Source organism: Candidatus Pantoea multigeneris (genome assembly GCF_011752615.1).
GTDB lineage: Bacteria > Pseudomonadota > Gammaproteobacteria > Enterobacterales > Enterobacteriaceae > Pantoea > Pantoea multigeneris.
In genome coordinates, this window is the sequence record NZ_VWXF01000005.1 from 230,687 (window position 1) to 288,034 (window position 57,348).

55 protein-coding genes, 1 tRNA gene and 1 pseudogene (2 of these 57 only partly in view) are annotated in these 57,348 nt (G+C 53.9%); 24 read left to right on the top strand and 33 right to left on the bottom strand.

Annotated elements, in window-relative coordinates; all coding sequences use genetic code 11:
• Positions 1–916, bottom strand: the 5' portion of a protein-coding gene (gene epmA, locus F3J40_RS13820) for an elongation factor P--(R)-beta-lysine ligase (protein ID WP_017347403.1). 62 nt of this gene lie to the left of the window's left edge; the window shows 916 of its 978 coding nt (coding positions 1–916); the start codon lies at positions 914–916; the stop codon falls past the left edge of the window.
• Between the two features lie 133 nt (positions 917–1,049).
• On the opposite strand from epmA, the gene F3J40_RS13825 reads away from it, so the two are divergent.
• Complete coding sequence (locus tag F3J40_RS13825; RefSeq protein ID WP_167015453.1) at positions 1,050–1,571, top strand: lipocalin family protein; 522 nt, start codon at positions 1,050–1,052, stop codon at positions 1,569–1,571.
• A 40-nt stretch (positions 1,572–1,611) separates the two neighbouring features.
• On the opposite strand, the gene F3J40_RS13830 is transcribed toward F3J40_RS13825, so the two are convergent.
• The 3 genes from F3J40_RS13830 to efp form a co-directional block, all read right to left on the bottom strand.
• Positions 1,612–1,746, bottom strand: coding sequence for an entericidin A/B family lipoprotein (locus F3J40_RS13830; RefSeq protein ID WP_017347401.1), 135 nt, complete (start codon positions 1,744–1,746; stop codon positions 1,612–1,614).
• Between the two features lie 102 nt (positions 1,747–1,848).
• Entirely contained in the window at positions 1,849–1,980 is a 132-nt protein-coding gene (locus F3J40_RS13835; RefSeq protein WP_167015455.1) for an entericidin A/B family lipoprotein, read from the bottom strand.
• Between the two features lie 71 nt (positions 1,981–2,051).
• Positions 2,052–2,618: an elongation factor P gene (efp, locus tag F3J40_RS13840; protein WP_017347399.1), complete on the bottom strand. Its 567-nt coding sequence runs from the start codon at positions 2,616–2,618 to the stop codon at positions 2,052–2,054.
• A gap of 41 nt (positions 2,619–2,659) precedes the next feature.
• Here efp and epmB point away from each other — a divergent pair, with 41 nt between their 5' ends.
• Positions 2,660–3,688, top strand: coding sequence for an EF-P beta-lysylation protein EpmB (gene epmB, locus F3J40_RS13845; RefSeq protein WP_167015457.1), 1,029 nt, complete (start codon positions 2,660–2,662; stop codon positions 3,686–3,688).
• Between the two features lie 30 nt (positions 3,689–3,718).
• On the opposite strand, the gene F3J40_RS13850 is transcribed toward epmB, so the two are convergent.
• The 4 genes from F3J40_RS13850 to F3J40_RS13865 form a co-directional block, all read right to left on the bottom strand.
• Positions 3,719–4,066 carry a DUF4156 domain-containing protein gene (locus tag F3J40_RS13850; RefSeq protein ID WP_026042562.1) on the bottom strand — a complete coding sequence of 116 codons (348 nt, stop codon included), beginning with the start codon at positions 4,064–4,066 and terminating at the stop codon, positions 3,719–3,721.
• A gap of 199 nt (positions 4,067–4,265) precedes the next feature.
• Positions 4,266–5,921: a chaperonin GroEL gene (gene groL / locus F3J40_RS13855; protein ID WP_167015459.1), complete on the bottom strand. Its 1,656-nt coding sequence runs from the start codon at positions 5,919–5,921 to the stop codon at positions 4,266–4,268.
• A 46-nt stretch (positions 5,922–5,967) separates the two neighbouring features.
• Positions 5,968–6,261, bottom strand: a complete 294-nt coding sequence (locus tag F3J40_RS13860; protein ID WP_017347395.1) for a co-chaperone GroES — start codon at positions 6,259–6,261, stop codon at positions 5,968–5,970.
• A gap of 182 nt (positions 6,262–6,443) precedes the next feature.
• Entirely contained in the window at positions 6,444–6,911 is a 468-nt protein-coding gene (locus F3J40_RS13865; RefSeq protein WP_017347394.1) for an FxsA family protein, read from the bottom strand.
• Between the two features lie 352 nt (positions 6,912–7,263).
• Here F3J40_RS13865 and aspA point away from each other — a divergent pair, with 352 nt between their 5' ends.
• The 8 genes from aspA (at position 7,264) to F3J40_RS13905 (ending at position 13,380) form a co-directional block, all read left to right on the top strand.
• Complete coding sequence (aspA, locus tag F3J40_RS13870) at positions 7,264–8,700, top strand: aspartate ammonia-lyase (protein ID WP_026042561.1); 1,437 nt, start codon at positions 7,264–7,266, stop codon at positions 8,698–8,700.
• 149 nt (positions 8,701–8,849) lie between these two features.
• A complete protein-coding gene (locus tag F3J40_RS13875) occupies positions 8,850–10,556 on the top strand; it encodes a protein-disulfide reductase DsbD (protein ID WP_167015461.1) in 1,707 nt (568 codons plus the stop codon).
• Between the two features lie 65 nt (positions 10,557–10,621).
• On the top strand, positions 10,622–11,200 hold the full coding sequence (gene dicD / locus F3J40_RS13880; RefSeq protein ID WP_167015463.1) for a division control transcriptional repressor DicD: 579 nt from the start codon (positions 10,622–10,624) through the stop codon (positions 11,198–11,200).
• A gap of 105 nt (positions 11,201–11,305) precedes the next feature.
• Positions 11,306–11,381 (top strand) — tRNA-Phe (locus F3J40_RS13885).
• Positions 11,382–11,837: 456 nt separating this feature from the next.
• Positions 11,838–12,173, top strand: coding sequence for a contact-dependent growth inhibition system immunity protein (locus F3J40_RS13890; protein WP_369410944.1), 336 nt, complete (start codon positions 11,838–11,840; stop codon positions 12,171–12,173).
• Positions 12,174–12,615: 442 nt separating this feature from the next.
• Entirely contained in the window at positions 12,616–12,957 is a 342-nt protein-coding gene (locus F3J40_RS13895; RefSeq protein ID WP_167015465.1) for a hypothetical protein, read from the top strand.
• A 12-nt stretch (positions 12,958–12,969) separates the two neighbouring features.
• Entirely contained in the window at positions 12,970–13,185 is a 216-nt protein-coding gene (locus F3J40_RS13900; protein ID WP_167015467.1) for a hypothetical protein, read from the top strand.
• Positions 13,186–13,380 (top strand): hypothetical protein, encoded by a 195-nt coding sequence (locus F3J40_RS13905; protein WP_167015469.1) that lies wholly within the window; start codon positions 13,186–13,188, stop codon positions 13,378–13,380. It abuts the gene before it with no gap.
• A 197-nt stretch (positions 13,381–13,577) separates the two neighbouring features.
• On the opposite strand, the gene F3J40_RS13910 is transcribed toward F3J40_RS13905, so the two are convergent.
• The 9 genes from F3J40_RS13910 to F3J40_RS13950 form a co-directional block, all read right to left on the bottom strand.
• Complete coding sequence (locus tag F3J40_RS13910) at positions 13,578–13,745, bottom strand: YlcI/YnfO family protein (protein ID WP_167015471.1); 168 nt, start codon at positions 13,743–13,745, stop codon at positions 13,578–13,580.
• Between the two features lie 119 nt (positions 13,746–13,864).
• Positions 13,865–15,511: a thiol reductant ABC exporter subunit CydC gene (cydC, locus tag F3J40_RS13915; RefSeq protein WP_167015473.1), complete on the bottom strand. Its 1,647-nt coding sequence runs from the start codon at positions 15,509–15,511 to the stop codon at positions 13,865–13,867.
• Positions 15,508–17,268 (bottom strand): thiol reductant ABC exporter subunit CydD, encoded by a 1,761-nt coding sequence (gene cydD / locus F3J40_RS13920; RefSeq protein ID WP_240155465.1) that lies wholly within the window; start codon positions 17,266–17,268, stop codon positions 15,508–15,510. The genes cydC and cydD overlap by 4 nt, the downstream gene beginning before the upstream one ends.
• Before the next feature lie 6 nt (positions 17,269–17,274).
• Positions 17,275–18,324, bottom strand: coding sequence for a cytochrome d ubiquinol oxidase subunit II (locus tag F3J40_RS13925; protein ID WP_017347379.1), 1,050 nt, complete (start codon positions 18,322–18,324; stop codon positions 17,275–17,277).
• 15 nt (positions 18,325–18,339) lie between these two features.
• Positions 18,340–19,782, bottom strand: a complete 1,443-nt coding sequence (locus tag F3J40_RS13930; protein WP_167015475.1) for a cytochrome ubiquinol oxidase subunit I — start codon at positions 19,780–19,782, stop codon at positions 18,340–18,342.
• Positions 19,783–20,613: 831 nt separating this feature from the next.
• Positions 20,614–23,532: a hypothetical protein gene (locus F3J40_RS13935; protein ID WP_167015477.1), complete on the bottom strand. Its 2,919-nt coding sequence runs from the start codon at positions 23,530–23,532 to the stop codon at positions 20,614–20,616.
• 115 nt (positions 23,533–23,647) lie between these two features.
• Entirely contained in the window at positions 23,648–24,562 is a 915-nt protein-coding gene (ppk2, locus tag F3J40_RS13940) for a polyphosphate kinase 2 (RefSeq protein WP_167015479.1), read from the bottom strand.
• A gap of 27 nt (positions 24,563–24,589) precedes the next feature.
• On the bottom strand, positions 24,590–26,170 hold the full coding sequence (locus F3J40_RS13945; RefSeq protein ID WP_205297362.1) for an inorganic phosphate transporter: 1,581 nt from the start codon (positions 26,168–26,170) through the stop codon (positions 24,590–24,592).
• A gap of 188 nt (positions 26,171–26,358) precedes the next feature.
• Positions 26,359–26,670, bottom strand: a complete 312-nt coding sequence (locus F3J40_RS13950; RefSeq protein ID WP_167015481.1) for a hypothetical protein — start codon at positions 26,668–26,670, stop codon at positions 26,359–26,361.
• A 38-nt stretch (positions 26,671–26,708) separates the two neighbouring features.
• On the opposite strand from F3J40_RS13950, the gene F3J40_RS13955 reads away from it, so the two are divergent.
• Entirely contained in the window at positions 26,709–27,779 is a 1,071-nt protein-coding gene (locus F3J40_RS13955; protein WP_167015483.1) for a porin, read from the top strand.
• 38 nt (positions 27,780–27,817) lie between these two features.
• On the opposite strand, the gene F3J40_RS13960 is transcribed toward F3J40_RS13955, so the two are convergent.
• The 7 genes from F3J40_RS13960 to hutI form a co-directional block, all read right to left on the bottom strand.
• Positions 27,818–29,068 carry an NAD(P)/FAD-dependent oxidoreductase gene (locus F3J40_RS13960; RefSeq protein ID WP_205297363.1) on the bottom strand — a complete coding sequence of 417 codons (1,251 nt, stop codon included), beginning with the start codon at positions 29,066–29,068 and terminating at the stop codon, positions 27,818–27,820.
• A complete protein-coding gene (locus F3J40_RS13965; protein WP_017347373.1) occupies positions 29,069–29,416 on the bottom strand; it encodes a RidA family protein in 348 nt (115 codons plus the stop codon).
• A gap of 12 nt (positions 29,417–29,428) precedes the next feature.
• Positions 29,429–30,928 carry an amidase gene (locus tag F3J40_RS13970; RefSeq protein WP_167015485.1) on the bottom strand — a complete coding sequence of 500 codons (1,500 nt, stop codon included), beginning with the start codon at positions 30,926–30,928 and terminating at the stop codon, positions 29,429–29,431.
• Between the two features lie 9 nt (positions 30,929–30,937).
• Positions 30,938–32,158: an MFS transporter gene (locus F3J40_RS13975; RefSeq protein WP_167015487.1), complete on the bottom strand. Its 1,221-nt coding sequence runs from the start codon at positions 32,156–32,158 to the stop codon at positions 30,938–30,940.
• A 190-nt stretch (positions 32,159–32,348) separates the two neighbouring features.
• Positions 32,349–33,251, bottom strand: a complete 903-nt coding sequence (locus tag F3J40_RS13980) for a LysR family transcriptional regulator (protein ID WP_017347370.1) — start codon at positions 33,249–33,251, stop codon at positions 32,349–32,351.
• 115 nt (positions 33,252–33,366) lie between these two features.
• Positions 33,367–34,149, bottom strand: a complete 783-nt coding sequence (gene hutG / locus F3J40_RS13985; protein WP_167015489.1) for an N-formylglutamate deformylase — start codon at positions 34,147–34,149, stop codon at positions 33,367–33,369.
• Positions 34,146–35,363 (bottom strand): imidazolonepropionase, encoded by a 1,218-nt coding sequence (hutI, locus tag F3J40_RS13990; protein WP_167015491.1) that lies wholly within the window; start codon positions 35,361–35,363, stop codon positions 34,146–34,148. The genes hutG and hutI overlap by 4 nt, the downstream gene beginning before the upstream one ends.
• 72 nt (positions 35,364–35,435) lie before the next feature.
• Between hutI and F3J40_RS13995 the strand changes: the two genes are divergently transcribed.
• Together F3J40_RS13995 and F3J40_RS14000 are read left to right on the top strand one after the other, a co-directional pair.
• On the top strand, positions 35,436–36,794 hold the full coding sequence (locus F3J40_RS13995) for a formimidoylglutamate deiminase (protein ID WP_167015493.1): 1,359 nt from the start codon (positions 35,436–35,438) through the stop codon (positions 36,792–36,794).
• Positions 36,791–37,330 carry a HutD/Ves family protein gene (locus tag F3J40_RS14000; protein WP_167015495.1) on the top strand — a complete coding sequence of 180 codons (540 nt, stop codon included), beginning with the start codon at positions 36,791–36,793 and terminating at the stop codon, positions 37,328–37,330. The genes F3J40_RS13995 and F3J40_RS14000 overlap by 4 nt, the downstream gene beginning before the upstream one ends.
• Here the strand turns inward: F3J40_RS14000 and hutC are convergent.
• Positions 37,321–38,076, bottom strand: a complete 756-nt coding sequence (gene hutC / locus F3J40_RS14005) for a histidine utilization transcriptional repressor HutC (RefSeq protein ID WP_017347365.1) — start codon at positions 38,074–38,076, stop codon at positions 37,321–37,323. The genes F3J40_RS14000 and hutC overlap by 10 nt on opposite strands.
• Before the next feature lie 269 nt (positions 38,077–38,345).
• On the opposite strand from hutC, the gene hutH reads away from it, so the two are divergent.
• Together hutH and hutU are read left to right on the top strand one after the other, a co-directional pair.
• Complete coding sequence (gene hutH / locus F3J40_RS14010) at positions 38,346–39,899, top strand: histidine ammonia-lyase (RefSeq protein ID WP_167015497.1); 1,554 nt, start codon at positions 38,346–38,348, stop codon at positions 39,897–39,899.
• Positions 39,899–41,581, top strand: coding sequence for a urocanate hydratase (gene hutU, locus F3J40_RS14015; protein WP_167015499.1), 1,683 nt, complete (start codon positions 39,899–39,901; stop codon positions 41,579–41,581). Before hutH ends, hutU begins: the two co-directional genes overlap by 1 nt.
• Positions 41,582–41,621: 40 nt before the next feature.
• Here the strand turns inward: hutU and F3J40_RS14020 are convergent, their stop codons facing one another.
• The 4 genes from F3J40_RS14020 to F3J40_RS14035 all read right to left on the bottom strand — a co-directional run bounded on the left by F3J40_RS14020 (position 41,622) and on the right by F3J40_RS14035 (position 45,778).
• Positions 41,622–43,034: an MFS transporter gene (locus tag F3J40_RS14020; protein ID WP_167015501.1), complete on the bottom strand. Its 1,413-nt coding sequence runs from the start codon at positions 43,032–43,034 to the stop codon at positions 41,622–41,624.
• Positions 43,035–43,241: 207 nt separating this feature from the next.
• A complete protein-coding gene (locus F3J40_RS14025; protein WP_167015503.1) occupies positions 43,242–44,411 on the bottom strand; it encodes a Gfo/Idh/MocA family protein in 1,170 nt (389 codons plus the stop codon).
• Positions 44,412–44,421: 10 nt separating this feature from the next.
• On the bottom strand, positions 44,422–44,598 hold the full coding sequence (locus F3J40_RS14030) for a hypothetical protein (protein ID WP_167015505.1): 177 nt from the start codon (positions 44,596–44,598) through the stop codon (positions 44,422–44,424).
• Positions 44,599–44,749: 151 nt separating this feature from the next.
• Complete coding sequence (locus F3J40_RS14035) at positions 44,750–45,778, bottom strand: LacI family DNA-binding transcriptional regulator (RefSeq protein WP_167015507.1); 1,029 nt, start codon at positions 45,776–45,778, stop codon at positions 44,750–44,752.
• Between the two features lie 317 nt (positions 45,779–46,095).
• Here F3J40_RS14035 and F3J40_RS14040 point away from each other — a divergent pair, with 317 nt between their 5' ends.
• Together F3J40_RS14040 and F3J40_RS14045 are read left to right on the top strand one after the other, a co-directional pair.
• Positions 46,096–47,160 carry a Gfo/Idh/MocA family protein gene (locus F3J40_RS14040; RefSeq protein WP_167015510.1) on the top strand — a complete coding sequence of 355 codons (1,065 nt, stop codon included), beginning with the start codon at positions 46,096–46,098 and terminating at the stop codon, positions 47,158–47,160.
• Positions 47,161–47,176: 16 nt separating this feature from the next.
• Positions 47,177–48,061: a sugar phosphate isomerase/epimerase family protein gene (locus F3J40_RS14045; RefSeq protein WP_017347357.1), complete on the top strand. Its 885-nt coding sequence runs from the start codon at positions 47,177–47,179 to the stop codon at positions 48,059–48,061.
• Between the two features lie 44 nt (positions 48,062–48,105).
• On the opposite strand, the gene F3J40_RS14050 is transcribed toward F3J40_RS14045, so the two are convergent.
• A complete protein-coding gene (locus F3J40_RS14050) occupies positions 48,106–49,110 on the bottom strand; it encodes a Gfo/Idh/MocA family oxidoreductase (protein ID WP_205297364.1) in 1,005 nt (334 codons plus the stop codon).
• Between the two features lie 256 nt (positions 49,111–49,366).
• Between F3J40_RS14050 and yghU the strand changes: the two genes are divergently transcribed.
• The 4 genes and pseudogenes from yghU to nadS all read left to right on the top strand — a co-directional run bounded on the left by yghU (position 49,367) and on the right by nadS (position 51,049).
• Entirely contained in the window at positions 49,367–50,236 is an 870-nt protein-coding gene (gene yghU / locus F3J40_RS14055) for a glutathione-dependent disulfide-bond oxidoreductase (RefSeq protein ID WP_017347354.1), read from the top strand.
• 13 nt (positions 50,237–50,249) lie between these two features.
• A complete protein-coding gene (locus F3J40_RS14060) occupies positions 50,250–50,537 on the top strand; it encodes a DUF1330 domain-containing protein (protein ID WP_017347353.1) in 288 nt (95 codons plus the stop codon).
• A 112-nt stretch (positions 50,538–50,649) separates the two neighbouring features.
• Positions 50,650–50,748: pseudogene (locus tag F3J40_RS25215) on the top strand (type II toxin-antitoxin system RelE/ParE family toxin); the annotation flags it as partial.
• Positions 50,749–50,764: 16 nt separating this feature from the next.
• Entirely contained in the window at positions 50,765–51,049 is a 285-nt protein-coding gene (gene nadS / locus F3J40_RS14065; RefSeq protein ID WP_167015514.1) for a NadS family protein, read from the top strand.
• Positions 51,050–51,055: 6 nt separating this feature from the next.
• Here nadS and F3J40_RS14070 read toward each other — a convergent pair whose 3' ends face one another.
• Positions 51,056–51,970, bottom strand: a complete 915-nt coding sequence (locus tag F3J40_RS14070; protein WP_017347350.1) for a LysR family transcriptional regulator — start codon at positions 51,968–51,970, stop codon at positions 51,056–51,058.
• 85 nt (positions 51,971–52,055) lie between these two features.
• Here F3J40_RS14070 and F3J40_RS14075 point away from each other — a divergent pair, with 85 nt between their 5' ends.
• Positions 52,056–53,126: a tartrate dehydrogenase gene (locus tag F3J40_RS14075; RefSeq protein ID WP_167015516.1), complete on the top strand. Its 1,071-nt coding sequence runs from the start codon at positions 52,056–52,058 to the stop codon at positions 53,124–53,126.
• A 47-nt stretch (positions 53,127–53,173) separates the two neighbouring features.
• Here the strand turns inward: F3J40_RS14075 and F3J40_RS14080 are convergent, their stop codons facing one another.
• Both F3J40_RS14080 and F3J40_RS14085 read right to left on the bottom strand, forming a co-directional pair.
• Positions 53,174–54,040, bottom strand: coding sequence for a glucosamine kinase nucleotide-binding domain-containing protein (locus F3J40_RS14080; RefSeq protein ID WP_167015693.1), 867 nt, complete (start codon positions 54,038–54,040; stop codon positions 53,174–53,176).
• Positions 54,041–54,073: 33 nt separating this feature from the next.
• Positions 54,074–55,315, bottom strand: coding sequence for an MFS transporter (locus F3J40_RS14085; RefSeq protein ID WP_167015518.1), 1,242 nt, complete (start codon positions 55,313–55,315; stop codon positions 54,074–54,076).
• Positions 55,316–55,686: 371 nt separating this feature from the next.
• Here F3J40_RS14085 and F3J40_RS14090 point away from each other — a divergent pair, with 371 nt between their 5' ends.
• Complete coding sequence (locus tag F3J40_RS14090) at positions 55,687–56,274, top strand: hypothetical protein (RefSeq protein WP_167015520.1); 588 nt, start codon at positions 55,687–55,689, stop codon at positions 56,272–56,274.
• Between the two features lie 208 nt (positions 56,275–56,482).
• A protein-coding gene (locus F3J40_RS14095) for a glucose/quinate/shikimate family membrane-bound PQQ-dependent dehydrogenase (RefSeq protein WP_167015522.1) crosses the window boundary here: on the top strand, positions 56,483–57,348 show its beginning. 1,516 nt of this gene lie beyond the right edge of the window; only the first 866 of its 2,382 coding nucleotides appear in the window; its start codon is at positions 56,483–56,485; its stop codon lies off the right edge, out of view.

The following is a 57,348-nucleotide window of genomic DNA, read 5'->3' on the forward strand; positions in this document are numbered from 1 at the left end:
TAATCAGACGATCAACCCCTAATGCCACACCTGAACAGGCCGGTAGACCGTGGCTCAGAGCGTCCAGTAACAGCGTATCGATGGGGTGTTCCGCTAAGCCACGCGCCACGCGACGGCGATTATCCTGCTCAAAGCGCTGACGCTGCTCACGGCTGTCAGTCAGTTCACGGAACCCGTTGGCAAGTTCAATGCCCTTGTAATACACCTCAAACCGCTCAGCAACACGGTGGTCTTCGGTACTGATCTCCGCTAATGCCGCCTGACTCGCCGGGAAATGATAAACAAAAGCCGGTTTATCCTGGCCAATCTTGGGTTCCACACCCAGCATAAACAGCAGCATCAACAGCGTATCACGATCGTCTTCTCGCGCGGCCAGCTCGCCCTCTCCCAGCTTCGCTGCCGCTTCACGCAGTTCGTCTTTACTGGCAGAAAGGGGATCAAGATTCAGATGGCGTAAAAAAGCCTGCTGATAAGAGAGTGACTCCGCGCTGTCGCACTCCAGCACTTGCTGGAGCAGATCGTCCACCTCATTCATCAAACGGTACATATCATAATGCGGACGATACCACTCCAACATGGTGAACTCCGGATTATGATGACGCCCCGCTTCCTCATTACGGAAACAGCGCCCCATCTGATAAATCGGCCCACTGCCCGCGGCCAGCAGGCGCTTCATGTGGTATTCAGGGCTGGTCATCAACCATAAATCCTGCCCTTCAGAGACACCAGGACCAACGAAACGGGTCTTGAACGGCACCAGATGCACATCGGTAATGGTCGCCTGACTCATTGCCGGTGTATCGACCTCAAGCACGCCACGATCGGCAAAAAAGCGCCGTACTTCAGCCAAAATAGCGGCACGCTTCAACAAATTGGCCATAGGGGCGCTCGGCTGCCAGTTCGCCGTTTCGCTCATGATTGGTGACTCCTCAGAAAATAAGGGGTGGAAGTCTACCTGCATTGAAGGTGGCAAACAATCGCGGTAGCGACGTAAACAGCAGAGCCCTGGCGTTCTATACTTAAGGGGAGAAAAATCAAAAGGAAACCCTATGTCACCGTGGAAAATGCTGATCGCCAGCCTTGGCGCTCTACTCTCCGTCTCGTGTAGCACCACACCACCAAAAAATGTCACCGTTATTGAAGGCTTTGACAGCCAACGTTACCTCGGTCAGTGGTATGAAATTGCGCGTCTCGATCACAGCTTCGAAAGCGGTCTGGAACAGGTCACGGCCACCTACAGCCCACGTGAAGATGGCGGCATTAAAGTGGTCAACCGGGGTTATAACCCGAATAAACAGCGCTGGCAGGAGAGCGTTGGCAAAGCCTACTTCACCGGGAGCCACACACGAGCCGCACTCAAGGTCTCGTTTTTTGGCCCCTTCTATGGCGGATACAACGTGATTGCACTCGACAAAGATTATCAACATGCGCTGATCTGCGGACCCAACCGCCACTACTTATGGATACTCTCGCGCACACCGCAGTTGGATGAAGCCGTGAAGCAGAAGCTGGTCGCCCAGGCACAAGCAGCTGGATTCCCGGTCAATGAGTTGGTTTGGGTAAAACAGTAAGGAAATAGGTACGAAGCGGGCGCTTCGTACCGGTCTTTAACTACTGAGCGCTGCGCTGAATGGCGTGACCACCGGCTGAAATATCCTCACCGACACCACGCGTGGTGTTGCAAGCAGTCAGCACAGAAGAGAGCACCAGAACGGAAAAAATCGCGATAATACTTTTTTTCAACATGGCAACATCCTTTTGGTTTGCAGAAAACAGACAACGCTTTAAGCATAGCTCGTGGCACAAAAAGTGCGCGTAACAAACATCAAAAAGAGGCAGCCTGAAGCGCTATTCCGCCGCGTGCTCAATATCTCCGCCCAGGTGAGAAACATCCTCACCAAAACCATGGAAGGTGTTGCAGCCGCTGAGTGCAGAAGAGACCAGGAGGGCAAACGCCAACCATTTAAAAACGTTTTTCATCTATCCGTACCTGTATGAGCTGACGCCAGACAAAAAAAAGGCGCATCCGCAGATACGCCTTCTTCCTACTCTTACTTAACGCGAGAAACGTATTCGCCAGAGCGGGTGTCAACTTTTACCACTTCGCCAATCTGTACAAACAGTGGCACTTTGATCACAGCACCAGTAGACAGCGTTGCTGGTTTGCCGCCGGTACCTGCGGTGTCACCTTTCAGGCCTGGGTCGGTTTCAGTCACTTCTGCTTCGATGAAGTTTGGTGGCTGAACAGCGATTGCTTTATCGTTCCACAGGGTAACGATACAATCTGCGTTGTCCTGCAGCCATTTGGTCACGTCATCCAGCACTTTAGATTCGATCTGATACTGCTCGAAAGACTCTGGGTGCATGAAGTAGTAGAAATCGCCGTCGTTGTAAGAGTACTGCAGCGTCATATCACGTACGTCTGCGCCTTCGGCAGAGTCGGTAGATTTGAAGGTCTTCTCAACGCGAGAACCGGTCAGCAGACGACGCATTTTAACGCGTGCAAATGCCTGGCCTTTACCCGGTTTGACGAACTCACTGGCTTCGATGGCATATGGCTCGCCTTCGAACATGATTTTAAGACCGGGACGGAAATCGTTGCTAAGATAAGTCGCCATAAAGGCCCTCTGTAAATATTGAACTGGTAATAGCCAAAAAAATGGCACACATTGTAACCCTAAATCCCCCTTCCAGAGAAGATTGGTTGCAGCAACTTGCTGATGTTGTCACCGATCCTGTTGAATTATTGCAACTTTTAGCGCTCGAACAGTGCTCAGAATTGCACAATGGCATTGATGCCAGGCGTCTTTTCGCCCTGCGCGTGCCACGATCCTTCATTCAACGTATGCAACCAGGCGATCCGCAGGACCCACTGCTGTTGCAGGTGATCACCAGCCAGCAGGAATTTACTGATGCGCCAGGCTACAGCACCGATCCGCTGGATGAGCAGAGCAGTGTGGTGCCAGGATTACTGCATAAGTATAGAAACCGGGCGCTGTTATTGGTGAAAGGCGGCTGTGCCGTCAACTGCCGCTACTGCTTCCGTCGCCACTTCCCCTATCAGGATAACCAGGGCAACAAACGCAACTGGCAAAGCGCGCTGGACTACATTACAGAGCATCCTGAACTGGATGAGATTATCTTCTCGGGTGGCGATCCCCTGATGGCCAAAGACCACGAGCTACAGTGGCTGATTCAGGCGCTGGAGAATATCCCGCACATTAAACGCCTGCGCATTCATAGCCGTCTGCCGGTGGTGATACCGGCACGTATTACCACCGGGCTGTGTCAAATGCTGGCGCAAACGCGTCTTCAGGTGCTGATGGTCAGTCACATTAACCACGCACAGGAGATCAACGCTGAGCTGGCCGCAGCGATGCAGCAGTTAAAACGGGCGGGCGTTACGCTACTGAACCAAAGCGTCCTGTTGCGCGGCGTGAATGATAATGCCCAGACGCTGGCAGACCTCAGCAATGCGCTGTTCGATGCGGGAATTTTGCCCTACTACCTGCATGTTCTGGACAAAGTACAAGGTGCGGCGCACTTCTTTGTCTCGGATGAAGAAGCCCGTGGGCTGGTGCGCGAACTGCTCACCAAAGTATCCGGTTATATGGTGCCCAAACTGGCACGCGAGATTGGCGGCGAGCCAAGTAAAACGCCGCTCGACCTGCAACTCAGACAGGAATAAAAAAAGGCCGGATATCCGGCCTTTTCGCTGTCAGGGGCACTTATACACCTGACCACTCATTTTGCTGTCGAGCGGTGCAAAAGCAGACAGTAAATTCTGCGTTGGGCTGGTGGCACCGTAAATCACATTGCCGCCCATTTCTGCTGCGCGGTTACGCAAGTCGTTGGCTGCACCACGCAGAGAGCTGCCTTCGCCGCCTGAGCCACTGAGCCAGTTACTTTGAGAACCGGTCACATTACCCAACAGTTGGCACTTGCTGCCTGGCTGCTCATCGGTAAACTTCACGTTCTCACCGTTAGAACTCAATTGTGTGGAGCTGCTGCATCCTGCAAGCAGGAACGCACCCGCTACCAGTCCGGGCAAGAGGTTAATACGCATTGTCATCCCCATTTTTCTTATCATCAGAGTCGGGAAGCAGCGTAGCAGAAAAATAAAACATTTTTCTGAACATTCATTGCCCTGGTCCCGTTTTAGCGTATTAAAACGCCTTTAATTTATACCCTGTTCGCCACCAAAAGAAAAACCCCCGAGCGTTGCCGCTCAGGGGTTCTTTTCTGTGCATAAGCGCAGGGGCTGATTACATCATGCCGCCCATTCCGCCCATACCACCCATGCCGCCAGCGCCAGCACCTAAATCAGGAGCATCGCCTTTTGGCAGGTCAGTGACCATCGCTTCGGTGGTGATCATCAGACCAGCAACAGAAGACGCGTACTGCAGCGCAGAACGGGTTACTTTGGTTGGGTCCAGGATACCGAAGTCGATCATGTTGCCGTATTCTTCAGTCTGAGCGTTGTAGCCGTAGTTGCCGTCGCCTGCTTTCACGTTGTTAGCAACAACAGATGGCTCTTCACCGGCGTTAGAAACGATCTGACGCAGTGGAGCTTCCATTGCGCGCAGCGCAACTTTGATACCCACGTTCTGATCTTCGTTCTGACCTTTCAGGCCAGAAGCAGCGATTTTAGCTGCAACGCGAACCAGTGCAACACCACCACCAGCAACCACGCCTTCTTCTACCGCAGCACGGGTAGCGTGCAGGGCATCTTCAACGCGTGCTTTCTTCTCTTTCATTTCAACTTCAGTTGCTGCACCTACTTTCAGAACGGCTACGCCGCCTGCCAGTTTCGCTACGCGCTCCTGCAGTTTTTCTTTGTCGTAATCAGAAGTTGCTTCTTCGATCTGCTGACGGATCTGAGTAACACGGCCAGAGATTGCACCCTGATCGCCCACACCATCGATGATGGTAGAAGTATCTTTGTTGATCACAACACGCTTAGCCTGACCCAGATCTTCCAGAGTCGCTTTTTCCAGCTCCATACCGATCTCTTCAGAGATTACGGTACCGCCGGTCAGGATTGCGATATCCTGCAGCATTGCTTTACGACGGTCGCCGAAGCCAGGTGCTTTAACAGCAGCCACTTTCACGATACCGCGCATGGTGTTAACGACCAGCGTTGCCAGTGCTTCGCCTTCAACATCTTCAGCGATGATCAGCAGTGGTTTACCGGCTTTCGCAACCGCTTCCAGTACAGGCAGCAGTTCACGGATGTTAGAGATCTTCTTGTCAGCCAACAGGATAAACGGTGCATCCAGTTCGATTGCGCCGGTTTCTGGCTTGTTGATGAAGTAAGGAGACAGGTAGCCACGGTCGAACTGCATACCTTCAACGACGTCCAGCTCGTCTTGCAGGCCGGTGCCTTCTTCAACGGTGATAACACCTTCTTTGCCCACTTTATCCATCGCTTTAGCGATCAGGGTACCGACTGACTCATCAGAGTTAGCAGAGATGGTACCAACCTGAGCAATCGCTTTGGTATCCTGGCAAGTAACAGACAGCGCTTTCAGCTCTTCAACAGCAGCGACAACTGCTTTGTCGATGCCGCGCTTCAGGTCCATTGGGTTCATGCCAGCAGCAACAGCTTTCAGGCCTTCGTTTACGATAGCCTGTGCCAGTACGGTAGCAGTAGTAGTACCGTCACCCGCAGCGTCGTTTGCTTTAGAGGCAACTTCTTTCACCATCTGAGCACCCATGTTTTCGAACTTGTCTTCCAGCTCGATTTCACGTGCTACAGAAACGCCATCTTTGGTGATGGTCGGTGCACCAAAAGATTTATCCAGAACCACGTTACGGCCTTTCGGGCCCAGGGTAACTTTTACTGCATCTGCCAGTACGTTAACGCCACGCAGCATTTTTACGCGTGCGTCATTACCGAATTTTACGTCTTTAGCTGCCATTTCAAATATCCCTTAAATTCGTTTGTTCAGTGAAGTACGCGTAAAATTACGCTTCAACAATCGCCAGAATGTCGTTTTCGGAGATGATCAGCACTTCTTCGTTGTCGATTTTTTCAACTTTCGCGCCGTAGCCTTCATTGAAGATAACCAGATCGCCAACTTTCACATCCAGTGGCTTCACTTCGCCATTTTCCAGGATGCGGCCATTGCCTACAGCCAGGACTTCAGCACGTGAAGATTTACCTGCCGCAGAGCCGGTCAGAACGATGCCGCCAGCTGATTTTGCTTCAACTTCTTTACGCTTGACGATAACGCGATCGTGCAATGGACGAATTTTCATGTGGTCGCTCTCCTTCAGGAAATCCAATCATTCGGTTTTAGGGTTGAACGCCGGGTTGCTGGGCAACCGGCCTCGTGCAGGAAGAGATAGGGGCGGAAAAAAAGCTTTCAAGGGGGGATAAACAAATTTTTTACTTTAAGGCGATAAGTGATGAATTATTCACCACTTATCGCGGCAGAAGCTTAACGATCGTCGCGATCTTTCCGCTCATCATGATGCTCAATCACATCATGATTTTTGCGTTCAAACTCGCCATCCATGGTGTAGCCCGCATCGTTGCTTGCTCCACCACGCCAGACGCGCAGATGCGGCATCAGCTTCAACGTCAGATGTTTTTGAATCGGTGGCAGCAGCAATAGCAGGCCCAGCATATCGGTAAAGAAACCGGGCAGCAGAAGCAGGAAGCCAGCGATAATCAGTGAAACACTTTTCACCATCTCAGCCGCCGGGCTCTCGTTGCGCGCCATCTTCTCCTGCATCAGCATGAAGTTTTTCACGCCCTGATTTTTCACCAGCGAAACGCCGATGCATGAGGTGAAGATGACCAGCAGCATGGTCAGTAATACGCCAAGAACATGAGCCACTTTGATAAACAAGGTGATCTCAATCCAGGCCAAAACAAAGAAAACGATAAACGGTAGCCAGCGCACTGGTCTCTCCTGTAGTTGCGGCCATCCGGCCAAAAGCGCCAGACAGCAGAATGGGTTACTCCAGCGGAGTACAAAAACAGAGATTGGCACTCTGAAGCCCAATTTCAACCGATCGTGTCAAATTTCTTCATGGGGGTTAATTTTGTGTTCAACTTCACATATCGTTAATTCTGTGGCAGTCGAAGCGGTATGTGAGTGAACACCATGCGTACTTTTCATCTGCAACAGCATATGATCGGGCTCGCCAGTGAGCAGAGAGTCTTAACTGTTGTCACTGGCACTCCACGACAAATTAAACACATCACCTGTGATGGAAAAGCCGAAACAAAGCGGCAATAAAAAGAAGGTTATCATGGCGAACAACATTCGTATCGAAGAAGACCTGTTGGGTATGCGCGAAGTACCCGCAGAGGCTTACTACGGAGTGCATACTCTGCGTGCGATTGAGAACTTCTACATCAGTAACAGTAAAATCAGCGACATACCCGAATTCGTCCGGGGTATGGTGATGGTAAAAAAGGCAGCTGCACTCGCTAACAAAGAACTAAAAACCATTCCACGCAATATCGCGAACACCATCATTCAGGCCTGTGATGAGGTGCTGAACCACGGTAAATGCATGGATCAGTTCCCGGTAGATGTCTATCAGGGGGGCGCAGGCACCTCAGTGAACATGAACACCAACGAAGTGCTGGCAAACATCGGGCTTGAGCTGATGGGCCACCAGAAAGGGGAATATCAGTACCTTAACCCGAACGATCATGTAAACAAGTGCCAGTCCACCAACGATGCCTACCCAACCGGTTTCCGCATTGCCGTTTACGCTTCCATCCTCAAACTTATCGACGCGATTGGCCAACTGAGCGAAGGCTTTGAGCGTAAGTCGAAAGAGTTCGCCAGCATTCTGAAAATGGGCCGTACCCAGTTACAAGATGCCGTTCCTATGACGCTGGGCCAGGAGTTCCATGCGTTTAACGTTCTGCTGAACGAAGAGACCCGTAGCATTCTGCGTACCGCTGAACTGCTGCTGGAAGTGAACCTCGGCGCAACGGCTATCGGGACTCGCCTGAACACGCCGGATGGCTATCAGCAGTTGGCAGTACAGCATCTGGCAGCGGTAAGTAACCTGCCGGTGGTGCCAGCGGAAGACCTGATCGAAGCAACTTCAGACTGTGGCGCCTACGTTATGGTGCACTCATCCCTGAAGCGCCTGGCGGTGAAACTCTCCAAAATCTGTAACGACCTGCGCCTGCTCTCCTCCGGCCCACGCGCGGGTTTAAATGAAATTAACCTGCCAGAGTTGCAGGCGGGTTCCTCTATCATGCCGGCCAAGGTCAACCCGGTGGTGCCAGAAGTGGTGAATCAGGTGTGCTTTAAAGTGATCGGTAACGACACGACCCTGACCATGGCGGCAGAAGCAGGTCAACTCCAGCTAAACGTGATGGAACCGGTGATCGGCCAGGCGCTGTTTGAATCAATCAGCATCCTGACCAACGCCTGCTATAACCTGCTGGAAAAATGCGTGGATGGCATCACGGCTAACAAAGCCGTGTGTGAAGCTTACGTCTTCAACTCCATCGGGATTGTCACCTATCTGAACCCGTACATTGGCCACCACAATGGTGACATCGTCGGTAAGATCTGTGCTGAAACCGGTAAGAGCGTACGTGAAGTGGTGCTGGAGCGCGGCCTGCTCACCGAAGCGGAGCTGGACGATATCTTCTCTGTGCAGAACCTGATGTACCCGGCGTATAAAGCGAAACGTTATCTGGACGAAAACGAACAATAAACGGTAATACACCAAACCAGCCTGTTGCCGCAGGCTGGTTTTTTTCTGTCTGAATTAACCCTCTGTGTGCTATTTACACACTGAAACCTGGCGGTCCGCCTTGCCGTGCTATGATGGCGTTTTACCGAACAGTACAGTGAAATCAGGTCATGGCTGCACGCTTTATTCGCTTAGCTGGCGTCTTGCTGGCACTTCTTTTCTGCCTCCAGGCGCAGGCGTCGATTTTCTCCTCCAGTAACAATCATTTTGTCACGGTGAATCAGGCCTTTGGTTTTGATTTTAACCAGCAAGACCATAAAGTGACGCTGAGCTGGCACGTTAAACCGGGCTATTACCTCTATCGTCAGCAAATCGATATTACCGCACAGCAGGCCAGCCTGGTGCCTCTGGTGCTGCCGCCAGGCCAGCCACATGAAGATGAATTTTTCGGTAAAACCCAGATTTACCCGCAGGATGTCACCATCCCGGTGACGTTACAGCAGGCCAGTGATGGCGCAACCCTGACCGTGACCTACCAGGGCTGTGCTGCCGCAGGCTTCTGCTATCCGCCAGAAACCCGCGTTATTCCGCTGAATGCGGTTGCGCGACACAGCGCTGAGCAGAGTGCTCCAGTTCCAGCAGTCACTGCGCCACCGGCCACCACATTGCCTTTCTCACCGCTGTGGGCGTTGCTTATTGGTATCGGTGTGGCTTTCACACCCTGCGTGCTGCCAATGTATCCCCTGATTTCCGGCATCATTCTGGGCGGACAGCGTAATTACACGCTGCCGCGTCTGTTTGCTCTGGCGCTGACCTATGTCATGGGGATGGCGTTGACCTACACCCTGTTAGGTATCGTCGTCGCAGCGGCGGGGCTGCGTTTTCAGGCTGCGCTACAAAGCCCGGCGATCTTGATCGCGCTTTCTGTACTATTTGGCGTACTGGCGCTTTCTATGTTTGGCCTGTTTAGTCTGCAATTACCGGCCAGTGTGCAGACGCGTTTGACGCTGTGGAGTAACAAACAACAAGGCGGCTCACTGCCTGGCGTGTTCCTGATGGGCGCACTCGCGGGGCTGATCTGCTCCCCCTGCACCACCGCACCGTTAAGTGCCATCCTGCTGTATATCGCCCAGAGCGGAAATATGTTGGCGGGCGCAGGAACGCTATGGCTGTATGCGTTTGGTATGGGACTGCCGCTGATTATCGTCACCCTGTTTGGTAATAAACTACTACCGAAAAATGGCCCGTGGATGCAAACGGTGAAAGAGGGGTTTGGCTTCGTGATCCTTGCGTTGCCGGTGTTTTTGCTGGAGCGAATCTACGGTGATGTCTGGGGCCTACGCTTGTGGAGCCTGCTAGGCGTCGCGTTTTTTGCCTGGGCTTTCAGCGTGACGCTGCGCGGCAACCAAGGGGGCTGGCGCGTAGTACAGGTCCTGATGCTGATTGCCGCGCTGGTTGCCGCCCGCCCACTACAGGACTGGGCCTTTGGCAGCACCGCGACACCGCAGAGCGTCGCGCATCTTCCGTTCCAGACCATTCGCAGCACCCAGGATCTGGATCAGGCGCTGCAGCAGTCGCAGGGTAAAATCACCATGGTCGATCTCTATGCTGACTGGTGTGTCGCGTGCAAAGAATTTGAGAAATATACCTTCAGCGACAGCAGCGTGCGCAGCACTCTGGCTTCCGTACAGCTGTTGCAGGCCAACGTGACGGCGAACAGCCCAGCGGATAATGCACTGCTCCAGCATTTACAGGTGTTGGGTTTGCCGACGATTTTGTTCTTCGATGGTACGGGGCATGAGATCCCGAACTCGCGCATTACCGGCTTCCTCGATGCCCGCGCGTTTAATGCGCATTTGCACAATTTGCCGCAGTAAACGACACTAGTTGCACACAGATACTGCCGCTCTGGCGGCAGCTATCGCAGCAGAGGAGAGTTCACTTGCAACGAGAAGAGATACTCGAGCATGCATTAAATGTGCTTGAACAAAATGGCCTTGCCGCCACCACCTCACTGGAAGAACTTGCCGGCGACAGCGGACTAAGTCAGCAGCAGCTACAGCAGTTCTGGCCCGATCGTGATGCCCTGCTCTATGACGCATTGCGTTTTCACGCCCAGCAGATCGATGCCTGGCGGCGACAAATCACCCTCGATAAACATCTCAACGCCGAACAAAAGCTGCTCGCGCGCTACAACGTTCTGACTGAATATGTGCGTAAAGGCCGCTTTCCCGGTTGCCTGTTCATTGCCGCCTGTAGCTTTTACCCTCAGCCTGACCAGCCAATACATCAATTAGCGGAACAACAAAAGCAGTCCTCATGGCGCTTCACGCATGAAATTCTGGTGGCACTGGAGTTGGATAACCCACTGATGGTGGCCGATCAGCTCGAACTGATCCTTGAAGGCTGCCTTAGCCGTCTGTTGGTCAAACGCAATCTAATTGATGTCACCACCGCCCAGCGGCTGGCGGAAGATGTGTTAGGCATCGCGTTGTGCCGTAAACACGGCGCGCTGGCATAAAAAATCGCCATCTTGCACGGAAAGCAGGCAGTTAGCACGGATTTTAAGGTTTTTTGACAAAAGCCGTTGACGCGATTCGGCCTTTAAGGTTTAATGCGCCCCGTTGCCCGAATAGCTCAGTCGGTAGAGCAGGGGATTGAAAATCCCCGTGTCCCTGGTTCGATTCCGGGTTCGGGCACCAAAATTCAGAAAACCCAGCCAATGGCTGGGTTTTTGCTTTTCTGCGTCTGCAAAATGATGCGCTGCGCCATTAAGCACCGCTCGCCAACCTTCCCCTCTGCACACACTTAATGGACGCTACCGCCCTGGCATAAAGCCATCGCCGACAGTGCCGACTCTGTGTAATTAGCTATTCGCGTAAATCATCAGATAAATATCGGTGATGTGCTGCTAATCAAAAATAATTGCGATTACTGACGCAAAGAAAAACAAAAATACTCCCCTCTTTCCATTTGAATTTCCTTAATAAATCCACCATGCCCTCACGCTATTAGTCGTCCTACTATTTTTATTCCTCTTTTAACCCGATAAATTTTATTACGCATTTTACTTCTCAACATCAAATGAACTTAAGTCTGGCTTTCAAGACCTATGCATTTTTGCTGTTGATAAAAAACCGTACTTCTGGGGAAAGTTAATGATGGAAAATACTGACGGCATAAAAATGAAACGATTAAACCTTAACGAACTGGGATGTTTCATTACCCTCTATTTTGGTCAAGATTACGACCTCATTGATGAAAGTGATGACATTGCTCCAAAAATAGAGGCTTTCATACGCGACTCACACCGCGCCAATATGTATGGCCTACTTGCGGATATCATCTTATTGACTGAAGAAAGTGAAGATTTGACTCACGAGTTCATGGAACGTTATGGCGATGAGTTTGATCCTCAACTCTGGGGTACTACCGCCACTGAATTCCTGGCGCAGGTGCGGGAGAAAGTCTCCTGTGCCCTTGCTATGCCCTAATCTCTGCCAAACTGTACCCGCTCGTCGGGCCTTGCCTTTGATGCTTCAACACCCGTTAGATTAAGCGTCCTACTAATATTCAGCCGTAAAATGACTTTCTGGGCCGAAAATTAACTTTGCCCATATTTCAATAGCCATTTAATATCAGATCCGCATCACATTTATTTCAATCTACGCGAAAAAATATCGACATCAAGAAAAAACAAAAACCTTAGAAAATAACACCAAAATGAAAAAAACCGACAAATCTTTAAACTTCCCACCTCATTTTTCAGATGCAGATCGTGGTATTTTTTATTTAGCCACAAAAAACACATCTCAACGGCAACATTTACCCCCTCCTGCACACCTACTGTTACCCGTTCTACTATTTTTTCTCTCCCTCGGCTTATTTATATTCTCTCCGCCCGATGGATGGGCTTAGAAACAGGAAACCAGAGAGATGAAAACATTAAATTTAGCAGAAATGGAACAGGTCTCAGGCGCAGGTAATTTCGCGGATAAATCCTCCGGCGGCCGCGTGAGCGATGATTCGCGCGGTGGCCGTCGAGGCGGGAAAGGCGGCGCGCCGCAGAGCTGCAACAACAACGTCGGTGCCGGAGCGATCATTGGTGCTATTGGTGGCGCTTTAATGGGCCCGGTTGGCATGGGCGCGGTCGCTGTTGGCGCAGTCACCGGCGGCCTGGGTGCCAGCCTGTCCTGTAATAACAGCCCCTACGGTGGAAACGGCGGTAACAACCGTAATACCGGCTCAAACAACTACGGCGCTCAGTGCCGCTGGTAACAAGGAATCACCATGAAACTTTTCGGCCGTGGCTCAGCATCACGGAGACTCGCAATTAACTCCGCGTGGATATTTACAGTATTTCCGGTGGTTAAGCTGATTTATCCCTGCACGCAAATCAGCGTTGGCGGACTGCTGGGGATAATGTCGGTGCTGTTTATGCTGATTGGCATCTATGCATTCTACGCTGGACTGTTTCGCTTATACGACTGGTATAAAGGTGATTAAGTGCCAGGCTTCCCCTGCATTGGGCAGTACGTCTGCTACAATGAAAGCCTCGCCCAACTGCTACCCGGCGGCAGTCATCTGTTTCAACTGACGCTGTGGGTGCCCGATCGCAACCTGCCCTACCTCAAAGTCGGTGCGCCGGTCGGTATTCGCTATGATGCATGTGACGGGGAGGCTGATCACCTTATATGCTGATCGCATACCCGCCTACTGTGCAAATTTCTACATTACCCAGGTGATTGTGGCGCATCGGCAAAGCACCATTGACTCGGCTGATGCGGTGTTTCATTTGGACAAGTGGGGAGATCGGGAGGAATAGCGTGGCAGGAAGGAGATTTCCCGCAGGCCGCTCCCGGCGATGGGACGCGACCAAACGGGAAATCGTATCACGACTACTTTTTACCGTTCGCTTCCTGGGCCTTGAGGCGGCAAGCCTCAACCACCCATGCTGAGAAGTTCTGGCTGTTTTCGACTTTCATACTCTCTTCAATCTGATCGATCAGCATATGAGGAAAGCGGATATGTTTTCGTCGGGTTTTCGAGTTGGTCATTTTATCCATGTCTTTACCTGGTCAGTTGTCTCACGAGTTCTGTTTTTATAATTAGAATCATACAAATAAGTGCTCGGGTTGCCCCGAGCAAAAAGAAAAGCGTTGTGGCCTGGGTGGGAAATCAGCCTTTAGTTGATATCGAGCTGAAGTCGGCTGTTTGCCAACACCAGCGGTTGAATCTGATGGGTCACCAGCAGCGTGGTTTTGCCCTTGATCAGATCTTTTAAACAGTTCAGCACCAGATCGGTGTTCACCGCATCCAGCCCTTCCGTGGGTTCATCCAGCAGAATGATTGGTGCATCAGACAGGTAAGCGCGTGCAATCGCAATCCTGCGTGCCTGGCCGCCAGAAAGACGCGCACCCAACTCACCGACCAGCGTATCCAGGCCTTGTGGGAAGGTACGGACTTCGTCTGCCAGGGCGGCACGGCTCAACGCCTCCCATAACTGCTCATCGGCAGCATCCGGCGCAACCAGGCGCAGGTTGTCGCGAATCGAGGCGTTAAAGAGGTAGGTCTTCTGCCCAACCACAGAAATCAGCTGTCGCAACACCTCATCAGACAAGGTTTTGACCTGCTGACCACCAATTTTGACTTCGCCTGCCGTGCAATCCCAGAATCCCTGAACCAGATTGAGAATGGTGGTTTTCCCCGCCCCACTTGGGCCGAGAATCGCGAGACACTCTCCTGCTGGCACATTGAAGCTCAGCTGATCTAACACCTTAGGGGCTTCTGGGGCATAGCGCATGGTGACCGCGGAAAATGCCAGTTCAAAGCTTTCTGGCTTACGGCTACTGGCAGGGAGCACCACGGCGGGTTCGATTTCCGCCATTGAGAACAGGCGACGTGCCGCCTCACGCGTCGTGCCAAGGGCGGCAAATGCCGCAGGTAATCCCGCCACAGCTTCAGTGCTGGCGAGCACCGTGAACAGCAGCATGACGATTTCGCTGGCGGTAATATGGCCTGCGTACCCGGCACGGAACAGGAAGAGAAAGGCAACAAACATGCCCAGTTGGCCCATCAGCGCTGAAAGCGAACCACCCAGCGCTGCCAGCCACGCCTGGCGACGCTGCGCGCCAATCAACTGCTGTGACAGCTGACGCAGATGATCGGTCTGACGCGTCACCGCGCCCACCACCTGCAACTCGCCAAGACCACGCACCAGATCGGTTGAAGCGGCCTGAAGCGCCGCACGCAGCCTGGCAATCTGATGGCCACTGGCGTGGGTCGCGGAGGCGATCAACAGCGGGATAACGATCCCGGCTAACACCAGCACCACCGTATTAATCACCGCAACCGCAGGCGAGAACCAGAACAGCGCAGCAAGGATAATCACAGAGGAGATAAGACCGGCGATAGCCGGTGTCAGAATCCGCAGATAGAAGTTATCCAGGCTATCAATGTCTGCCCGTAAGCGGGCCAGCACGTCACCATCACGGAAATCCTGCAAGCGTGCAGGTGCCAGCGGTGCCAACTGCTGATAGAACCAAACGCGCAGCACGGACAGCAGGCGCAGCGTGGCATCATGCGTCACCAGGCGCTCAAGATAGCGCGCGAAAGTACGCAACACCGCCAGCCCACGAATGGCCGCAGCCGGGGTAAAGAACTCCAGCACCAGCGAACCGGCGCCGGCCAGTGCCATCGAGGTAATAAACCATCCAGACAGCGCCAGCAAAGCCACGTTAGACAGAATAACCGTCACTGAAAGCAGGATGCCCAACGTCATGCGCAACGCCCAGGGACGTGCCAGGCGTAACAGATGCAGCAGATCACTCATGCGATAGCTCCTTTCTGCAAACGCTCCAGTTCAGCAAATACACCACCTTTAAGCAGCAACTCCTGAGGCGTACCCGACTCAATCACCTTTCCGCGCTCCAGAATCAGCACCCGGTCTGCTGTCGCAGCGATTTCAGTATCGTGGGTGATCAGTAAATGGGCCGTATCTGGCAGCTGTTCGGCTAGCGCAGTGATCATCTGTTTGGCCGTGGTGTTATCTAAAGCCACGGTTGGCTCATCCAGAATCAGTACCGCCGGGGCGGTTAATACGGCGCGTGCCATGGCGATACGTTGAATTTGCCCGCCAGACAGCCCCTGACCACCATCACCTAACTGATAGTCATAACCACCAGGTAACGTGCTGATAAACGTCTCAGCCTGAGCCAGCTGTGCCGCAGCCTGCACCGCACTGTGGCTGATATCCGGCCGCGAAAGCACGATGTTGTCACTGACAGAACCGGCAAACAGCGTAGGTCGCTGCGGTAGCCAGCCAATCTGACGTTGCCATTGTGCAAGATCCCGAGTGGTTAAATCGTTGCCATCCAGCAGAATTTCGCCGCTTGCCGGAGTGATAAACCCGAGCAGCAGACGCGCCAGGGTGGTTTTACCCGCGCCGCTGGTGCCTACAATCGCCAGGCTCTCACCACGGCGCAGTGTGAAGGAGATATCTTCCACACCTCCGCCTTCGGCATGGCGGTAGCTTACGCCGCGCACTTCAATCTCTTGCGGGCCAGCCTCAGCAATCGCGCCACCCTGCGGACGCTCTGGCACTTCGGCGTTTAAAATAGCCAGCAGGCCTTCGGTCGCACCAATCGCATCCATACGGGCATGATAGTGCGCACCCAGATCGCGTAACGGGCGGAAGAACTCCGGTGCCAACAGCAGGGCAAACAGGCCAGGCAGGAAGGCCATCTCACCGTAATAGAGGCGGAAGCCAACGTAGACCGCCACCATTGCGGTACTGATGGTGGCAAAGAATTCCAGCACCAGGGAAGAAAGAAAGGCGAGACGCAGCACTTTCATGGTGGTCAGACGGTAACTGTCAGAAATCGCGGCAATGATCTGGGTCTGGCGACGCGCAGCATTGGTCTGGCGCAGCGTGGTCAACCCGGAGATCACATCGAAAAAGTGGGCGCTCATCAGACTGAGCTTATGCCACTGCCGCAGACTCATTTTCTCTGCGCCCTTACCAACAACGATCATAAATAACGGAACCAGCGGTGCCGTTACCAGCATAATCAGGCCGGAAACCCAGTCAAAAGGAAACAGCGCAACGAGGATCGCTAACGGCACAATGCCGATGATCATTTTCTGTGGAAGAAAGCCGGAAAAATAAGCCTCAATCGCTTCGACACCCTCACCCAGCGAGTTGGCGATACTACCGGTGCGTTGGTTCTGGCTCCATGAAGGCCCCAGTGCCGCAATACGTTCCAGTAACATTCCGCGCAGCCCCTGGCGAATGCGTGCAGCGCTTTCAAAAGCAAAGCCCTGGCGCAAAATATCCAGCCCGGTGCGTAGTAGCATCACTACCGGCAGCAGCCAGAGATAAGGCATCATTTGAGAGAAGGTTTTAGCACTGAGAACAGCCTGGCTAATAAGCCAGGCCAGTAGCCAGCACTGTGCAATCATCAGTACGGCGCTAAGTGCCGCCATACTGATAGACAGGGAAAATAACCCGCCCGCCTGGCGACGCAGGCTTGAGAGCCAACGTTCAGCCAGACGAGCAGCCATTCCACTTGGAGGAGGGCTAGCAGACATAATGTCTTAGTGATCTCCGTGACCAACCAGTTTAGAGATACGGCCACGGAATACCCAAATCTGATACCAGTTATACATCAACATCACTGGAACAAAACCGCCCATGGTCATGGTGAAGGTAATCATAGAAACCTGAGGACTCGCGCCGGCCCAGATGGTCCATGTGCCTGGAACAATCCATGGGAACATGGTCAGCAACATACCGAAGCCCAGAATAACCGCTGCGCCGTTAAACCACATTACCGCAGCAAAGTCTTTGTCCTTCAAGGTGTCACGACGTACCTGCTCAATACAGAATAGCGCAATCAGACCAAACAGGCCCCAGATCCAGAAGTGAGGACCAAACCATTTCGCACGCGCCCAGTCAAACAGCACCGCACTCCAGATCCAGGTGATAACAACGGCAGCAATCGCTAACCAGAAGATCACTGCAGTCCAGCGCGCCGCATCCTGACGGATAGGCTCATCTTTTTCAAAGCGAGCACGCACGAACAGCACACCGGCCAGAGTCATGGCAATACAAGAAGCCACACCGGTCCAGATAGAGAATGGAGAGATGAAGTTAAATGCACCGCCCACGTAAGTTGGCACGCCCTGCGCTGGGTTATCCAGCTGGAAGCCTTGCAGCAAGGCACCTACGCTCATACCACCGAAGAAGGTCACAGCAAGGCTGGCAACACCGAAAATGCCGTCAGAGAACTTCTGCCAGAACGGCGAAGCCAGGTGACGGAACTCCAGCGCTACCGCACGGGACATAATGCCCCACAGCACAAGGGCCATTGGCACCATCAGGTAGCTAAATGCGGAACCGTATACAAACGGGAAGGTACCAAACATGATACCACCCGCGACGATCAGCCAGGTTTCGTTGGCATCCCAGGTCCCGGCCATCGCAGACATGATGGCACCGCGCTCATCATGGTCACGTACGAAGAGCGAGAAGATCCCTGCGCCCAGGTCTGCGCCATCCAGCGCGATATACAGAAGAACACTGACACCAAACGCTAACCACCAGGCGATGATCAGGAAGTGCTGAGTCGAATTAAGCATGTCCATGGATTTATTCTCCCATCAAACCGGACGGATATATTCAGGATGGTCAGCATGGCCACTGGCAGGCATATCGAGGTGCCCCAGATGATCATGCCCTTCGCCCGGAAGTTTGCTGGTCAAATCAGGTCCCATACGTACCACTTTAGCCAGGAACCAAATGGTGCCTGCAACTACAGCGGTTTCGAAGATAGCGAAACCAACCAGCCAGAAGATAGACAGGCCCAGGGTCATCGGACTCATACCGTCTTCAGTACGCATCAAACCGTAAACAATCCACGGCTGACGGCCAATCTCACGCGTCCACCAACCCGCAATCACCGCGATGTAAGGCAGAACAACCATCGCTGCTGCCAGCGCCAGGAACCACTTGTGACGTGGAGCCAGCTCAACGGTCATACGACGACGAGCGATCAACCAGGCACCCCACAGGCTCACCAGCAGAATCGCACCGGCTGCACCAGACATGGCGCGGAAAGCGTAGAACGGCAGCACAACTGGCGGCTGCTCATCTTTCGGGAAGCTGTTCAGGCCTTTTACCGGGCCGTTCCAGGTTTTGGTTTCAATCAGGCTCAGACCGTGTGGAATGTCGAGAGACCATGCCAGACCGGTGCCTTCTTTGTTCGGCCAACCCAGGATGTGCCAGGCGCTGTTAACATTGCCAGCCGCATCATAGGTATCGTAATGACCTTCCATTGCTGCCAGAGCCGCAGGTTTGTGTTCCAGGGTCGCTTCACCCAGCACGTCACCCATGTAGATCTGTACTGCGGCAACCACGGCCAGTGCAGCCAGTGAATACTTCAGCGGTTTCAGGAAGAGTTCGACGTGACGCTGTTTCAGCACGTACCAGGCACAGGTGGCAACCACAAAGCACAGAGACAGCTCGAAGCTTGCCAGCAGCATGTGCGGGAAGGCACTCAGCGCATTCGGGTTCAGGATCGCGCCGAGCCAGTCGGTAACCACGAAGATGCCGTTATGCAGCTCAACACCCGTTGGTGTTTGCATCCAGGAGTTAGCAACCAGAATCCACATAGCAGAGAGCGTAGAAGAGAGTGCAACGTTAAAGGTTGCAAACAGATGCATACCTCGGCTGATCTTGCCCCAGCCAAAAATCATCAGCCCGATAAAGCCAGCTTCATACATAAAGGCGGTAATGGTCTCATAGCCAAGAACCTGACCAAAGAACGGTCCGGCAGCCTGAGAGAAACGGCCATAAAGGATACCAAAGGCCATTTCCATGGTGACGCCAGTAGCAACACCAGCACCAAAGTTCACGATGAACAGCTTTTCGAAAAAGCGGCACAGGCGATACCACTGTTCGTCTTGCTTGCGTACCCACATCAGTTCAGAGATGAACAGAAGTGCAGCCAGACCAATGGTTAATGGCGGGAAAATGATGTGTATGGATGAGATTAGCGCGAAGTCGATACGCGTGATCAGCGATGTAAGATCGTTACTTAACATGACTATCTTCTTTTAAATGAGTGACCGTGTTAGTTAACGGCAACAAAGCGCCGTTTCTCTTGCCAGGGAGGTGAAATGGTAAAGCTCAGATATAACAAGTAGAAACTGGTGCCGCACTGTCGTCTTCCTCTTAGCATCGGGCAACAACCAATAGTATATTTTTCAGATTAAATGTGTCTGAAAAATACAATATTCACAGTGGTGATAATCTTTATTTACATTTTGGTTACGCAACCGTTATAGCTGACGGATTGCCTGCCAGTAAAACTGAGCGAAATAATGATTCAGGTCATGCCCACGATAAGAAAACTTCTGTAAATTATTTTATATTTTCACCAGAGCAAAGGCACTGCAATTATAGGGCGAATTTGTAACAAAAAGAAAATGACTGTTTAATGAATCGAATATTTACTCCCGCACAAATAAACAAATTCAACAAAAAATAATAAATAAAACCACACATCAATTCATTAAAATCATATAGTTAAATGAAACTCAGTGCATTGTGTAGCCATGCGAATTAATAAATACAAGGCAAGTAAGGGATAAAATCGCTAATATCTTACTATTCAGCTGTGTTACAAATTCTGGAAATCAACGATTAACAAATGACGCACAATAAGTTAACAACCCCGAATAACACCCTTTTATTTAACATTTAAAACCCCATGAATTAACACCGGCAACATGGCTGTCTCAGGCCAATTATTTACAATTAAGCCGCACCAAATTGAATTATCGATCACAAGGTTACTTTTATATTAAATAAAGCAACAACTGTGCGCACATCATGATAACAAATGCGGTTTTAATAAAAATCAGCCTGACTATTTACACCTTACCCGGTATTGAGAAGTCATCTGGCAATTGGGTAGCCACTAACGGCAAAACATCCCAGACAACATTCTCCTGTGACAAAGATTCCAGCTCAGGAACCAGCACATAACCATCACGGCTGATCAGTGTGAGCGCCTGCGACGATCGCAACGCATAGCGCGTACCGTTGGCATCTTGATGAAACATCCCACTCAATATGACTTTTCTGGCACGCTGCTCCTCGCCTGGCAGAATCTCCAGTACAGAGCCGTAACGATGAACCCGTATTTCGCTGCTGTCGAAATCCAGGTTGAGTTCAGTCTTTGCCAGACCTGTAGCAAGGCCCGCTATCATCACCTGATCCACCGTTCGCGCGATATAAAAGCGAGTCAGATGCTGAGACGTAAGCCCTTCTCCCACATCAATATCGATCACCCCTCTGCCATTGACCACATAGACATCAGATCCGGCACCGCCGCACGCTCTGTCACCCATGCCGTTCAGCACCAGTACACTGTCTCCCTCGGAGGCGGTGATAAAGCTACGCAACTGCGCAGAAGTGATCACATTACTGAACGCGCTGAGTTTGCTGGTCACATTGTTTGCCGTGGTCAGATAACCGTGAGATGAACGAGTAGGCAGTTTGATCTCAATTTCACTATCGGTGCCACGGGGGACGTAGTTGAGATGGAGCGTGTTCCTGCCCCTACCGCCATCAAACAGCCCGGCATGTGTCGGCTCCACATTGATCTGAAACGTATCCTGACGATCTCCGCCAGTGAGGGTTTTAACGCCCCGCCGGATATCAAACGTATTATTACGGTCACGCACTCCCGCCAGACGGTCGTTGCCATCGCCAGTAGACCAGAAAATATCAGTGCCTTGCGCCACAGGATTGCTGACCACTTGCGCTACCCCCTGAACCCCATTGCGGCCATCAATGACATCATTTGCTGCGTTATCTTCCACTGTCGGCGCATTCTGTAGCGTCACGGTGCCAACAAAAGCGTCTTCAACATCTGGAGGCTGTGGTGTGATCGCCGCCTGACCAAAGAGCGCAAACTGAAAGCCTGGGTTTTTTGCCATGAATTGCTGCAGCTCAGCCGTTTTCTTGCTCCGGTAGCGCTGCGTGGCCTGGTGAACCGCCAGCCGATCCTGAATATATTGCGGTCCGCTGCCACCAAATACGGCTGAGATACCGGTGACAAAGCGATCCCAGCCCGTCAGTTCAATCTGGTTAGCCAAATCTTCAACATAGCGCACGCCGGAGTAGAGACCACTTCCCAGCGCCAGCAGTGTGCCCAACGCAATGCCAATCGGTCCTGCCGCAGCAACCCCCGCATAAGCGGCGCCGGCAAGCGCTAAAGCACTACTGGCCCCCGCGACCGCCAAGCCGCCGTGAACGTAGTGGTCCTGTGCCGCTTTACCCCGACTTTTACCGGCAGCGGTAAACGAACCCGAGGCGCTGTAAATATCAAAAGGTAACGAAATCAGTACCCCAATCGCCCCCGCCGACCGGCCGATGTTATTGCTGATACGCGAGCTACCGCCCAGTTTGATCCCCACCGGCGTCTGCGCAAATGCATTGAAAACCTGAACCTGACCCTTCTGGAGATATTTGCCAAACGCAGGAAGCCAGCGCTCGGCAGCAAAGCTGACCCCCTCTGCGGACAGTGCGCCAAGACTCACCGCCAGCTCATCCGGCTTGCCTTCAGCAATCCCCTGGTGAATCCCCCGCACGCTGTTATAAATACCAAAGATTTGTAGCCCAACGCCCGTATGCCTGACGGCTTTCTTTCCGGGCAAAATGAGCGTCACCAAATTTTGCTGCAACCGCGCGCGGCCACGCTGGGCCAATCCATTGAGTTTCGCCAGTTTGAGGTTGATCAATGAAAAGAGTTTGCCAATATTGCCGCTACGATTGACCATCAGCGGTCGCGTTGAGGTTCTGTGCTGACTAATGGCAAACAACACTGCGTGCTGACGCAAACTCGACTGTGACGAGTGATGATGGGTTCTCAGTAAGTCGGCAAAGATCTGACTGTCAAACTGCAACCGATTAGCCAGTTCACCACGGGAAGGCTGGACGCGGATACCTTCAGGCCCAATAGATTTGCCATCCAGTAATACACCCATGTCATAGAGTTCAGTACGGCTGACCCTGACGTCACCAAAGCGAAGCGTCCCTGATTGATCGTCCTGTCTGGCCAAATGCCGCCGGTAATCTACTGCGGTCTGCATGGTTATCCACGGATTTGGATGATGGGTAGACGGCGCTTCAAGGCGAAACTTTTTGCCAGACAGAATGCTCTCCATCCAGCTTTTTTCCGTCGGTGATGCCCTTTCGCCCTGCGTATTGACCAGGATTTGGCGGCCAGCACGCTGCCAGCGCTGCATGGTGTCCGACAAGGTTGCGATATACTCCGGCGCGGCAGAAAGTACTCCCGTCCAGCCATCAGCGATCCAGATGCCACGCCAGTTAGCAAAATTAACGCTCTCTCGCGCCGGAGGATGGCCAATCACCGTAAAGGCATGATCGCCAACTTGTTCAAATGACCAGACTTCCGCATAGCCCCCTTTCAGCACCACTTCTTTCGCAATAGCACGCGCCAGTTCACCGCAATTTCCTGCTTCAAAGACCTTTTTACCCGCCATGGGGGGAACAAACTGATTACGTAGGTTTTCCCGATTTTGTCGCTGAAGAAGTAAATTCACCTGCTCTGCGGCAGCGGCACGCCGAACATAGAAGTTATCTTCGGTGTCTGCGCCATACACCTTGTTGGACGATTTTAAGCCGTTGCTGTATGCACGCCGGATGGTACGAAAGGCTTCTTGCGCAATGTCGGCATTACTGCGTTGTGGCAGTGATTCAGAGTGCCGTAATGTGGGATGAAAGTGGGAAGGTGCGGCGATAGCGGGGATTGAGGGCGACATACAAGCCTCCTGAACTCAGACGATAATTCCCCTGTCGCAAGACAGGCAGCGTCTCAATGAGTAAAGGAAGAGGAGACAAGTTCAGATCAGCAGCCACATCCTTGTGGCAACGCTATCAGTAACAATCGGGGACAATCATGCTGGCAGGCACCGGCTGGCGGGCATAGTCTTCACGATGAATGCGCTCTGGCAGCGTAATACGGCTGCTTTCGCAGCTCTCATACGGCACTTGCTGTAGCAGGTGGGAAATGCAGTTAAGGCGCGCTTTTTTCTTATCAACACCCTGAACAATCCACCACGGCGCTTCTTCTATATTCGTCCGGGCCAGCATCACCTCTTTGGCTTCTGTGTAGTCTTCCCAGCGACGGCGGCTCTCCAGGTCCATCGGGCTGAGTTTCCACTGCTTAAGCGGATCGTGAATGCGGCTGAGGAAACGCAGCTCCTGCTCTTCATCGGTAATAGAGAACCAGTACTTCACGATCTGAATGCCGCTGCGCGTCAGCATACGCTCGAACTCCGGTACGCTACGGAAGAACTCTTCATACTCCGTTTCGTTACAGAAGCCCATTACCCGCTCCACCCCGGCGCGGTTGTACCAGCTGCGGTCAAACAGGACGATTTCACCCGCCGCAGGCAGATGAGAAACATAGCGCTGGAAATACCACTGAGTTTTCTCGCGATCGTTGGGCGCGGGCAGCGCGGCCACACGGCAGCTACGCGGATTGAGGCGCTGCGTGATGCGCTTGATCACGCCCCCCTTCCCTGCCGCATCGCGTCCTTCAAAGATGATCACCATACGGTGCCCGGTACGCATCACCCACTCTTGCATTTTCACCAGCTCGCCCTGTAAGTGCAGCAGCTCGCGGAAATAGCGTCTACGCCAGTGTTTTTCTTCACTGCTTTCACTGCTGGCCAACTCTGAGTGACTCTCTTCCAGTTCCAGCTCTAGCGCTTCGTCGTAGCTGTCATAGAATTCTTGCAAAAGGCGCGCGGTGAACATTTCGTTGTAATTGATTTCGTGAGTAGACATCGCTTGTTATCCCTGTCGCAGAAAGAGTTACAGTGTTTCCAGAAGCCAGTACAACGCGGCAGAAAGGATCGCCGCAGCCGGTAATGTCAGTACCCAGGCCAGCACCATATTGCGCAACGTCTGCATCTGTAAGCCTGAGCGGTTAGCGGCCATGGTGCCGGCAATGCCAGATGAGAGAACGTGGGTGGTAGAGACCGGCAAACCAAACATATCTGCAGCACCAATGGTGCCCATGGCAACCAACTCAGCGCTGGCACCCTGTGCATAGTTGAGATGGCTCTTGCCAATCTTTTCGCCCAGCGTGGCAACAATGCGACGCCAGCCCACCATCGTTCCCAGTCCAAGCGCCATCGCTACCACGATTTTGACCCAATCAGGAATGAACTGCGTGGTGGTGGTCAGTGCCGATTTCAGTGCAAGCAGGTCTGGCGATAGCACCACTGACTTGTCACTCTGCAAACGTTTGATCGACTCAGAGGTGAGGAACATTGCGTTGCGTAAAGCGGTCACACGTGCCGCTGGCACGTTATCCAGTGAACCCGCCAGACGCACTTCATTACCCACCATTCCTGCAACCTGGCCGATGGCAGGCAGCACATCAGCAGTACGCATACCGTTACGCAGATAGGTGGTGAGCACGGCTTCGGGCTGCTGCACAGCAGAGGCCGTTTGTAGCTGGGTGCTGACGCGCAGTGCTAGCTGTGGCAGATCCGTGTCCGGCTGAGCACGGTTCAGTGAGTAAGTAACGGGCAGTGTCGCGACTAAAATCAGCATGATCAGCCCCATCCCTTTTTGCCCGTCATTGGAACCGTGGGCAAAAGAGACACCGGTGCAGGTGAGAATCATCAGCCCGCGGATCCAAACTGGCGGAGGGGTATTCCCGGTAGGCGTCTGGTGCAGTTTTTTGTTTTTAATGAATTTTTTAACCAGCAGCAGCAGCACGGCTGCACAGACAAAGCCCACCACCGGTGAGACGATCAGTGAATAACCAATGTTCATCGCCTGGCCCCAGTTCACCCCACTGGCCGCACTTCTCCCGTGTAACATCGCATTGGCAACGCCAACACCAATGATTGAGCCAATCAGCGTATGTGAAGACGAGGCAGGCAAGCCGAGCCACCAGGTCCCGAGGTTCCACAGAATCGCCGAGAACAGCAGCGCATAGATCATGGCAAAACTGTTGCTACTTCCCGCTTGCAGAATCAGTTCTACCGGCAGCAGCGAGATGATGCCAAACGCGACCGCACCGCTGGAGAGCAGTACGCCAAGAAAATTGAACACCCCAGACCAGACCACCGCGACGGTAGGCGGTAAAGAGTGGGTATAAATAACCGTTGCGACTGCATTGGCGGTGTCATGAAAACCATTAACAAACTCAAAGCCTAAAGCCACAAGCAGCGCAACGCCTAACAGCACAAACGGCACGTAACTGGTGAACTCAGCGCCACTGGTGCTAACGTCGTTTAATACGCTGAATCCTGCATAGATGCACCCGGCGAGTAGCAGAGTAATGAACAATACCAGCATACGTTTGCGGCCTGGGCCGGCGGGTGTATCAAGCGGGGAAGCATTCAGTGGCAAGGGTTGAGTGGAGATGTAATCGCTCATCAGGGAATTTCCTATAAACCTCAAAAGCAGCATTAAGCACAACGATTTGTGTTACCAAACTATAAAAGTTTTATGTCAGTTATATGACAGCAAGAAGAAAAACCACTATTTGCTAAAATCGGATTTACACCATAACTCCATGAGATAACAGCATTTAGCACTCCTTAATCAGCTTAAATCAGTGGTTATCATCCAAAAGAATTACTTATGGATAACAACTCACTGATTTTCTGCTGTCTTTTTACTGTCACAAAACCTTCTTTCTGCCTTAACTTTGTGCAGATCGCACTAAAAACACACACCCTCCCTTCCCCGATACTTAAACGGTATTTTTTGGTGCAACCACTCAAACCCTGGCCCTGTTTTGCACCAGCGTAGCCTTGCCTTTTTAACAAAGCTTCGCCGTTAAAATTGAAATTATCAAAGCCGCTGATTCCTGATAATAAATAGGCAGGCGATAAAACTTTTACTCCAACGCCAATTCGCAAACATAACAACATATCTGCAACATCGCAGACTTTTCCGGACGAGGGAAATAATGAAAAAAGCAGTGGTGATCGCTGCGCTGGCGCTGTTATCCGAAGGCGCTAATGCGGCAACTATTTATAATACCGATGGCAACAAACTTGATTTATACGGCAGCATTCGTGGCCGTCACTACTTCAGCCAGAAAACCAGCCAGGATGGTGATTTTACCTATATGCGCTTCGGTTTTAAGGGACAAACCAAAATTAATGATGCGATCACCGGCTATGGCCAGTGGGAATATCAGGCGCAGGCCAATAAAGCGGAGTCCGAAGGCAATAGCTCAGACCGAACCCGTCTTGGCTTTGCGGGCCTGAATTTTGGCCGCTGGGGATCGATTGATTATGGTCGAAACTACGGTGTCTATTACGATTTGGCCGCCATTACCGATCTGGCCCCCATTTATGACATCCTCACCGACAGCAACGTGGATAACTTCCTGACTGGACGTGGCAATAACCTACTGACTTATCGCAACAAAAATGGCTTTGGCCTGAGCGACAAAGTGATTGTTGCGTTGCAGTATCAAGGGGCTAACGGCGTGGGCGAAAATAACAGTAGCCGCAGTGCTTATGCCGCCAACGGCGACGGTTATGGGGCTAGCCTGGAGTGGGATGTTACCGATGATTTCGCCTTACTGGCAGCCGGTGCCAGCTCTAAACGCACTGCCCAGCAAAATGCGTTAGCCTTGGGTGATGGCCAACGGGCAGATATCTGGGGCGTAGGCTTTAAATACACACCTGGCGCATTTTATCTTGCGGCCAAATATGCTCAGGCCAGTAACATGACGCTGATCAGTGGTTATGGATTCGCCAATAAAACGCAGAATTTTGAGATCTACAGCCAATACTCGTTTGCCAATGGCATCGTGCCTTCACTTGGCTATTTCGTGTCAAAAGGACAGGATATTGAAGGCTACGGCGATGTTGATCTGTTGAAATATGTGGATGCGTCTCTGCGCTACTATTTCAATAAAAACATGTCAGTGTACAGTGATTATCGCATCAACCTGCTGGATAAAAATACGCCGTTTGGCATCCTGACGGACGATACGGTCGGTTTGGGTATCACCTATCAGTTCTGATAAAACAGCAGCGGCGCACTTTGCGCCGCTGTATTCGCTTAGAAACGCCGCGCCGGGCTAAACGGTGCCATTTCTATTGCACTGCGTTCCCCCGTCATCAACTGTGCCAATAACATCCCGGTCGCTGGACCCAGGGTAAAGCCCTGATGCCCGTGACCAAAGGCACACCACATCCCCGGCTTACCTGGCACTGCACCGATTAACGGCTTCATATCCGGCAGGCAAGGACGTGCGCCTTTCCACGGCTGCGGCTCGACGGCTGAGCCTAAAGAGACCAGGGAGCGAGCGACCGGCTCAACGGCAGACAGCTGGGTCGGCGTTGCGGGTGCATCAATATGCGTCAGCTCTGCGCCAGTAGTAATACGTACACCACGCGCCATCGGTGCCAGCAGATAACCGCGCTCTTCATCCAACATCCAGTGTTGCAACGGATGCGGTGAATCGTCACGGAAATGCTGATGATAACCACGCTTCACAAACAGCGGCGGGCGGAAACCAAAATCGCCCGTCAACTGTGTGCTCCACGGGCCAAGCGCCACCACCACCTGGCGAGCAGAAACCCACTCACCGCTGGCAGTCTGGACTTGCCAGCCGCCATCAGGCAACGGGCGCAACGTGGTAGCATCACCGCGTAATTCGGTGGCACCACGCTGAAACAACAGCCTGGCATACGCTTTCACTAAATCACCGGGATCGCGCACGGTCAGAGGATCGGTCCAGTGAATGGCCCCGCTCAACCGCTCACGCAATGCAGGCTCTTGTGCCTGGAGTTGCGCGCCATCCAGCTTACAGTGATTCACCCCCAACGCGGTGAGCTTATCGGCATCGGCAAACGCTTCATCACGGCGCTTATCGCTGCGGAACAGCATCAGCCAGCCTCGCTTACCCAGCAGATGCTGTGCATTGGCGTCGGCTAACAGGCTTTCGTGAGTTTCCAGAGATAAAGCAATCAGTGAGGCATAAGCGGCCGCAATCGGTTGATACGCAGCGTCCGCAGAGTTGCGGTAATAACGCAGCAGCGGCGACAGTAACGCTGGCACCGCTCGCGCATGGTAACGCACATCCAACCGCCGGTTGCCCGCAACACTCAACAACGTACTCAACTCACGCGGGAAACGATAAGGATGTACCGCTTCACGCTGAATAATCCCGGCATTACCGTAGGAGGTCTCTTCCCCAGGATTGCGTCGATCCAGCAGCGCGACATCCAGCCCGCGCTGCTGCAAATGCAGTGCACAGCTCACACCCACCATGCCAGCACCTAATACCAACACATCGTGCTTCATCATTTACTCCGCTGCGGGCTTCTGAGCCACGACGGTAATCTCTAACAACGCATCCGGTAAGACCAGACCCGCCAACACCGTTGTACGCACCGGCAAAGGTGCGCTAAACCACTTCGCATAGGCCTCATTGAACGGGGCAAATTGCGCTGCGTCAGTCAGATAAACAGTGCAGGAGATAACATCCGCCAGCGTACACCCTTCCCCGGCAAGCGTAGCCTGTACGCGTTGCAGAATACGGTCGGTCTGATGGGTGATATCAGGCACCAGGCTGCCATCCTCTTCGAAGCCAATCTCGCCGGAAAGCCACACCAGTGAACCTGACTCACGTACTTTGGCAAAAGGTAAATTCATGTCTTAACTCGCTTATTGTCCGAGGGGGAGATAAAAATCAGGCATGGTGGCGATCGGCTGCGCACCACGTAACATCGCCATATCAGGCACCGGCCGTGCCAACTGCGGCTCTTGCTTAAGTTTCTGTTCCAGGGCTTTCGCTACGCGCAGTACACCTGCATCATCGCCGCGTTTGCCGATGATCTGCAAACCAAACGGCATCCCGTTGTGGTCACGTCCCACGGGCAGTGACAGTGAAGGTAATCCCCCCAACGACGTCACGTAGGCCAGCGCCAGCCAGTGATAATAGGTGCGCGTCGCCTGACCATTGATCTCTTTAGGATAGAGCTCCGTCCAGGGGCGCGGCGAAATGGTCACTGCCGGTGAAACCATATAATCGAAGTCATTGAAGAACGCAGCCCAACGGCGGAACAGTTGCGTCTGTAAATCCAGCCCGCGGGCAATATCCTGCGCGCTGTAGCGTAGGCCTTCCTCAACGTTCATCCGGACATTTTCACCCACCTGCTGCGGATCTTGTTGATACAACTCGCGCGTGGCAGTGAGGAACATCAGTGAACGCAGCGTCTCAAACGCTTCGTTGCAGCCGGTGCAATCTGGCGTAGCCTGCTCAGCGGAGGCAAACAGCGGCGCAATATGTTGCATCTTATGCTGGAAGCTTTCGGCCACGACGGTTTCGGTCGGTGCAAAGCCAAAATCACTGCTGTACGCAAGACGTAGCGAAGAGAGATCGCTGCCTGCCAGCGGGAAAAACTCTTCCGGCTGACGTAACTGGCGGCCCGGCACCACGTGGGAGAGCGGATCGCGTGCATCTTCCCCCGCCATGACACTGAACATCAACGCAGCATCATCTACCGTGCGCCCCATCGGGCCAAGCGTAGAGATCTGCAACCAGGCACAACCACGTTTCTCCGCAGGAATCATCCCTGGTGTTGGACGAAAACCGACTATGCCATTGAAGGCTGCGGGATTACGTAGCGAACCGCCAGTATCAGAACCTGTTGCCAGTGAAACCATACCGCAGGCCAGTGCCGCCGCAGATCCCCCGGAGGAGCCAGCAGCAGAGCGGGTCGTATCAAAGGGGTTCCCGGTGGTGCCATATACGGCATTACGTGAGTTACCGCCCGCACCCCATTCAGGCACGTTGGTCTTCCCGACAATGTTAGCGCCAGCAGCACGCAGCACCGCCACCAGACGCTCATCTTTGCTTGCCAGATTATCGCGTTTGGCAATGCTGCCGAAGGTGGTAGGCAGTCCGGCTGCATCAATCATATCCTTCACGCCTAGCGGCAGCCCATGCAGTGGGCCAAGCGGCTCTCCCCGCAGCACGGCTTTATCCTGCTCTGCCGCCGCTGCGCGTGCAGCGCTGAAATCGCAGGCGACCATCGCGTTAACTGCGGGGTTCACTGCCTCAATCCGGGTAATGCAACTCTCCAGTAACTCACTGGGAGCAATACTTTTTTCACCAATCAGCCGCCGGGCTTCCGTTGCAGAGAGGTCGCATAAGCTATTCATATCTCATCCTTATTTGTTTAATGACGTCAGCGTGACAGGCTCATGTACCGTCTTTGTGGTGCGAATGGTCAGGCTAATTACGCTGGAGAATGCAGCAGCCCCCATCAAGAACAGGAATGCGGAACCGAAGCTGAAGTACTGCACCATCAGACCAATCCCCAGCGGGGCGATAAAGCCCGCTGCCTGACCACCGAAGTTGATGATGCCAATCCCGGTGCCAATCATGCGTGGTGCCAAAATTTTGGTGGGCAGTGCAACGGCAACCGCCAGCACAAAAGATTTAAAGAAATAGGTGAATGACTGCGCCACAATAAGCCCCGTCAGGCTTTCAGCGCGATACATGCAGCCGATAGAAATTGCGGTAAATAATGCGCTGAACAGCAACATCATATTCTCGCGACCATTGAAGAACTTCACCATCACCCAGCCGCCAATCGCGGTAGCAATACCTGCCATCAGATAGGGGATGGGCAGAAGCACACCGACGGCTTTCAGGTCGAGGTGACGCTCCTTCATCAGATATACCGGCATCCAGGAATCCAGGCCTTTATTAATTAAGCTCAGACCAAACCAGGCGGCTGCAATCTTCCACAACAGCGGGTGCTTCAATACCTCGCGCATATCTTTAAAATTAATACGCTCCCTGCTGCTGGCGCTGTTTACCGCGGTATTGCGCACCGTCAGGCTATATATCAGAACAAACACCAGTCCCAAAATCCCAATTAGCATAAAGCTATGACGCCACTGGAAATTCAACAGCAGTGGCGCAATCAGCAAGGGCGCAATCATGCTGCCGACATAGTTCGAGGAGACCAGCAGAGAGGTAATTTTCGGTTTTTGTGTGGCAGGATAGTTCTCTGCGGCATTCTTAATCGCCGCCGAAGGGAAGGCGCCCTCTCCAAGACCAAACAGTAAGCGAATAAGTATCAGCGAAGCCAGCGAACCGGCAAAACCAGTCAGCATGGTGAACAGCGACCATAATCCAATCGCCATGATCACGACATACTTAGCACCGAAGCGATCCGCCAGCCAGCCACCAGGCAGTTGCATCAGCCAGAAGCCAAAATAGAAGACACTCAGTACCAGGCCTAATTCAGACGGCGAGAGATTTAGCTCGGCGGTGATGGCCGGCGCACCCATACTTAATACAACACGGTCAATAAAGGCGATACACCAGGCTACATACAATAAAAACAGGACCCAGTGTTTATAATGAGATGAAGGCCGCATGGAGATTCCTCAATACCGGAGCGAAACAGGATAATTTCATCCTATCTCCACGGCATCTTTATCACCAATTCAACTTTTACACGATATCGATATCAAAAAAGCAAAGATAAGCCCATGATAAGTCATTATTATCTTCAGCCCGAAATAGTGGCGAAAAATATCCCATCCCCTGCGATAAAATAAGTAAAAGTTATGGCAATGCGGCTACCATGATTCTGTCCTGTTCCATTTCCCGCATAAAATGATCGATAAATACATTCACCGCTTTCGGTAAACTGCGCCCGGCCAGGGTGTTGAGCTCAATATTGATGCCATTAAGATCCTGACCAATCAGCGGCACGGCTTTGAGTTGGTGATAGCGCACATGTTCACGTACCGTCAGTTCCGAAGCCACCACCACGCCCTGCTCATAGCGGGCAAAAGCCAGCAGTGCGCTGATCGAGTTGGTTTCAAACACCGGCGCAAAATGAAGCCCCTGCCGGCTGCAACAGGCATCAATCAAACGCCGCATCATAATCGGCCGTTCAGGCAATCCCAGAGGATAACCGGCTAACTGCGAAAGTTGCAGCATGTGACGCTGAGCCAGAACGTGATCCGGCTGCATCACCGCCACCAGCCGCGACTGCATACGCCAGGCGACGTGAATGTTCTCTTCCGGCTTTTGGCTAAACGTCAGGCCAATATCACTCTCCCCTTCGCGCAAACGGCGCACGATATCTTCAGCATGGGTGACATGTAAACGGAACTGAATATCGGGATAGTGATGACGAAAAGAGGCGATCATCTGCGGCAGTAGATCAACGCTAAACCCCGCCGAGCTATCAATGCGCACTTCACCTTTACGCAATCCCCCGAGTTCCGCCAACTCATGCAGCACCTTTTCGCTCTCTAACTGGCTGCGAATCGCCCAGGCCGCAAGCAATTCACCGGCGGCCGTCGGGATCATGCCCTCTTTGCGTCGCTCAAACAGCACTTCTCCTAGCCTGTCTTCCAGGCCGCTGATTTGCCGACTGATGGCCGAGGCTGCAACGTTCAGCTTCTGTGCCGCAAGGCTGAGTGAACCACTGCGCACCACTTCGAGAAAGTAGCGCACCGCATTATCCTGGAGATAGCGAGCTTTCAAGGTCTGTTACCGATAATTCAGGGGGGAAGGCAGTGATAACACAGAAAAACCGCCGCAGGCAATCGCGGCGGCAGGTCAGTCCCGGCTACGCTTGCGCTAACATCGCCTGCAAGAGCTGTTTCAGCACACGCTTTAATTCAGCAGCGCGCGCCGGGCGATAAGTGAAGGGGGGAGTTTCATCCATATAGTTCAGTTGGGCCAGTTCAATCTGCACTGCCTGCTGCTGCTGGGCTGGCGAGCCATGGTGGCGGGTGATGTGCCCACCTTTGAAACGCCCATTCAGCACCCAGCTAAACGTGTTCTGTTCACCGCACACTGCACACATCGCCGCACTGATGGCCGGATCGCAGCTACGGCCATCGTTAGTCCCGATATTAATATCCGGCAGCGGCCCGTCAAACAAACGGGGAATGACCGAAGCGATCGAGTGTGCATCATATAAAAGTGCCTGACCGTGCAAGGCTTTCAAGCGGGATAATTCGCTGGCGATTTGCTGATGATAAGGCTGCCAAATCTGTTCGATATAGCGCTGACGAACAACGCTATCCGGTGCCTGGCCGGGATGGAATACGGGCCGACCATCAAACAACGTCTCTGGAAACAGTCCGGTCGTGGCGGTGGTATACAGCGGGGTGTCATCCGCTGGGCGATTCAGATCAACCACAAAACGCGAATAGTTAGCCACCAGCAAGCTGGCTCCCAGCTCCTCGGCAAAGTCATATAACAGAGGCAGATGCCAGTCGGTATCCGGTAATGCGGCGGCTTCCGCCGTTAAACCGCGCTCAACCTCCGGTGTTAGCTGGGTACCGGCATGGGGAATGCTCACTAACAGGGGCTGCGTACCTTGTTTAAAATAAAACGGTTTCATCGGATCACTCCTCGATAAACGGTGTGACAAGGCAGCGTACCACCCAGCCAGTAAGCCAGTTCCGCCGGATGCGCCAGCGGCCAGTGGACGAAGTTGGCGATTTTCCCCACCTCCAGCGAACCCTGACTCTGCGCTAAACCCAGCGCCTGAGCAGCATGGATCGTGACGCCTGCCAGCGCCTCTTCCGGCGTCAGACCAAACAGCGTGCAGCCCATATTAAGCATCAGTCGCAGTGAAAGTGCGGGCGAGGTTCCGGGGTTACTGTCGCTGGCGAGTGCCATCGGTACGCCATAACGGCGGAACAGCGCCACAGGCGGTGACTGCTTTTCTCGCAGCAGATAAAACGCCCCCGGCAGCAATACCGCCACCGTGCCGCTGGCGGCCATCGCTGCGACATCCGCTTCCGTGGCATATTCCAGATGATCGGCAGAGAGTGCAGCATAACGCGCCGCGAGGCCGCTTCCGCCCAGGGCTGAAAGTTGCTCCGCGTGCAGTTTCACCGGCAGCCCCAGCCGCTGTGCGGCTTGAAAAACCTGTTCCACCTGTGCGGGTGAAAACGCCAGATGCTCGCAAAAGGCATCCACGGCATCAATCAGGCCGAGTGCCTGCGCCTGTGGCAGAATTTGTTCACAAATCAGCGTAATCCAACCCTCGGCATTATCGCGAAATTCCGGTGGGACGGCATGGGCGGCCAGGCAGGTGGTCACCACATCGACCCTCTCCTGCTCACCAAGCTGTCTGGCCGCCAGCAACATGCGCAGTTCCGCGTCAAGACTCAGACCATAGCCCGATTTTATCTCTACGGTAGTCACCCCTTCGGCCAACAGATGCGCCAGACGCTGGCGGGCGCTGCTCACCAGCTCAGCGACGCTGGCGTTACGGGTCGCCTGCACCGTGGAGAGAATACCGCCGCCCTGGGCCGCGATTTCGCTGTAACTTACCCCATTCAGGCGCTGCTCAAACTCCGCACTGCGATCGCCACCGTAGATCAGGTGGGTGTGGCAGTCGATCAACCCCGGCGTCACGATCCCGCCCGCCAGCTGATGCGTGGTTGTTGCCTGGAGACTAGCGGCTTCGGCCTGCGGCCCGATCGCCACGATCTTATCGTCCGTTACGGCGATAAATCCCTGTTTTATCGTGTGATAGCGCCCGTCACGCAGGGTCACGATATCGGCGCCGATCCACAGGCTGTCACAGTGCTGTTGCGCTGCCATAACACCTCTTGATTTACAGAATTCGTCAAAGTATGTATATGTATATACAAGCACGCTCACCAAGGATCAACCATGTTACGCTTTTTTATTACCCAGGCGCTGCTGGGGGAAAAATGGCAACACAACGTCACGCTTGAGGTTAACGATCAGGGCATGATCGCCGCGATCATCCCCGATAGCGAACCTGGGGATGCCACCCAGCTCAATGGGGCGATGATCCCCGCCATGACCAATTTGCATTCGCACGCTTTCCAACGCGCGATGGCCGGGCTAACGGAAATTGCCGGTGATCCACAGGACAGTTTCTGGACCTGGCGTGAGCAGATGTACCGGCTGGTGGGCCGCCTGACGCCGGAGCAAGTGGGCGTCATTGCCCGTCATCTCTACTGTGACCTGTTGCGCGGTGGCTATACGCAAGTGGCGGAATTTCACTACCTGCATCACGATCTCTCCGGCCTTCCTTACGCGCAGGATGAGATGCTGCAACAGTTGCTGGCAGCCGCAGTGGATAGCGGAATCGGACAGACACTGCTGCCGGTCCTCTACAGCTATGCCGGATTTGGCGCGCAACCGCCGCAACCGGCACAACGGCGTTTTATCCAGAACAGCGATCAGTATCTGGCACAGCAAGATCGTCTGGCGCACCTTATTACTCCCTACCCGTTGATCAATCGCGGACTCTGTTTCCACTCACTGCGCGCCGTCAGCGAAAGCCAGATCGCTCAGGTGCTCAGCGCCAGTGCTGCCGATCTCCCGGTCCATATTCACGTCGCGGAGCAGCAAAAAGAGGTGGATGACTGCCTCGCCTGGAGCGGACAGCGCCCGGTGGGGTGGCTGCTGGACCACGTAGACGTGGATGCTCGCTGGTGCCTGATTCACGCGACCCATATGACACCGTCAGAGATTGAACGTCTGGCGCGAAGCCAGGCGGTCGCGGGGCTGTGCCCCACCACGGAAGCCAACCTTGGCGACGGTATTTTTCCAGCCACGGCGTATCTCGCCGCACAAGGCCGCTGGGGTATTGGTTCCGACAGTCACGTTTCACTGAGTGCGCTGGAAGAGTTACGCTGGCTGGAGTACGCCCAGCGGCTACGCGATTGTCGTCGTAATCGTCTGACAAGCAGCGCTACACCCGGCGTGGGTAACTTACTGTGGCAGCAAGCCGCACAGGGTGGCGCGCAGGCCTGTGGTCTGGCACTGGGCAAGTTGGCGGTGGGTTATCGTGCTGACTGGCTGCTGTTAGATGACGCCGCCTGGTTTAGTGGCTGCCCCGATGAACAGCGGTTAAATCGCTGGCTGTTCGCCGGAGATAACCGCCAGATTCGCGATGTTTTCGTGGCGGGTAAGCAGGTGATTCATCAAGGCCAACACCGGAATGATGAACAGAATGCACGCCAGCTCCGCACGGTGATGCAGGCGTTAAACTCTTGAAAAAGCGCTATAACGTCAATAGCCTGCCAGTAACACCGTGGAAAAACGGCGGCGGCGAAACCCGTGAAATCATCGCGATTCCCAGCACGCAGGCAGAATTTAGCTGGCGAGCCAGCATCGCCACGCTTAGCCAGAGTGGCCCTTTTTCCTCTTTTCCCGGTGTGGATCGCACCATTACGTTACTGAGCGGCAGCGAAGTCACGCTGGAGATTGACCAGCAACCACGGCGTTTACTCCAGTGGCAACCCGTGGCGTTTGCAGGTGAGCAAAGCGTGTTTTGCCACGTCGGCACTCAGCCCAGCCAGGATTTTAATATTATGGTGGCGCGGGCTGAATACCGCGCTGAGGTCAGCGTCACCGCCGCTGCTGCTGCGGCGACGGAAGGGGTTTGTCTGGTACTCAGAGGGCGCTGGCGGGCAGGAGATGACAGGTTAGCGCCCGCAGAGGGGATCTTCTGGCGCGGCCAGCGGGTGACGCTGGAACCGGATTCAGAGCAGGCAATGCTGCTTTTCGTCGCCTTAATTCCTCAACCGTGACCGCGAAATTTACCCAAAAGCTTATAGCGCGTTCCCGGATAAAGCAGACGGGCGTAGGTTACCACCTTGCCGTCGCTCCACGTCTGACGGCGGATCAGCAAACACGGCTCGCGATCGTCAATCATCAGCGCTTTTTGCTGCTGACGGTCAGGCATCACCGCTTCAACCACATGTTCACCCGCCGACAACGGAGCAACGTTCATCAGATAGGTATACGGCGTTTCCTGCTCATAATCATGTTGCAGGTATTCCGGCGCCATCAGTGGGTTCACCAGTCGATCTTCCAGCTGTACCGGCACATCATTCTCATAATGCACAATCACCGAATGAAAGGCTTTCTGCCCGCTGGTGAGCCCTAACAGCGCGGCCTCTTCGGGGTCTGCTTTCACTTCGACCAGTCGCAGGACTTTACTGCTGTGCTTATGTCCGCGTGAGCGAATTTCTTCAGCGATATTATGGACTTCCAGCATGGCGGTATAACCTTTGCTTTCGGCGACAAACGTTCCTACCCCCTGCATGCGCATTAAAAAGCCTTCGCTGGTCAGTTCACGCAGCGCACGGTTGATGGTCATGCGGCTCACGCCCAGCTCATTCACCAACTCACTCTCTGACGGTACGCGCTGATGGGCTTTCCACACCCCCTGGCGAATCTGGCTGATGATCGCCTGCTTAACACGCAGATAAATGGGCGCAGGCTGATCGCCCATGGCGGCAGCTAACTGAGAAACGGCGGACGGCCCGGTCATAGAGGGTTCCTTCTGTGAATGAAGCGCTAGTGTACCCACTGGCAGAATAGCTGTATAGACGAGCCAGCATCGGTTGAACGGCTTTTTCATCTGCCAGTGCCAGTGTGATTGTGCTTCCAAAACACGCGCTGATCTATGCCTGATCTCTCACTTGTATAGACAAGCATGTACACTTATGCTTCACTGCATGCATACCTCGATTGTTACGATCCTTCATCGCCTGCTGATCGCGCGATGATCATCACCACCTTGTCTATACAGGAGTATTTATGTCATCCACAGCGTACGACTGCTGTCTGACACCAGGTGAAGTTGACCTGGCGACATTGAAAGCCATCTACCACGGGAACGTTAAGCTGCGCCTCAATGACGAGGCGCGCCAACGGGTGAGTGCAGCACGACAAACGGTGGAGACCATTCTGGACTCTGGCGAGGTGGTGTACGGGATTAACACTGGCTTTGGTAAGTTGGCACAAACCACCATTCCTGCCGATCATCTGGCGGAGCTGCAACGTAATTTGATCCTGTCACACAGCGTTGGGCTGGGCGATCTGCTGCCGGACAACGTGGTGCGTCTGGTAATGGCGACCAAAATCATTAGCCTGGGCCGTGGTCACTCCGGCATACGCCTGGAACTGATTGATGCGCTTATCACACTGTATAACGCCGGTATCATGCCGTGCATCCCAGAGAAAGGATCTGTCGGTGCGTCCGGCGATTTAGCGCCATTGGCGCACCTTTCACTGATGCTGCTGGGCGAGGGGCAAGTCCGGGTTGAGGGAGAACTCGTCCCTGCGCTGCAAGCACTCGCCAGCGTCGGCCTTGCGCCTTTTGAGCCTGCCCCCAAAGAGGGACTGGCGCTGCTGAATGGCACCCAGGTTTCAACAGCACTGGCGCTGCGCGGTCTGTTTGAAGCTGAAAATGTGTTTGCTGCCGGATTGATTGCCGGCGCATTTTCGCTGGAAGCCATCAAAGGTTCGGTGAAACCCTTTGATGCCCGCATTCATCAGGCGCGCGGCCAGCAAGGGCAGATCGCGGTAGCGGCAGCGGTTTCCACTCTGCTCAACGGCAGTGAAATCCTCAGTTCCCATCTCCACTGTGGTCGTGTGCAGGACCCGTACTCGATCCGCTGTGTTCCACAGGTCATGGGAGCCTGCCTCGATAACCTGCACTACGCGGCGCGTATCCTGCAAATCGAAGCCAACGCGGCTTCTGATAATCCCCTGGTGTTTACCGATACCGGCGAGGTGATTTCCGGCGGTAACTTCCACGCGGAGCCGGTTGCCTTTGCCGCCGATATTATCGCCCTGGCCGTCGCCGAGATTGGTGCCATTTCTGAACGCCGTCTGGCGCTGCTACTGGATAGCGGCTTGTCTGGCCTGCCGCCTTTCCTGGTGCAGAATGGCGGCGTTAATTCCGGGTTTATGATCGCCCAGGTCACAGCTGCGGCGCTGGCCTCGGAAAATAAATCCCTGGCCCACCCTGGCAGTGTCGATAGCCTGCCCACGTCGGCCAATCAGGAAGACCACGTTTCAATGGCGACCTACGCCGCTCGCCGCCTCGGCGCGATGTGTTTCAACACCGCTGCGGTAGTGGGTATTGAAGCGATGGCCGCCGCGCAGGGCATGGAGTTTCATCGCCCGTTGCAAAGTTCCCCGCTGATGGAGCCACTGTTCGGCGAGATACGCAGCCGTGTCGCTTTCCTCGATAAAGATCGCCTGCTGGCCCCCGATATTGACGCCATGCGCCTGTGGGCCAGCCGCTCTGACTGGCCGGAAGCCGTGAGCCAGTTGTTGCCCAGCCACCCGAAAGGAGAAGTTTGATGACTGACTCACTGCGAACGGCCATTGCCCGCGAAGTACGCGCGCCGCACGGCAGCGAACTGCACTGCGCGAACTGGCTGATTGAAGCAGCCTGGCGCATGATTCAGAACAACCTCGATCCCGATGTCGCCGAGCGGCCAGAAGATCTGGTGGTGTATGGTGGTATTGGCAAAGCGGCCCGTAACTGGGAGAGCTTCGAGCAGATCCTGCGTTCATTACAGGCACTCCAGCCCGACGAAACCCTGTTGGTGCAGTCTGGCAAACCGGTCGGGGTGTTTCGTACCCATGCCGATGCGCCGCGCGTGCTGATCGCCAACTCAAATCTGGTGCCGCATTGGGCAAACTGGGACCACTTCCACCAGTTGGATCAAGCTGGCCTGATGATGTACGGCCAGATGACCGCAGGTTCGTGGATTTACATTGGCGCGCAGGGCATTGTGCAAGGCACTTATGAAACCTTCGCCGAAGCGGGTCGCCAGCACTATGGCGGCGATCTCGGTGGACGCTGGATCCTGACCGCCGGGCTGGGCGGAATGGGCGGCGCACAGCCGCTGGCGGGTGTGTTAGCTGGGGCCTGCGTGCTGGCGATTGAGTGCCAGGAGTCGCGCATCGATTTTCGTTTGCGCACCCGTTATCTCGATCATAAAGCCCATACGCTGGATGAGGCGCTAGCGCTGATTGAGACAGCCACCGCAGCAGGTAAAGCGATTTCGGTCGGCCTACTGGGTAATGCGGCTGAGATCCTGCCTCAGTTAGTGGATCGTGCCCGCAGCGGCGGCCTGCGCCCGGATATCGTGACCGATCAGACCTCCGCTCACGATCCGATTAACGGCTATTTGCCGCTTGGCTGGACGTTAGAGCAGTGGCAGGAGCAGCGTCAGCTGAATCCGAAAGCGGTGGAGAAAGCCGCGCGGGCTTCTATGGCACGCCACGTACAAGCCATGTTGGATTTTCATCATTTGGGGATTCCAACTGTGGATTACGGCAACAATATCCGTCAGGTGGCGTTTGACGAAGGTGTGAATAACGCCTTTGATTTCCCTGGTTTTGTGCCTGCCTATATCCGTCCGCTGTTTTGTGAAGGCAAAGGGCCATTCCGTTGGGTGGCGCTGTCGGGTGATCCCGAAGATATCCGTAAAACCGATGAGAAGTTAAAACAGCTGTTCCCGGACAATGCCCGCTTACACCGCTGGCTGGATATGGCGCAGGCGCGTATCGCGTTTCAGGGTTTGCCAGCGCGCATCTGCTGGCTGGGTCTGGGAGAGCGTCATCTGGCCGGGTTAGCGTTCAATGAGATGGTGCGCAATGGCGAACTAAAAGCGCCGATTGTGATTGGTCGCGATCATCTGGATTGCGGCTCCGTTGCCTCCCCAAACCGGGAAACGGAAGCGATGTTGGATGGTTCCGATGCGGTGTCTGACTGGCCGTTGCTGAATGCGTTGTTGAATACAGCGGGCGGCGCAACCTGGGTCAGTTTGCACCATGGCGGCGGGGTTGGGATGGGCTTTTCACAACATGCTGGCGTAGTCATCGTGTGTGATGGCACGCCGGAAGCCGATGCTCGTCTTGGTCGGGTACTGTGGAACGATCCCGCCACGGGCGTGATGCGCCACGCCGATGCGGGCTATGAAAGCGCGAAGGCCTGCGCGCAGCAGCACCAGCTAAACTTACCGATGGTGTAACCCGTTCGCTCTCCCGCTCATTTGCGGGAGAGCGATAAACCTACCCCTTAGCCAGTACAGAAGCGCCCGCGTGTTTCTCCATGCGGAACACATCAACCAGCGAAAACACCACCAGCAGGGCAATACCCGCGAAGGCGACATTAATGTCGCTGTGTTCTGGCGTACTGTGCTGTTGCCACTCCATCGACAGGCGCAATAACAGCGCAGAAATGGCAATACCCGCACTCATACTGAACTGGAACAGAATGCTGAAAATAATCGAGGCATCGCCCATCTTCGCCTGGGGCACATCCGCAAAGCCAAGGCTGTTATAGCAGCTAAACTGCATGGAACGTGTCAGGCCACCAATAAACAGAATCGCGGCGATCGTATAGTGCCCCAGCGACTCGCTCAGCAGTAAACACGCCAACAGCGCCAGCAGACTCAGCACGCCATTCACAATCAGCAAGCGACGGAAGCCCCAGCGCTGCATCAGCCAGGTCGTGGCGGGTTTCATCGCCAGATTCCCGGCAAATACCCACAACACCATGGCCCCGGCCTGCGCGGCACTCCAGCCAAAACAGAGCTGGAATAACAGCGGCAGTAAAAATGGCGTCGCGTTAATTGACGCGCGGAAACAGGAACCCCCGACCACCGCCCGGCGGAAAGTATCGATCTTCATCACCGAAAACGGCAGCAGTGGCGTAGGATGACGCTGACCATGACGCACCGCCAGCCAGGCGCAGAGTAATCCCGCGACCAACAACACCAGCCCCTGGGAAATATGCATCTGCCCCAGCCACTCCAGCGCCATAATCAAACTGGCACAGGCCGCTGCGGTCAACACAAAGCCCCAGCCATCAAACGGACGATGTACATCGGAAATACGTTTAGGCACCAGCCACAGCGTCGCCAGCAACGCCAGAATACCCAAGGGGATATTAAGCCAAAAAATCCAGGGCCAATGGCCGTAGCTCACCAGCAAACCACCCAGCGGCGGCCCTAAAACCGGCGCAATCAGACCCGGCCAGGTAATAAAAGCAATCATCTGCACAATCTGGCGCTTTTCGGCCACGCGCATCACCACCATGCGCCCTACCGGCACCATCAGCGCGCCCCCTATCCCTTGCAGCACACGGGCCGCAATAAACAGTGGCAAAGTCTCACTGGCACCGCATAACCATGAGGCGAGGGTAAACAGCACGATGGCACCGGCAAACACCCGCCGTGCGCCAAAGCGTTCGGCCAGCCAGCCACTGAGCGGAATGCCAATTGCCACTGCCAGCAAATAGGCACTGATGCCGATATTCAGTGCAACCGGGCCTACATCAAACACCTGCGCCATTGTGGGAATGGCGGTGGTAATCACCGTGGCATCAAGATTTTCCATAAAAAACGTGACCGCCACTAACAGCGCCAGCCATATGACTTTATTCGGGTGAGAAGATGAAATCTGCGCTTCCTTGTTCAACATTGCGTCCTCAAAAAAGAAACTCTTCACGTTTTAACATGAATACAACAAGAGGGGCGTTGAGAAATTCTCAGGTCAGAGGAGAGCACCGCGCGAGGCAAAGCGGTTTCCCTTCAGCCTGGCGCGATGAGTGGCGTCACCAGGCTTAAGAAAAGCAGGTTTAAAAGCGGAATAATGCGGCGATATGCATCAATCAGTACCAGATCCGGTTTAGCAATCGACCCACACTGCGCCAGCATCAGCGGAGGCTACACACTTCTCCACCCACCGCACGCCTGTCAGTCCGGCATGCACGCCGGGATACCAGAAGTCCTGTAGAAATGCGCTATCATCCCTGTCGGTGGCATCCATTGCTTGGGCGAAACGTCGATACAAATTCGACCACGCCTCAAACAACCCCTCAGGGTGTCCGCCACCGATGCGGTCATCCGCCAGCGCGCTCGCGGCCAAATACCCCATGCCGCGCTCAAGAATCCGCACCGGCTCGCCCTGCACTTCATAGCGCAGCTGATTGGGTTGCTCATCCCACCACTCGAGGCTGGCCTTCGAACCAATCACACGCACCTTCTGTCCATGCATCGAACCGCAGTTCACCGCTGAAGCCCACATCGTGCCAACCGCGCCGTTGTTGTACTCCATCAACACAAACGCATTATCCTCCAACGGCGCCCGGCTCTGGACAAAGCTCTGCCGTGAGCACAGCAGACGTGTTACCTGCAAATCCGGCACCATGGTCTCGGCAATAAACAGAGGATGCGTGGCTAAATCGCCCAGCACATAGCTTGGCCCGACAAAACGCGGGTCCACGCGCCAACGGGTGCTGGCATTTTCCAGCTCTACCGCCTCGTGATGAAACCCGTGGGCAAACTGCATATTGATAATGCGAATGTCCCCTAGCTGTCCGGCGGCAATCATCTCCCGGGCTTGATGAATCAGCTGGTGTCCGGCATAACCATATGTCACGCCAATCACCTTATTTTTCTCTGCGCACAGCTGCTCCAGCTCATCGGCTTCGGCGGCAGTGAAGCACAGCGGCTTTTCGCACACCACATGCAGCCCCGCATTCAAGGCTGCCCGACAGATGGGAAAGTGGGTATTGTTGGGGGTGGCGATGGAGACCACTTCAATGCCATCTTCTCGCTGGGCTTCAGCGGCAAACATCGTCTCGTAATCGCTGTAGCAGCGATCGGCTGCGACACCAATCGACTGACCAAAAGCGCGGCCACGCTCGGCATCAATGTCAAAAGCCCCCGCCAGAAGGGTAAAGTTACTGTCGCGCAATGCCGCCGAACGATGAATATAACCAATCTGACTGGTGCCACCGCCGCCAACCATGCCCCAACGCAGCGAACGATTCAGTGCTTTCATCCCGTTAATCATCTGCGTCTCCTTAAAAACCAGTGGACTGCAAATGATGCAGGCGGATAGCAGCCTGACGCGGATATTGCGCCTGCTGGCGTGCGATCTCTTTATGAGCATGTGCCTGAGTGGCACCCTTCAGGACTTTTGCCACAGCGGAATAGTGTGCGCCCCAGCAGCAGGGCGCGTTAGCGATAGGGTTCGTCATGATCTGTCCTTGCGATGTGTGAGGTGGACAGTATCAAATAAAAATTTCATCCCTAACAATAATGAACATTTCATTTTTTGATAGAGATCATAATATTTTAATATCATAAATATGATAGTTAACTATCATATTTCACCAACAACCTGACAAATCAGAGATTTTCACGCGTCACCACATCGAAAGGCAGCACCACTTTAATGAAGTGCTGGCTGTCGCTGAGGTGCTGTAACTGCAATGTGCTGGCAATGGTCTCGGCTAAATTATCGATTCGGTGGCGTAACATCACGCTGATAGTGCCATCAATCAGGGCTAAATCCCCCTCCTTCACCGGACCGTGGGAGATCACCGCAACCTTGCGTTCTGGCTGGCTGCGCAAAGCACGAATCACCCCTTCAATGCCGCCACAAGGCGCAAAAATCAGCGCCAGATCGGGATAATCCCGCAGCAGTTGCAGCGTCGCCTGATAGCCTCCCTCAATGCTCTCATGGGTTTTTAACGGCTCCAGCACCTGGCGAGAAGCGTCATGCTCACGCAGATAGGAGCGGAAGCTGATTTCACTGCTCTCCTGGCAGGTAAAACGGTGATCGCCAACCAGCACCGCAAACGGCCCTGGCGGTAGCGCCAGATGATGGGCAAACCAGCCCGCAGTGCGTCCTCCTTTCTGGTTATCAATGCCAAAATAGCCTGCATGGCCGCAGGGAGAGAAGTCAGAGAACAGTGCATACACCTTCACCCCAGAACGCGATATGGCTTCAATGGCATGACGGATCAGCGGGTGATCCAACGCGACCAGCGCGATCACATCCACCGATGCGGCCAGCGCATGCAGCGAAGCCGCGACACCCTCGACATCATTAAGGTCGTGGTAACGAAACTGGGGTTCCACGCCAACAGGGTGAAATTCTTGCGTCTCTCGGGCCAGCGCTTCACTCAGGGTGGCGTAAAAAGAGTAGGTAGGCGGCAAGAGGATAAACCCCATGGACAGCGGGTTCTGCTGTAGCGGTTTTCCCTGCGTCAGCAGCTGGGACTGCCCCATGCGATAACCCAGGCGGCTGGCAGCACTCAGGACTTTTTGTTCGGTTTCGGCGCGCACTGGCGCTCGGCGATTGAGTACCCGGTCCACTGTTGCCACGCCAACGCCCGCAGCCTCCGCAATGGCGGTCATGGTAATTTTGCTCATAGTACGTCGTCCTGGAATGATAAAAAAACATCAGAAAACATTGAGACTATACCTCTTAAGTGGCAAAAAAATCCCCTGACGATCAAAATTACTGTCTATTTTTGATAGCTTTTCTCTCATAAATTTGATCACCTTCGCAAAAATAGAATTATACATTTCATTATAATGTTATTTGGAATGAATGTTTGATATTAATTTACCAGCAAATTCAGCGCATGGCCTGATGGCTTTACATCAGCAAAGCACTAGAGCGGCAAAAGCAATCCTACCTATATTGTTAACCAATACCTTACGTATAAATAACAAATGGAGATGATATGTTCCCTTCGACCTTACCTGTACCCCGCCGTCCCGTAGCCAGTGACATTCCTGTATTACGCTGGGGCATTGTCGGACCAGGCTGGATTGCCGATCATTTTGCCAATGCACTGCGCCACCACACGCAACAAAAGCTGGTTGCGGTCTCTTCACGCAGCCATGCCAAAGCGCAGGAATTTGCCACCAAGTGGGACATCCCACACGCCTGTGAAGGCATTGATGCCTTGCTGAGCCGCGATGATATTGATGTGGTGTATATCGCCACCCCGCACAACCATCACTATCCGGATGGTCTGCGCACGCTACAGGCTGGCAAGCATGTGTTGATCGAAAAGCCCCTGGCGCTGAATGCCGTGCAGGCCGCTGAGCTGCAACAGGTTGCGCGTCAGCATAACCGGCTGTGCGTGGAGGCGATGTGGTGCGATTTTGCGCCTAAATATGATGTGATTCGCCAACTGCTGGAAGATGGCGTGTTGGGCGACATTCATACCCTTATTGCCGATCATGGTGAATACTTCTCTCCCGAACACCGCATTTTTAATGCTGATTTAGCCGGTGGTCCGATGCTGGATTTAGGAAGCTACCTGATTGGCTTCAGCGTATTGGTGGGTGGTGCCCCAGACAGCATCGTGGCCCGTGGGCAATCTGCGGCGCACTATGTCAGCCATCTCCCACGTGAAAAGCAGGTAAACGGCCAAATTTCCATGCTGCTGACCCATGCACAAGGCATGCACTCCGTACTCAATACCACCCTGTTCAGCAATACACCCGGTGGTGCGGTGATTGCCGGACGTGACGCCACGCTGGTGCTGGATGGCCAATTCTACGCGCCAGGTAATTTCCGCCTCACCTCCAGTGATAACCGCCACACCCTGCTCTGGCAGGAACCGAACAATCGCTATCACCAGCTCTCACATGAAATTGAGCACACCGCCTGGTGTATTGGTCAAAACCTGACTGACTCACCGGTTCGCTCGCTTGCCACCTCCATCAGCACGCTTAAAGTGATGGATGAGGTCAGAAGGCAGATTGGCGTGGTCTTTAATGAAGAGCGCCAGTCTTAACGCGCAGGAGAAAAGAATGAAAATCGCTTTTGATGTGGATGTTATTCGCCATCTGGGTATTACCCGCATGGTGCACCAGGTGGCTGAATGGGGCTATAAATACATCGAGCAATCGCCACATCCACAGATCAACCCGTTTTATAAACACCCGAAAGCCAGCCGCGAAATTATCCGCGAGTATAAAAATGCGCTGAACGCCACTGGGGTAGAAATCTCTTCCTTTATCACGGTTTATCGCTGGTCAGGCCCGGAAGAAGCTCGTCGTCAGGCGGCGGTGAAGAACTGGAAGCGCATGATTGAAATCGCCGTCGAGATGGGTGTTCAGGTCATTAACACCGAGCTGTCGGGCAATCCAAACGAGCCGGAGATCTGCGAAGAGATGTTCTATCGTTCGATGGAAGAGCTGCTTCCCATCTTCGAACGTGAAGGCATCCGCGTGGAAATTCAGGCTCACCCGTGGGACTTCTGCGAAGAGAGCAACGAAACCGCCGATATGGTGAAGTCGTTCCGCAGCGAGAACGTGAAGTATATCTACAGCGCACCGCACACCTTCTACTACGACAAAGGCAAAGGTGATGTGAAAACCATGCTGGAGTATGCCGGTGATGACCTGTCGCATATGCTGATCGCCGATACCATGAACCACACCAAGCACTGCCGTTACATCGTCAACCCACCGGGCGTCGATGCCACTATCCACCAGCATGTGGGAGTGGGTGAAGGAGAAGTGGATTTCCCCACGCTGTTTAAGACGCTGCGTGAGATGAATTTCGCCAATCGTAGCTTCAAAGTGGGCGGCGAGCCGATTATTGCCGCAGCGCTGTTTGGCTATCCGGAAAAAATGCCGGTGCAGGCAGTGGAAACCCGCGAGCTGATTGAACGCGAGCTGTTGGGGCAATAATGTCCGCCAACGCCGCACGGACCTGAAGCCGTGCGGCGTTGTGGTTAAATCTGCTCGACGTGAACGAACTCACCACGCGTCAAAGAGAGCTGTGCGGCTTCGGCAATGGCCTGGGCACGTAAGCCATCAATCAGCCCCGGTAATCCCTGCACCTCTTCACCATTAATATGGCGTACAAAGGCATCAAGATGGGTGTAGTAGGTTTCCCGTACCCGGCTGAACCAGTCCGCATACAGTCCCGGTTGGGTAATATTTTGCCCCTGCCAAAGTGTTGCGCCCCGCACGGCCTGGCTGTCTGAAGCCAGCATGCCTTCACTTCCCATAATACTGATGCGCTCATCGTAGCCGTACGCGGTGCGGCGCGTATTATCCAGCTGCGCCAGTGCACCCTGCCGCAAGCGCATGATCAACACCGAAGTGTCCACATCAAACGCTTTGATTTCGGGCATCGCTAACGCCGCGCCCATGGCCCCTACGGTTTCCACTTCATCTTCCGTCAGCCAGCGCAGCAGATCGAAAAAGTGAATCGCCTGATCGCGCATCTGCCCGCCAGAAGATTGCAAATAGCTGAGCGGTGGCAGCTCTGAGGCGCGGCACACCATTTGAATCAGTTCAGCCTGACCAATCACCCCCGCTTTAAAACGCGCTTTTAACTGCTGATGGCTGTGATCAAAGCGGCGATTAAAGCCCACCGTGACAGGCACTGACAGTGGAGAAATGCGCTTAACCACATCGCGCGCACGCGCCAGTGACAAATCAATAGGTTTTTCACAATACACCGCTTTTCCGGCACGTACGGCCTGCTCCAGCAGATCGGCATGGGTTGGGGTCGCGGTGGCAATCAGAACCGCATCAATGGCATCACTGCGTAGCGCCTGTTCGACGCTGCCCGCCTGCGCACCGAACTGTTGTGCCACCTGTGCCGCGCGGGTCGGATCAAGGTCGCACACCAGGTCGAAGCTGATTCCAGGGTGTGCCGCGAGGTTTGCCGCATGTACCTGGCCAATAAAACCGCTACCCAGCAAAGCAAAACGTTGTACTGACGCCATTTTTTTCTCCATTGTCTGCACGGTATGTGAGTGACTCTGGCTGTCAAAATAGCGGCTTATTATGGGTGGGTAACACCCCTATTTTGAGGGGAATCACTCAATTTTTTGCCGCCGGAATCACCGCGACGTTATGCGTTTTGTGCGGAAATCCTATGCGGAATACGACTTTGCAGGTTTCAGCCAGCGCGGTTAAATGCATAGCGTTGCCCCCTGCTAGACTCAACCCCAATTAACCGCAAACACAAGGCGAACCCCTATGTCGGAAAATCAGTATCAGCCCGCGAAAGTCTGGACCTGGGATCCGGAAGCGAAAGGTAACGGCGCGAAGACCAATCGCCCGACCGCAGGTGCCACCCATGAAAAAACGCTGCCAGTGGGTAAACATCCGCTGCAGCTCTACTCTTTAGGCACACCTAACGGCCAGAAAGTCACAATTTTGCTGGAAGAGCTGCTGGCGTTGGGGATCAAAGAGGCGGAGTACGATGCCTGGTTGATCCGCATTGGTGATGGCGATCAGTTCTCCAGCGGCTTTGTTGAAGTGAACCCGAACTCTAAGATCCCAGCACTGCGTGACCACTCCGTCACGCCACCACAGCGGGTGTTTGAGTCCGGCAATATTCTGCTCTATCTGGCAGAGAAATTTGGTCACTTCCTGCCGCAAGATCTGGCAACCCGCACCGAAGCGTTAAACTGGTTGTTCTGGCTGCAAGGTTCTGCGCCTTATCTGGGCGGTGGCTTTGGTCACTTCTATTTCTACGCGCCAGAGAAGATTGAGTACGCCGTAAACCGCTTCACGCTGGAAGCCAAACGTCAGTTAGACGTGCTGGATCGCCAGTTGGCAAACCACACTTACCTGGCTGGCGAAGAGTACACCATCGCCGATATCGCCACCTGGCCGTGGTATGGCAGCCTGGTGCTTTACAACCAGTACAACGGTGCCGAATTCCTGGATGTTTCCTCTTATAAAAACGTGCAGCGCTGGGCGAAAGCCATCGCTGAACGTCCAGCAGTACAGCGCGGCCGCAAAGTGAATCGTCTGGTAGGCGAACCCCAGGACCAGCTGCATGAGCGTCACGACGCGAGTGATTTTGACACCAATACCGAAGATAAGCGTCAGGCACGATAACCGGAGATTTTGAATGAGCGCATACGTTATTTTTATTCGTGACAACACCACGGACCAGAATGAGTTAGATACCTACGCCAGCCTGGCCGATAAAGCCCGTGGCACTCACCCAATCACACCCCTGGCGTTTTACGGTGAGTTAGAAGTGCTGGAAGGTGCCGACGCCGAAGGTGTGGTGGTCATCCAGTTCCCGGACAAAGCTGCTGCCCATGCCTGGTATGACAGCCCAGCCTATCAGGAAGCCAAAGCCCACCGCCTGAAAGGCGCGAACTATCGCGTGCTGCTGGTCGAAGGTATTTAAGATCCCACTAGCGCGATCTCAGCCGATCCTTGCGATCGGCTTTTTTGATCTCACCTGATAATGGCTATTTTTCACCCATCACTTTGGTGTACTATGTACTCCAAAGTGATGGGTGGGAACAGCATTAGAGTTTATTGAAACACCCATTTTTACCAGGAAAATTAAGCAGATAGCAACAGACGATGAGCTTAAAGAGCTGACAAAGAGGCTAAAAAATGAGGTGTGATATGCGCTTTTTTGATGAACTTAAAACATCTCTGGAAGAAGCCATAGAGATAAAAGAGGGTGTGCAGCCTGCGACAAAGATTACGCGTTACGAAATCGCAGATGTAAAAGCCATCCGGGAAAACCTTAACATCTCACAAAGCGAGATGGCCAAAGCATTAGGGACCAGTATTGATACCATCAAAAGCTGGGAGTCAAAGCGGCGTAACCCAACTGGACTGGCTGCAAAGGTTCTGGCCGTAATACAAGATAACCCGGCGTTCTTTCTCGAACTGGCTGCACATTGATAAGCCTTACCCCTGCGCCAGATGCTGCTGGAGAAAATCCACAAAGGCGGCAATGCGCGCGGGCTGCTGGCGCTGCCCTGGCCAGACGGCAAAAATGTCACCGTCTGGCGCGTGCCATTCCGGCAATACGTGTAGCAGCTCACCACTCTCAACGCTGTGCTGTGCATCCCACCAGGAACGCAGCAAAATCCCATGTCCGTCCAGCGCCATCCGCATAGCCACTTCACCGTCGTTGGTAATCAGCGAACCGCGCACCTTCTGACTGGCCTGTTCGTCACCACGGGTAAAACGCCACAAGGCAAAATCACTGTCGTGCTGGCGGAGCAGAATACAGTTATGACGTGCCAGTTCGGTAATCGAACCCGGTAAACCTTCGCGAGCCGCATAGCCCGGTGAGCAACAGAGAATACGTGGATTGGTGCGCAGCTTGCGGGCTACCAGCCGCGAGTCCGGTGGCTCTCCCACGCGAATATCAATGTCGATATGTGCATCAAGGAAACTCAACGGCTGGCTGCTGAGCTGGAGTGAAAGCGACAATTGCGGGTGCAGCGCCGCAAATGCTGAGACGCACGGGGCCACATGCCGACGGCCAAAGCCAAACGAAGCATTGATGTTTAAACTGCCGCGCAGGTGCGCAGTCTCGCCACTCACCGCCTCTTCCAGCTCCGCCAGTTGATCAAGCAGTGGACGAGCGCCCGCAAGATAGCGTTTGCCTTCAGCACTCAGTTCTAACCGCCGGGTGGTGCGCTTGATCAGCAGCACGCCCAGTTTCTGTTCCAGCAGGCTGAGGCGCTTACTGACCGCCGCCAGTGACAACCCCAGCTCATGGGCCGCCGCCGTTAAGCTGCTGGCGCTGGCTAGCCGGACAAAAAAAGCGAGGTCATCACTGGAGGTGCGAGATTCTCTACTTTGATTCAACACTGGTTTAAATCCTGGGCTGATTATTTACTTCTGACGCAAAGTTATACTGCCAGCAGAACATCCACCGCAAGTAGCGAGAACCCTCATGGCAGACAAAATTCATAAGATCGCGGTAATTCCGGGCGACGGTATTGGTAAAGAAGTGATGCCAGAAGGCATTCGTGTGTTGGAAAAAGCCGCTGAGAAGTTTGGTATCAAACTGGAGTGGGAGTGGTTCGACTTCGCCAGCGCAGAATACTGGCAGGAGCACGGCAAAATGCTGCCGGACGACTGGTTCCCACGCCTGAAAGCCTTTGATGCCATTTACTTCGGTGCCGTTGGCTGGCCAGAAGTCGTGCCAGATCACGTTTCTCTGTGGGGCTCGCTGCTGCAGTTCCGCCGCGAATTTGATCAGTACGTTAACCTGCGTCCGGTGCGTCTGATGCCGGGGGTTAAGGCACCATTGGCCAACCGCAAACCCGGTGAGATCGATTTCTGGGTGGTACGTGAGAATACGGAAGGTGAATACTCCAGCGTGGGCGGCACCATGTTCCCTGGCACCGACCGTGAAGTGGTGATTCAGGAAACCGTAATGACCCGGACCGGCGTCGACCGCATCCTGAAATTTGCCTATGAACTGGCACAGAAACGGCCAAAGAAACACCTGACTTCGGCGACCAAATCCAACGGAATTGCCATTACCATGCCTTACTGGGATAGCCGCGTCGAGGCGATGTCACCCCAGTATCCTGAGGTGAAAGTCGATAAATATCATATTGATATCCTGACAGCGAACTTCGTGCTGCATCCAGACTGGTTTGATGTGGTGGTCGCCAGCAACCTGTTTGGTGACATCCTGTCCGATCTGGGTCCAGCCTGTACCGGCACCATTGGCATTGCACCATCGGCCAATATCAACCCGGAAGGCACCTTCCCAAGCCTGTTTGAGCCGGTGCACGGCTCAGCGCCAGATATCGCTGGCCGTGGCATCGCGAACCCAATCGGTCAGATTTGGTGTGGCGCGATGATGCTGGAGCACCTGGGCTATCCGGCTGCCAGTGATGCGATTGTTGATGCGATTGAACGCGTGCTGAGTGAAGGCCAGCATCTGACGCGTGATTTAGGCGGGAATGCGAATACCCAAACGCTGGGTGAAGCGATCACCGCTGCGCTGTAACCCTGCAAAAACGGCTCTCAGTTAATGAGAGCCGTTTTAATCGAACGTTACGCCAGCCGGGCAGCGAGCATCAGCGCTCCGCTGAGGGCATCTGCCACCGGTTCGGTGAGCCGCGCCTGTAAGTCAGATGACAACCACGGGCGAATCGGTTGAGCCAGTCCCCCCATCATCGCCAGTTGGCTGGCACCCCGTAAAAACAGCTGTTCAGCAAGGATGCCGATATCACTGGCCGTCTGTTTAACCAACGTCACCGCGTTGACATCACCGCTACTGGCCGCAGCGAAGACTTCCGGCACTACCCTCGCCCAATCCGCAGGTTGCGCCTGACGCGTCCACTCCAGCATCTTTTCCGGGCTGTTTTCAAACTGCAACATGATGTGCTGAGTAAGTGCCGAAGGTGGCACAATCGCCTCATGCGCCTGTAATGCCAACCGCAAAGCACGATGGCCCAGCTCTGAGCCCGATCCCTGATCGGAAAGCGCGAATCCCCACCCCCCTAACGAGGTAAAGTGCTCGCCATCCCATGCCGCGCCCTGACTGCCAGTGCCGCAAATAAATACGGCGCCTGGCTGTCCGCCGTGCGCACCCACGCAGGCAATTTCCACATCACTGACCACCGCCAACGCAGCGCAGCCCGGCTGCCAGTTATCTAACCGTGCCTGTACTGAGGTCACATTGGCCCCCGCCAGCCCCGCCACAACGGCGGTATCCTGCAACGCTGCTGGCGGCAATCCGGCGCTTTGCAGCGCGCGCGCCATCAGCGCTTCCATGGTCTGTACAGCGGTTTCATATTGTGACCAGACGTTAGCGGGCCCGCCTTCACATTCGGCTAACCGCTGACCGGCACGGTCAGTTAAACGTACCCGGCAGCGCGTGCCGCCACCATCAATACCCAGGAGATAACGTGTCTGCACAATCGATTTCCAGCAACTAAGAACCGGCACAGACTACTCCTGTGCCGCTTCATTCTCCAGTTTCTGCCGCCGCCGCAGATGCGGGAACAGCACCATCCAGACGCCCACCACCACCAATGTTCCCACTCCGCCCAACACCGCCGCCGGTACAGCACCCATGAATGCCGCCAGCACGCCAGATTCAAATTCACCAAGCTGATTGGACGTATTGATAAAAATGGCGTTAACGGCGTTAACCCGGCCGCGCATATCATCTGGCGTATCCAGCTGCACCAGTGAGCCGCGAATCACCATACTGACCATATCAAAACCCCCCAACGCTGCCAGTGCCAGCAGGGAGAGCCACAGCTGTGAGGAGAGGGCAAAAATCAGCGTCGCGACACCGAAGCCCGCCACCGAGCCAAACATAATCATCCCGACATTTTTTTCCAGCTTGTTGCGACTCAGCCACAGCCCCACCAACAGGGCACCAATCGACGGCGCGCCACGCAACATACCCAACCCCCACGGGCCGGTATGCAGAATATCTTTGGCGAAGATCGGCAACAGTGCTGTGGCACCTCCCAGCAGTACCGCAAACAGGTCGAGCGAGATAACCCCTAATACATCTTTGCGGGCGCGGATAAAGTGAATCCCGGCGAATAAGGTAGAGAGAGAAGCGGGCAAGCGCGGTTGCTGTGGACGGGTGTAACGAATGCGGCCAATCAACACCAGCGACAGCAGGTAAAATGCCGCCGAGACGCTGTACACCACATCCGGCCCGGCCACATACAGAAATCCGCCTAACGTCGGGCCGACAATCACTGCCGCCTCACCGCCAACCGCGTTCGCTGCAGTAGCGCGCGCCAGAATCGCCGGGGGCACCAGTGATGGCAGCATGGAGGTCATCGCTGGGCCTTCTAACGCCTTGGCGACGGCCAGCACAAACACTAACCCCCAGAGGGCGGTTTTATCCGTCCAACTGAACAGCGTCAGTAACACCAGCGCCAGTAACGCCCCCCACTCAATCAGCTGAGCACAAATGACGATACGGCGGCGATCGAACTGATCGGCAAGATGACCGGCAGGCAGCGCCAGCAACACGGAAGGTAAAAATTGCATCAGGCCAATCATACCCAGCGCCAGCGCGCTGTTGGTCAGTGAGTAGATCTGCCAGCTCACCGCCACCGAAAACATCTGAAAACCAAATGACGAACAGGTACGCGCCAGCCAAAAGGCCACAAACGCGCGTTGTCGCAGCAGCGAGCTGTCCGCTACTGTTGTTTCTACATTCATATCCCATCCCGTGATAATGCTAAATTCCAGCCTGAATTGGCCTGTTATCTGGCGGCAAAAACGCCCCCTTTTTTGTCAGGGTAGAGTGCGGGATTTTCCCTGCGCAGGCAACAACCTGCCGTGCGGTGCTTTATCCCGGCGGATGCGCAGTGGCCCTATTTAATATTGAGATGGAATAATTAACAGCCTATTTGTCCTGATGAAAACATATTATGAATAATCGGATGTCGGCCATGTAAATAGCGCTTACAGAGAAGAAAAAAAGATGTTTTCACTGAAAAAATCGATCTATATTTAACGGCTTTCGTCATTAAGCCAGCAGCAGGAACTTAATGATATTTAAGATAAAAATAATTTATTCTAAGAGATAAATGGAAAACATATTATATCCCGATTGTGCGCTTGAGCACGTTTTTAGACCCGATGGCACGCTGTTCGCGTCCTGTTACTCCCCTTCACAGCAGACCAATAAGGAATATCTCCCCTTAGAAAATATCATCTTACGACATAACACTTCAGATGCGGCCAATCAGTTGCTGATATTTCCACTCGCCACAACCGATCTGATCAGGCTACCCGAGTGGTTAGCCGCACAGCCGGAAATAAACCTGGCAAACATCAGATTTGCCATAAATTACGACCAGTTAAATACCCATGCAGATTGGTTGCAGAGCGTGAGCGATCGACTAAGCTTCTGGTTGTACGACTTTGCACCACCAGGCAGTCACTGGAGCAAAGTTGAGAGTGTGCCTTTAAGCGGGGTGGTCTTTAGTGAAGCCTTTTTCCGCGAAAATTACACCCTTTTCACCTTCCCTTTCCTGCTCGAACGTCTCAGGCAGGAGGGCAAAGAAGTACTGGTGCGGGCCGCCGAGCTGCCTTTATTGCCTGATGACTGGCCAGGATTACACCTGACCGGTTGGCAACCGCAAACGGGCACCGAAGACCTGCTGCATTCCTGATTAGATTTTGTCCAGAAGTATGAAACGAGTGTTTTACGCTAAAAAAGTCAAAACTATTAACGTTTTTGAGATAAAATCTACCCCAAACGGATTACATATGCTCACTGGAAGAGTTAATAAGGACACGCTTACCTACCGTACGCTATGACTGGAGAACAGATAACTTTTTGTTTTCCGTGTTTTTTATGGCAAAAAAGAGGTCTTTATTATGGGGAAAAATTCCTCATCCTTAGGCGTGATTGGCGTTCTGACAGCGTTGTTCGCTCTGCTGACAGGTGCATTCATGCTGGTAGGTGGCGTTTGGTTAGCTGCCATTGGAGGTTCCTGGTACTACATCATCGGCGGTATTGTTTTACTGATTACCGCTCTCCTGATCTGGCGTCAAAAAAGCAGTGCACTGGTGCTTTATGCATTACTGCTGCTGTTTACCCTTGTGTGGGGCGTGTGGGAAGTCGGCTTCGACTTCTGGGCATTAGCACCGCGCACTGACGTTCTGGTCATCTTCGGCGTCTGGTTGATGCTGCCGTTTGTTTACCGTCGTTTCGCGCAGAATGCTAAAGCAGGTCTGAGTGCAATCGCTGTTGGCGTTATTGCCAGCGCGCTGGTGCTTGCCTGGGCAGTGTTCCACGATCCGCAGGAAATTAACGGAACTATCCCAGCAGCGGATAACGGCACTCCGGCACAGCCGCTGAGCGCTATCCCTGATGGCGACTGGCCAGCTTACGCCCGCGATCAGCAAGGCACCCGCTTCTCTCCACTGAAGCAAATCACCGATCAAAACGTGAAAACGTTGCAGGTGGCCTGGCAGTTCCAGACTGGCGATCTTAAAACCGCCAACGACCCGGGTGAAATCACTGACGAAGTTACCCCGATCAAAATCCGCGATACCCTGTATCTCTGCTCACCACACCAAATCCTGTTTGCGCTGGATGCGAAAACCGGTAAGCAGAAATGGAAATTTGATCCGGGCCTTAAGCCTAACCCGACCTTCCAGCACGTAACGTGCCGTGGCGTTTCTTACCACGAAGTGCCTGCCGCAGCGGATGCCGCTAACGCACAGCCTGCTGCATGTTC

Excerpts from the sequence above, each read along its gene's own strand:
- F3J40_RS14030 (WP_167015505.1), bottom strand. The coding sequence starts at position 44,598 with ATGACGAACCCTATCGCTAACGCGCCCTGCTGCTGGGGCGCACACTAT.
- F3J40_RS13890 (WP_369410944.1), top strand. The coding sequence starts at position 11,838 with ATGATGGAAAATACTGACGGCATAAAAATGAAACGATTAAACCTTAAC.
- hutC (WP_017347365.1), bottom strand. The coding sequence starts at position 38,076 with ATGACCGGGCCGTCCGCCGTTTCTCAGTTAGCTGCCGCCATGGGCGAT.
- F3J40_RS13825 (WP_167015453.1), top strand. The coding sequence starts at position 1,050 with ATGTCACCGTGGAAAATGCTGATCGCCAGCCTTGGCGCTCTACTCTCC.
- F3J40_RS13970 (WP_167015485.1), bottom strand. The coding sequence starts at position 30,928 with ATGAATAGCTTATGCGACCTCTCTGCAACGGAAGCCCGGCGGCTGATT.
- F3J40_RS13875 (WP_167015461.1), top strand. The coding sequence starts at position 8,850 with ATGGCTGCACGCTTTATTCGCTTAGCTGGCGTCTTGCTGGCACTTCTT.
- efp (WP_017347399.1), bottom strand. The coding sequence starts at position 2,618 with ATGGCGACTTATCTTAGCAACGATTTCCGTCCCGGTCTTAAAATCATG.
- hutU (WP_167015499.1), top strand. The coding sequence starts at position 39,899 with ATGACTGACTCACTGCGAACGGCCATTGCCCGCGAAGTACGCGCGCCG.
- F3J40_RS14075 (WP_167015516.1), top strand. The coding sequence starts at position 52,056 with ATGGCAGACAAAATTCATAAGATCGCGGTAATTCCGGGCGACGGTATT.
- F3J40_RS13895 (WP_167015465.1), top strand. The coding sequence starts at position 12,616 with ATGAAAACATTAAATTTAGCAGAAATGGAACAGGTCTCAGGCGCAGGT.
- F3J40_RS13900 (WP_167015467.1), top strand. The coding sequence starts at position 12,970 with ATGAAACTTTTCGGCCGTGGCTCAGCATCACGGAGACTCGCAATTAAC.
- hutH (WP_167015497.1), top strand. The coding sequence starts at position 38,346 with ATGTCATCCACAGCGTACGACTGCTGTCTGACACCAGGTGAAGTTGAC.
- F3J40_RS13975 (WP_167015487.1), bottom strand. The coding sequence starts at position 32,158 with ATGCGGCCTTCATCTCATTATAAACACTGGGTCCTGTTTTTATTGTAT.
- F3J40_RS14040 (WP_167015510.1), top strand. The coding sequence starts at position 46,096 with ATGTTCCCTTCGACCTTACCTGTACCCCGCCGTCCCGTAGCCAGTGAC.
- F3J40_RS14090 (WP_167015520.1), top strand. The coding sequence starts at position 55,687 with ATGGAAAACATATTATATCCCGATTGTGCGCTTGAGCACGTTTTTAGA.
- F3J40_RS13860 (WP_017347395.1), bottom strand. The coding sequence starts at position 6,261 with ATGAAAATTCGTCCATTGCACGATCGCGTTATCGTCAAGCGTAAAGAA.
- cydD (WP_240155465.1), bottom strand. The coding sequence starts at position 17,268 with ATGTCTGCTAGCCCTCCTCCAAGTGGAATGGCTGCTCGTCTGGCTGAA.
- F3J40_RS13835 (WP_167015455.1), bottom strand. The coding sequence starts at position 1,980 with ATGAAAAACGTTTTTAAATGGTTGGCGTTTGCCCTCCTGGTCTCTTCT.
- F3J40_RS13960 (WP_205297363.1), bottom strand. The coding sequence starts at position 29,068 with ATGATGAAGCACGATGTGTTGGTATTAGGTGCTGGCATGGTGGGTGTG.
- F3J40_RS14060 (WP_017347353.1), top strand. The coding sequence starts at position 50,250 with ATGAGCGCATACGTTATTTTTATTCGTGACAACACCACGGACCAGAAT.
- F3J40_RS14035 (WP_167015507.1), bottom strand. The coding sequence starts at position 45,778 with ATGAGCAAAATTACCATGACCGCCATTGCGGAGGCTGCGGGCGTTGGC.
- aspA (WP_026042561.1), top strand. The coding sequence starts at position 7,264 with ATGGCGAACAACATTCGTATCGAAGAAGACCTGTTGGGTATGCGCGAA.
- F3J40_RS13910 (WP_167015471.1), bottom strand. The coding sequence starts at position 13,745 with ATGGATAAAATGACCAACTCGAAAACCCGACGAAAACATATCCGCTTT.
- F3J40_RS13955 (WP_167015483.1), top strand. The coding sequence starts at position 26,709 with ATGAAAAAAGCAGTGGTGATCGCTGCGCTGGCGCTGTTATCCGAAGGC.
- F3J40_RS13965 (WP_017347373.1), bottom strand. The coding sequence starts at position 29,416 with ATGAATTTACCTTTTGCCAAAGTACGTGAGTCAGGTTCACTGGTGTGG.
- hutI (WP_167015491.1), bottom strand. The coding sequence starts at position 35,363 with ATGGCAGCGCAACAGCACTGTGACAGCCTGTGGATCGGCGCCGATATC.
- F3J40_RS14085 (WP_167015518.1), bottom strand. The coding sequence starts at position 55,315 with ATGAATGTAGAAACAACAGTAGCGGACAGCTCGCTGCTGCGACAACGC.
- cydC (WP_167015473.1), bottom strand. The coding sequence starts at position 15,511 with ATGAGTGATCTGCTGCATCTGTTACGCCTGGCACGTCCCTGGGCGTTG.
- F3J40_RS13930 (WP_167015475.1), bottom strand. The coding sequence starts at position 19,782 with ATGTTAAGTAACGATCTTACATCGCTGATCACGCGTATCGACTTCGCG.
- epmB (WP_167015457.1), top strand. The coding sequence starts at position 2,660 with ATGGCACACATTGTAACCCTAAATCCCCCTTCCAGAGAAGATTGGTTG.
- F3J40_RS14045 (WP_017347357.1), top strand. The coding sequence starts at position 47,177 with ATGAAAATCGCTTTTGATGTGGATGTTATTCGCCATCTGGGTATTACC.
- F3J40_RS14025 (WP_167015503.1), bottom strand. The coding sequence starts at position 44,411 with ATGATTAACGGGATGAAAGCACTGAATCGTTCGCTGCGTTGGGGCATG.
- F3J40_RS14050 (WP_205297364.1), bottom strand. The coding sequence starts at position 49,110 with ATGGCGTCAGTACAACGTTTTGCTTTGCTGGGTAGCGGTTTTATTGGC.
- F3J40_RS13830 (WP_017347401.1), bottom strand. The coding sequence starts at position 1,746 with ATGTTGAAAAAAAGTATTATCGCGATTTTTTCCGTTCTGGTGCTCTCT.
- ppk2 (WP_167015479.1), bottom strand. The coding sequence starts at position 24,562 with ATGTCTACTCACGAAATCAATTACAACGAAATGTTCACCGCGCGCCTT.
- groL (WP_167015459.1), bottom strand. The coding sequence starts at position 5,921 with ATGGCAGCTAAAGACGTAAAATTCGGTAATGACGCACGCGTAAAAATG.
- F3J40_RS14020 (WP_167015501.1), bottom strand. The coding sequence starts at position 43,034 with ATGTTGAACAAGGAAGCGCAGATTTCATCTTCTCACCCGAATAAAGTC.
- nadS (WP_167015514.1), top strand. The coding sequence starts at position 50,765 with ATGCGCTTTTTTGATGAACTTAAAACATCTCTGGAAGAAGCCATAGAG.
- F3J40_RS13995 (WP_167015493.1), top strand. The coding sequence starts at position 35,436 with ATGTTACGCTTTTTTATTACCCAGGCGCTGCTGGGGGAAAAATGGCAA.
- hutG (WP_167015489.1), bottom strand. The coding sequence starts at position 34,149 with ATGAAACCGTTTTATTTTAAACAAGGTACGCAGCCCCTGTTAGTGAGC.
- F3J40_RS13850 (WP_026042562.1), bottom strand. The coding sequence starts at position 4,066 with ATGCGTATTAACCTCTTGCCCGGACTGGTAGCGGGTGCGTTCCTGCTT.
- F3J40_RS13945 (WP_205297362.1), bottom strand. The coding sequence starts at position 26,170 with ATGAGCGATTACATCTCCACTCAACCCTTGCCACTGAATGCTTCCCCG.
- F3J40_RS13925 (WP_017347379.1), bottom strand. The coding sequence starts at position 18,324 with ATGGACATGCTTAATTCGACTCAGCACTTCCTGATCATCGCCTGGTGG.
- F3J40_RS13950 (WP_167015481.1), bottom strand. The coding sequence starts at position 26,670 with ATGTTGTTATGTTTGCGAATTGGCGTTGGAGTAAAAGTTTTATCGCCT.
- F3J40_RS13935 (WP_167015477.1), bottom strand. The coding sequence starts at position 23,532 with ATGTCGCCCTCAATCCCCGCTATCGCCGCACCTTCCCACTTTCATCCC.
- yghU (WP_017347354.1), top strand. The coding sequence starts at position 49,367 with ATGTCGGAAAATCAGTATCAGCCCGCGAAAGTCTGGACCTGGGATCCG.